This window comes from Streptacidiphilus sp. PAMC 29251 (assembly GCF_054208735.2).
In genome coordinates, this window is sequence record NZ_CM135725.2 from 336,982 (window position 1) to 393,744 (window position 56,763).

At 69.7% G+C, this 56,763-nt stretch carries 50 protein-coding genes and 3 pseudogenes (2 of these 53 cut by a window edge); 27 read left to right on the forward strand and 26 right to left on the reverse strand.

The window, feature by feature from the left end:
- The 6 genes and pseudogenes from ACXKR8_RS01795 to ACXKR8_RS01820 all read left to right on the forward strand — a co-directional run.
- Positions 1 to 537, forward strand: the end of a protein-coding gene (locus tag ACXKR8_RS01795) for a DEAD/DEAH box helicase (RefSeq protein ID WP_458271132.1). 1,218 nt of this gene lie to the left of the window's left edge; only the last 537 of its 1,755 coding nucleotides appear in the window; the start codon falls outside the window, past its left edge; it ends in the stop codon at positions 535 to 537.
- Positions 534 to 1,787, forward strand: coding sequence for a hypothetical protein (locus ACXKR8_RS01800; RefSeq protein WP_458271133.1), 1,254 nt, complete (start codon positions 534 to 536; stop codon positions 1,785 to 1,787). Before ACXKR8_RS01795 ends, ACXKR8_RS01800 begins: the two co-directional genes overlap by 4 nt.
- The gene (locus ACXKR8_RS01805) at positions 1,784 to 2,524 is read left to right on the forward strand and encodes a hypothetical protein (protein ID WP_458271134.1); all 741 of its coding nucleotides are present in this window, start codon (positions 1,784 to 1,786) and stop codon (positions 2,522 to 2,524) included. Before ACXKR8_RS01800 ends, ACXKR8_RS01805 begins: the two co-directional genes overlap by 4 nt.
- 19 nt (positions 2,525 to 2,543) lie before the next feature.
- Positions 2,544 to 2,654: pseudogene (locus tag ACXKR8_RS01810) on the forward strand (hypothetical protein); the annotation flags it as partial.
- Between the two features lie 182 nt (positions 2,655 to 2,836).
- Positions 2,837 to 5,398: a helicase associated domain-containing protein gene (locus ACXKR8_RS01815; protein WP_458271135.1), complete on the forward strand. Its 2,562-nt coding sequence runs from the start codon at positions 2,837 to 2,839 to the stop codon at positions 5,396 to 5,398.
- A 117-nt stretch (positions 5,399 to 5,515) separates the two neighbouring features.
- Positions 5,516 to 5,641 carry a hypothetical protein gene (locus tag ACXKR8_RS01820; RefSeq protein ID WP_462100239.1) on the forward strand — a complete coding sequence of 42 codons (126 nt, stop codon included), beginning with the start codon at positions 5,516 to 5,518 and terminating at the stop codon, positions 5,639 to 5,641.
- Positions 5,642 to 5,903: 262 nt separating this feature from the next.
- Here the strand turns inward: ACXKR8_RS01820 and ACXKR8_RS01825 are convergent, their stop codons facing one another.
- Positions 5,904 to 6,206 (reverse strand): hypothetical protein, encoded by a 303-nt coding sequence (locus tag ACXKR8_RS01825; RefSeq protein WP_458271136.1) that lies wholly within the window; start codon positions 6,204 to 6,206, stop codon positions 5,904 to 5,906.
- Between the two features lie 107 nt (positions 6,207 to 6,313).
- Here ACXKR8_RS01825 and ACXKR8_RS01830 point away from each other — a divergent pair, with 107 nt between their 5' ends.
- Positions 6,314 to 6,547: a ribbon-helix-helix protein, CopG family gene (locus tag ACXKR8_RS01830; RefSeq protein WP_458271137.1), complete on the forward strand. Its 234-nt coding sequence runs from the start codon at positions 6,314 to 6,316 to the stop codon at positions 6,545 to 6,547.
- A gap of 200 nt (positions 6,548 to 6,747) precedes the next feature.
- Here ACXKR8_RS01830 and ACXKR8_RS01835 read toward each other — a convergent pair whose 3' ends face one another.
- Positions 6,748 to 8,148, reverse strand: a complete 1,401-nt coding sequence (locus ACXKR8_RS01835; protein ID WP_458266600.1) for an IS1380 family transposase — start codon at positions 8,146 to 8,148, stop codon at positions 6,748 to 6,750.
- A gap of 125 nt (positions 8,149 to 8,273) precedes the next feature.
- On the opposite strand from ACXKR8_RS01835, the gene ACXKR8_RS01840 reads away from it, so the two are divergent.
- Complete coding sequence (locus ACXKR8_RS01840; RefSeq protein ID WP_458271138.1) at positions 8,274 to 8,645, forward strand: toxin Doc; 372 nt, start codon at positions 8,274 to 8,276, stop codon at positions 8,643 to 8,645.
- Between the two features lie 134 nt (positions 8,646 to 8,779).
- A complete protein-coding gene (locus ACXKR8_RS01845) occupies positions 8,780 to 10,609 on the forward strand; it encodes a hypothetical protein (RefSeq protein WP_458271139.1) in 1,830 nt (609 codons plus the stop codon).
- A 56-nt stretch (positions 10,610 to 10,665) separates the two neighbouring features.
- Here the strand turns inward: ACXKR8_RS01845 and ACXKR8_RS01850 are convergent, their stop codons facing one another.
- Positions 10,666 to 11,862 (reverse strand): hypothetical protein, encoded by a 1,197-nt coding sequence (locus ACXKR8_RS01850; RefSeq protein WP_458271140.1) that lies wholly within the window; start codon positions 11,860 to 11,862, stop codon positions 10,666 to 10,668.
- Between the two features lie 70 nt (positions 11,863 to 11,932).
- Here ACXKR8_RS01850 and ACXKR8_RS01855 point away from each other — a divergent pair, with 70 nt between their 5' ends.
- On the forward strand, positions 11,933 to 12,133 hold the full coding sequence (locus ACXKR8_RS01855; protein WP_458271141.1) for a hypothetical protein: 201 nt from the start codon (positions 11,933 to 11,935) through the stop codon (positions 12,131 to 12,133).
- 113 nt (positions 12,134 to 12,246) lie between these two features.
- Here the strand turns inward: ACXKR8_RS01855 and ACXKR8_RS01860 are convergent, their stop codons facing one another.
- Together ACXKR8_RS01860 and ACXKR8_RS01865 are read right to left on the reverse strand one after the other, a co-directional pair.
- Entirely contained in the window at positions 12,247 to 13,113 is an 867-nt protein-coding gene (locus ACXKR8_RS01860; RefSeq protein ID WP_462100240.1) for a hypothetical protein, read from the reverse strand.
- A gap of 128 nt (positions 13,114 to 13,241) precedes the next feature.
- On the reverse strand, positions 13,242 to 14,282 hold the full coding sequence (locus tag ACXKR8_RS01865; protein ID WP_462100241.1) for a hypothetical protein: 1,041 nt from the start codon (positions 14,280 to 14,282) through the stop codon (positions 13,242 to 13,244).
- Positions 14,283 to 14,597: 315 nt separating this feature from the next.
- On the opposite strand from ACXKR8_RS01865, the gene ACXKR8_RS01870 reads away from it, so the two are divergent.
- Positions 14,598 to 15,101 (forward strand): hypothetical protein, encoded by a 504-nt coding sequence (locus ACXKR8_RS01870; RefSeq protein WP_458271143.1) that lies wholly within the window; start codon positions 14,598 to 14,600, stop codon positions 15,099 to 15,101.
- Here the strand turns inward: ACXKR8_RS01870 and ACXKR8_RS01875 are convergent.
- Together ACXKR8_RS01875 and ACXKR8_RS01880 are read right to left on the reverse strand one after the other, a co-directional pair.
- A complete protein-coding gene (locus tag ACXKR8_RS01875) occupies positions 15,081 to 16,115 on the reverse strand; it encodes an IS3 family transposase (RefSeq protein ID WP_458274906.1) in 1,035 nt (344 codons plus the stop codon). The two genes, ACXKR8_RS01870 and ACXKR8_RS01875, sit on opposite strands and share 21 nt — an antisense overlap.
- A complete protein-coding gene (locus tag ACXKR8_RS01880; protein ID WP_458266979.1) occupies positions 16,112 to 16,510 on the reverse strand; it encodes a transposase in 399 nt (132 codons plus the stop codon). The genes ACXKR8_RS01875 and ACXKR8_RS01880 overlap by 4 nt, the downstream gene beginning before the upstream one ends.
- Before the next feature lie 87 nt (positions 16,511 to 16,597).
- Here ACXKR8_RS01880 and ACXKR8_RS01885 point away from each other — a divergent pair, with 87 nt between their 5' ends.
- The 3 genes from ACXKR8_RS01885 (at position 16,598) to ACXKR8_RS01895 (ending at position 20,571) form a co-directional block, all read left to right on the forward strand.
- A complete protein-coding gene (locus ACXKR8_RS01885; RefSeq protein WP_458271144.1) occupies positions 16,598 to 17,125 on the forward strand; it encodes a hypothetical protein in 528 nt (175 codons plus the stop codon).
- Positions 17,126 to 17,359: 234 nt separating this feature from the next.
- Complete coding sequence (locus ACXKR8_RS01890; RefSeq protein WP_462100242.1) at positions 17,360 to 19,099, forward strand: AlbA family DNA-binding domain-containing protein; 1,740 nt, start codon at positions 17,360 to 17,362, stop codon at positions 19,097 to 19,099.
- Between the two features lie 806 nt (positions 19,100 to 19,905).
- Complete coding sequence (locus ACXKR8_RS01895) at positions 19,906 to 20,571, forward strand: RapZ C-terminal domain-containing protein (RefSeq protein WP_458271146.1); 666 nt, start codon at positions 19,906 to 19,908, stop codon at positions 20,569 to 20,571.
- A gap of 46 nt (positions 20,572 to 20,617) precedes the next feature.
- Here the strand turns inward: ACXKR8_RS01895 and ACXKR8_RS01900 are convergent, their stop codons facing one another.
- Together ACXKR8_RS01900 and ACXKR8_RS01905 are read right to left on the reverse strand one after the other, a co-directional pair.
- Entirely contained in the window at positions 20,618 to 20,878 is a 261-nt protein-coding gene (locus ACXKR8_RS01900) for a hypothetical protein (RefSeq protein WP_458271147.1), read from the reverse strand.
- A 310-nt stretch (positions 20,879 to 21,188) separates the two neighbouring features.
- Entirely contained in the window at positions 21,189 to 21,413 is a 225-nt protein-coding gene (locus ACXKR8_RS01905) for a hypothetical protein (RefSeq protein ID WP_458271148.1), read from the reverse strand.
- 140 nt (positions 21,414 to 21,553) lie between these two features.
- Between ACXKR8_RS01905 and ACXKR8_RS01910 the strand changes: the two genes are divergently transcribed.
- Both ACXKR8_RS01910 and ACXKR8_RS01915 read left to right on the forward strand, forming a co-directional pair.
- Entirely contained in the window at positions 21,554 to 22,024 is a 471-nt protein-coding gene (locus ACXKR8_RS01910; RefSeq protein ID WP_458271149.1) for a hypothetical protein, read from the forward strand.
- 297 nt (positions 22,025 to 22,321) lie between these two features.
- Positions 22,322 to 23,008 (forward strand): FRG domain-containing protein, encoded by a 687-nt coding sequence (locus ACXKR8_RS01915; protein ID WP_458275279.1) that lies wholly within the window; start codon positions 22,322 to 22,324, stop codon positions 23,006 to 23,008.
- Here ACXKR8_RS01915 and ACXKR8_RS01920 read toward each other — a convergent pair.
- The gene (locus ACXKR8_RS01920; protein WP_458271150.1) at positions 22,890 to 24,179 is read right to left on the reverse strand and encodes an ISL3 family transposase; all 1,290 of its coding nucleotides are present in this window, start codon (positions 24,177 to 24,179) and stop codon (positions 22,890 to 22,892) included. The genes ACXKR8_RS01915 and ACXKR8_RS01920 overlap by 119 nt on opposite strands.
- Positions 24,180 to 24,792: 613 nt before the next feature.
- Here ACXKR8_RS01920 and ACXKR8_RS01925 point away from each other — a divergent pair.
- The 4 genes from ACXKR8_RS01925 to ACXKR8_RS01940 all read left to right on the forward strand — a co-directional run bounded on the left by ACXKR8_RS01925 (position 24,793) and on the right by ACXKR8_RS01940 (position 27,963).
- Positions 24,793 to 26,268 (forward strand): IS4 family transposase, encoded by a 1,476-nt coding sequence (locus tag ACXKR8_RS01925; RefSeq protein ID WP_462100243.1) that lies wholly within the window; start codon positions 24,793 to 24,795, stop codon positions 26,266 to 26,268.
- Positions 26,269 to 26,324: 56 nt separating this feature from the next.
- Entirely contained in the window at positions 26,325 to 27,056 is a 732-nt protein-coding gene (locus tag ACXKR8_RS01930; protein ID WP_458271151.1) for an SOS response-associated peptidase, read from the forward strand.
- Between the two features lie 66 nt (positions 27,057 to 27,122).
- Entirely contained in the window at positions 27,123 to 27,578 is a 456-nt protein-coding gene (locus ACXKR8_RS01935) for a hypothetical protein (protein ID WP_458271152.1), read from the forward strand.
- 115 nt (positions 27,579 to 27,693) lie between these two features.
- Positions 27,694 to 27,963, forward strand: coding sequence for a hypothetical protein (locus tag ACXKR8_RS01940; RefSeq protein ID WP_458271153.1), 270 nt, complete (start codon positions 27,694 to 27,696; stop codon positions 27,961 to 27,963).
- A 213-nt stretch (positions 27,964 to 28,176) separates the two neighbouring features.
- Here the strand turns inward: ACXKR8_RS01940 and ACXKR8_RS01945 are convergent, their stop codons facing one another.
- The 6 genes from ACXKR8_RS01945 to ACXKR8_RS01970 all read right to left on the reverse strand — a co-directional run bounded on the left by ACXKR8_RS01945 (position 28,177) and on the right by ACXKR8_RS01970 (position 35,175).
- Complete coding sequence (locus ACXKR8_RS01945; RefSeq protein ID WP_458271154.1) at positions 28,177 to 28,434, reverse strand: hypothetical protein; 258 nt, start codon at positions 28,432 to 28,434, stop codon at positions 28,177 to 28,179.
- Positions 28,431 to 28,787: a hypothetical protein gene (locus ACXKR8_RS01950; protein WP_458271155.1), complete on the reverse strand. Its 357-nt coding sequence runs from the start codon at positions 28,785 to 28,787 to the stop codon at positions 28,431 to 28,433. The genes ACXKR8_RS01945 and ACXKR8_RS01950 overlap by 4 nt, the downstream gene beginning before the upstream one ends.
- Positions 28,788 to 29,093: 306 nt before the next feature.
- Entirely contained in the window at positions 29,094 to 30,932 is a 1,839-nt protein-coding gene (locus ACXKR8_RS01955; protein ID WP_458271156.1) for a hypothetical protein, read from the reverse strand.
- Positions 30,933 to 31,147: 215 nt separating this feature from the next.
- Positions 31,148 to 34,015: an NACHT domain-containing protein gene (locus tag ACXKR8_RS01960; RefSeq protein ID WP_458271157.1), complete on the reverse strand. Its 2,868-nt coding sequence runs from the start codon at positions 34,013 to 34,015 to the stop codon at positions 31,148 to 31,150.
- A 241-nt stretch (positions 34,016 to 34,256) separates the two neighbouring features.
- A complete protein-coding gene (locus tag ACXKR8_RS01965) occupies positions 34,257 to 34,589 on the reverse strand; it encodes a hypothetical protein (protein WP_458271158.1) in 333 nt (110 codons plus the stop codon).
- A 250-nt stretch (positions 34,590 to 34,839) separates the two neighbouring features.
- On the reverse strand, positions 34,840 to 35,175 hold the full coding sequence (locus ACXKR8_RS01970; RefSeq protein ID WP_458271159.1) for a WhiB family transcriptional regulator: 336 nt from the start codon (positions 35,173 to 35,175) through the stop codon (positions 34,840 to 34,842).
- 362 nt (positions 35,176 to 35,537) lie between these two features.
- Between ACXKR8_RS01970 and ACXKR8_RS01975 the strand changes: the two genes are divergently transcribed.
- The gene (locus tag ACXKR8_RS01975) at positions 35,538 to 37,340 is read left to right on the forward strand and encodes a hypothetical protein (protein WP_458271160.1); all 1,803 of its coding nucleotides are present in this window, start codon (positions 35,538 to 35,540) and stop codon (positions 37,338 to 37,340) included.
- A gap of 402 nt (positions 37,341 to 37,742) precedes the next feature.
- Here ACXKR8_RS01975 and ACXKR8_RS01980 read toward each other — a convergent pair whose 3' ends face one another.
- Together ACXKR8_RS01980 and ACXKR8_RS01985 are read right to left on the reverse strand one after the other, a co-directional pair.
- Positions 37,743 to 37,907: a hypothetical protein gene (locus ACXKR8_RS01980; RefSeq protein WP_462100244.1), complete on the reverse strand. Its 165-nt coding sequence runs from the start codon at positions 37,905 to 37,907 to the stop codon at positions 37,743 to 37,745.
- A complete protein-coding gene (locus ACXKR8_RS01985; protein ID WP_462100245.1) occupies positions 37,904 to 39,133 on the reverse strand; it encodes a hypothetical protein in 1,230 nt (409 codons plus the stop codon). The genes ACXKR8_RS01980 and ACXKR8_RS01985 overlap by 4 nt, the downstream gene beginning before the upstream one ends.
- A 562-nt stretch (positions 39,134 to 39,695) precedes the next feature.
- Here ACXKR8_RS01985 and ACXKR8_RS01990 point away from each other — a divergent pair.
- Together ACXKR8_RS01990 and ACXKR8_RS01995 are read left to right on the forward strand one after the other, a co-directional pair.
- Positions 39,696 to 40,532, forward strand: a complete 837-nt coding sequence (locus tag ACXKR8_RS01990; RefSeq protein ID WP_458271162.1) for a hypothetical protein — start codon at positions 39,696 to 39,698, stop codon at positions 40,530 to 40,532.
- Between the two features lie 1,187 nt (positions 40,533 to 41,719).
- Positions 41,720 to 41,893, forward strand: a complete 174-nt coding sequence (locus ACXKR8_RS01995; protein ID WP_458271163.1) for a hypothetical protein — start codon at positions 41,720 to 41,722, stop codon at positions 41,891 to 41,893.
- A gap of 63 nt (positions 41,894 to 41,956) precedes the next feature.
- Here ACXKR8_RS01995 and ACXKR8_RS02000 read toward each other — a convergent pair whose 3' ends face one another.
- Complete coding sequence (locus tag ACXKR8_RS02000) at positions 41,957 to 42,706, reverse strand: phosphotransferase (protein ID WP_458271164.1); 750 nt, start codon at positions 42,704 to 42,706, stop codon at positions 41,957 to 41,959.
- A gap of 11 nt (positions 42,707 to 42,717) precedes the next feature.
- Positions 42,718 to 43,932, reverse strand: a complete 1,215-nt coding sequence (locus ACXKR8_RS02005; protein ID WP_458271165.1) for a hypothetical protein — start codon at positions 43,930 to 43,932, stop codon at positions 42,718 to 42,720.
- A 314-nt stretch (positions 43,933 to 44,246) separates the two neighbouring features.
- Here ACXKR8_RS02005 and recD2 point away from each other — a divergent pair, with 314 nt between their 5' ends.
- Both recD2 and ACXKR8_RS02015 read left to right on the forward strand, forming a co-directional pair.
- Positions 44,247 to 46,508: an SF1B family DNA helicase RecD2 gene (gene recD2 / locus ACXKR8_RS02010; protein ID WP_458271166.1), complete on the forward strand. Its 2,262-nt coding sequence runs from the start codon at positions 44,247 to 44,249 to the stop codon at positions 46,506 to 46,508.
- Positions 46,509 to 46,657: 149 nt separating this feature from the next.
- Positions 46,658 to 47,281 (forward strand): hypothetical protein, encoded by a 624-nt coding sequence (locus ACXKR8_RS02015; RefSeq protein ID WP_458271167.1) that lies wholly within the window; start codon positions 46,658 to 46,660, stop codon positions 47,279 to 47,281.
- 162 nt (positions 47,282 to 47,443) lie between these two features.
- On the opposite strand, the gene ACXKR8_RS02020 is transcribed toward ACXKR8_RS02015, so the two are convergent.
- The 3 genes from ACXKR8_RS02020 to ligD (ACXKR8_RS02030) form a co-directional block, all read right to left on the reverse strand.
- Complete coding sequence (locus tag ACXKR8_RS02020) at positions 47,444 to 47,917, reverse strand: hypothetical protein (RefSeq protein WP_458271168.1); 474 nt, start codon at positions 47,915 to 47,917, stop codon at positions 47,444 to 47,446.
- 266 nt (positions 47,918 to 48,183) lie between these two features.
- Positions 48,184 to 48,399: a hypothetical protein gene (locus ACXKR8_RS02025; protein ID WP_458271169.1), complete on the reverse strand. Its 216-nt coding sequence runs from the start codon at positions 48,397 to 48,399 to the stop codon at positions 48,184 to 48,186.
- Between the two features lie 54 nt (positions 48,400 to 48,453).
- A complete protein-coding gene (gene ligD / locus ACXKR8_RS02030) occupies positions 48,454 to 49,359 on the reverse strand; it encodes a non-homologous end-joining DNA ligase (RefSeq protein ID WP_458271170.1) in 906 nt (301 codons plus the stop codon).
- Between the two features lie 56 nt (positions 49,360 to 49,415).
- On the opposite strand from ligD (ACXKR8_RS02030), the gene ku reads away from it, so the two are divergent.
- Positions 49,416 to 50,339, forward strand: coding sequence for a non-homologous end joining protein Ku (gene ku, locus ACXKR8_RS02035; RefSeq protein WP_458271171.1), 924 nt, complete (start codon positions 49,416 to 49,418; stop codon positions 50,337 to 50,339).
- Positions 50,340 to 50,368: 29 nt separating this feature from the next.
- Positions 50,369 to 51,304 (forward strand): non-homologous end-joining DNA ligase, encoded by a 936-nt coding sequence (ligD, locus tag ACXKR8_RS02040; RefSeq protein WP_458271172.1) that lies wholly within the window; start codon positions 50,369 to 50,371, stop codon positions 51,302 to 51,304.
- A gap of 206 nt (positions 51,305 to 51,510) precedes the next feature.
- Here the strand turns inward: ligD (ACXKR8_RS02040) and lexA are convergent.
- The 3 genes and pseudogenes from lexA to ACXKR8_RS02055 all read right to left on the reverse strand — a co-directional run.
- Positions 51,511 to 52,195 (reverse strand): annotated as a pseudogene (gene lexA, locus ACXKR8_RS02045) (transcriptional repressor LexA).
- Positions 52,196 to 52,403: 208 nt separating this feature from the next.
- Positions 52,404 to 55,448, reverse strand: a pseudogene (locus ACXKR8_RS02050) (error-prone DNA polymerase); the annotation flags it as partial.
- Positions 55,441 to 56,763, reverse strand: partial view of a DNA polymerase Y family protein gene (locus ACXKR8_RS02055; protein ID WP_458271173.1) — the 3' portion only. The gene runs 132 nt beyond the window's last position; the window shows 1,323 of its 1,455 coding nt (coding positions 133-1,455); its start codon lies off the right edge, out of view; its stop codon occupies positions 55,441 to 55,443. The gene ACXKR8_RS02055 and the pseudogene ACXKR8_RS02050, both read right to left, overlap by 8 nt.

A 56,763-nucleotide genomic window follows, 5' to 3' on the forward strand; every position in this document is an offset into this window, starting at 1 on the left:
GCCGCCGTCTACCACGGCAGCCTGTCGCGCCGGGAGAAGGAGGCCGCGGTGGCCGCCTTTCGCCAGGAGGTCCCGGTGCTGCTTTCCACCGAGTCCGCGGGCGAGGGACGCAACCTTCAGTTCTGCCATGTGATGATCAACGTGGACCTGCCGTGGAATCCCATGCAGATCGAGCAGCGGCTGGGCCGTCTGCACCGCATCGGCCAGGAGCAGGACGTGGTGCTCACCAATCTGGTGGCGCAGGGGACCATCGAGCAGCGGATCCTGCACATCCTGGAGTCGAAGATCAACCTGTTCGAACTGGTAGTGGGTGAACTCGACATGATCCTTGGCCGGGTGGACGAGGACTTCGACTTCGAGGCGTCGGTCTTCGACGCCTTCGCCGGCTCGGTCGACGACGCCGAGTTCCAGGGCCGCCTGGAAAGACTGGGTGAAAAGTTGGTCGGGGCCCGCACCGATTACCTGGAGAACCGTCAAGCAGTCGATGCCCTTGTCGGGGCCGACCCGCAGGACCAGCGCAACGGGGAGGCGGCGTGATCCGCAAGGAGGGGGCCCTCGACTTCTGGCTGGACTGGGTCGAGCACCGCGGCGGACTGTGGGAGGACGACGGCGAACGCGCCTTCGCGGTCCTGCCCCAGGGCCTGGCCCGGGAATTCGAACTGGCGGAGGAGACCGCCGTCACCACTGACCCCGACGTGGCCCGCGAGGAGGGAGCGCTGCTGCTCATCACCGGCCACCCGCTGATCGCACGGGCCGCCGAGTCCCTGCTCCATGCAGGCGACACCGGCACCCTCACCCTGCGCCCCCCGCGCTCGGTGCCGCCCGGAGCGGAACTGCTGCTGGCCAAGGCACGTGAAGCCTTCCCGGTGGACCACGGACGCGTGGACGCCAGACCCGGCACCCCGCCGCTGCGTGCGCTGCGCCCGGTGCTGCGGGTCGGCGCGCTGGTTGCCTACGAGTTCTCGCCCGAGGACCACTTCCAGGAGCAGGTCGAGGTCCACCTCGACCTCGCGACCCGGCTGCCACTCCCGGAACACGCCGCCGGTCGGCTCGCCGGTACCGAGCGTGATCCCGGCCCCGGGCAGGAGTTTGACCCGAGCCTGCTCAAGGCGGCGCTGGCCCGCGCCCACCAGCAGATCGATGAAATGGCCACGGACCGCCGGCTGGTCCTGGCCGCCCAGAGCGGCAACTCCCTGGACCAGGAGAGCGCCCGCGCCAAGGAGTACTACGCGGCAGCCCTGGACTCCCTCGAACGCCGGGCCCGCACCGCGCCCCAGGACCGCAGGGCGCTCCTGGAGGCCCGGGCCCAGAGCACCCGCGAGGAACGAGCCCGCAGGCTCGCCGAGATCAACGAGAAGTTCCGGGCCCGACACGAGATCACGCCCTATCGCCTGAACCTGATCGAAGTCCCGGTGCTGCGCCTCAAGGTGGACGTGAGCCGTGGTGCACGCCGTTACCCGCTGACCTTGGACTGGCTGCTGCCCGTGGGCGAGTTCGCCCAACTGCGGTGCCCCGCATGCGGAGTCGGCCGCCCGGCGCTGGTGGCGACCAAGGTGCACCTGGGCTGCGAGCGCTGCATAGCACCCAAATCCCCGTCCCCGGCGCCGTCCCTGTCCCCGCCAGTGGGTTCCTCGACCCCGGGGTCGAGTTCGCCGCCGGCCACGGCGCCGGTGGCCCGAAAGCCGGAAGTGCAGCCCGCGCCGGCCCAGTCGCAGCGGGCAGCCGCGTCGAAGACGGCCCCCCCCCGGTGCCGCCCCAGGTCAACCGGACGAAGACGACTGCCATGAAGCACAGCGCCCCGGCCCGGGCGGGAAGGAAGTACACCATCGGCTCGGGCGAGGACCGGGCGCTCGCCTTGTGGCAGCACGCCGCCCGCGGAGAACTCACCCAACTGCGCGAGATGTGCGAACCGCACTCGCCTGCCGACACCCTGCTCCACCTGTACGGCGCACGGGGACCCGCCTATGCGATCGGCGTCGGCCCCAAGGAGTCCGTCCAGTCCCTCTCCACCAGGACCTACCCCGGTGCGGTCGAACACACCGGAGGCGAGGTGAGCACCGACCAGGGCAGGCATACGTACCTGTTGGCCTGGTCGCAGAGCGGCTCCGCTCTGCTCGCCGAGGTCCTGGCCTACGCCTCCCCGGTGCAGCTGAACATGGCCGCCATGCTCGGCCGGTACCACCAGGCGACCGCGCGGATCACCACCGCACCCAAGCCGGGCCTGGGCGGCGACCCGGTGGCCTCCGCCCTGTGGAAGGAAACGCTCCCGCGCCGGGGCATCGGCCCGACCCTACGCGCCCTGACTGCCTGGTCGCGACTGCCAGACCCCACCGCCCTGGTAGAGCGCTACCCCTCGCGGGTGCTCGCCGCGGCCGCCGAACGGGCGGTCTGCTACTGGGCGGGAACGGACGGCGGCGGCTACACCGCCGCCGCGCTCCAGTGGCGCGTGAACGAGGCCGAACTGCGCAAATCCGGCGCCCACCTCCAGCGCCTGCTCAAAATGTCCACCGACAAACTGTGGTGATGGGGCCCCGCCGGGCACCGGCAAGACCGTCATGGCGTGCGCGATGATCGCCGAGGTCGCCCAGCCCACCGCGCTCATCGTGAACAAGGCCGAGCTGCTGGCCCAGTGGCGTCAGCGCCTAAACACGTTCTTGGAGCTGGGCGAGGGGCAGGTGGTCGGGTCGCTGGGTCGCACCAAAGACCGCCGCGGCGGGGTCGGGACACCACCGCGCAGTGAGGCCCGTCGCCGAAACCATTTTGAAGCACTCCATCGGCGGGTTCCACGAAGACCTGGACGGCTTCGCGGAACCGATGTACAGCATCGGGGGGTCCAGTGTCAGGAAAGTATCGGCTTCGGCGCCATCAGGTGGAGGCGATCACTCCGCTGGTTCATGAACTTTCGGTCGGCGCTGGAGGAGAAATTCCGCCCGGAGGTCTGCGGACACAGTTCCTTTCGCCGTGCGGGTCGGGCAAGACATTTGCCTCTACGAATGTGGCACGCAAAGTCGTGCGCGCCGGGCGCCTCTTGAATTGGAGCCCGTCTCTGGATCTCCTGTCCCAGACGGTCAGTGTGTGGATCGATGCCGGCTTTCCGCCCGACAAGATGGTCGCGGTGTGCTCTCTGTCACCCGCGGATGTCTCTGGGGTCCGGTGCACGACGAGCCCGCCGCGGCTTGCCCTGTGGCTGCAGGAGATGGGGCAGGAGGCCATCGTGTTCTCCACCTACGCTTCCCTGGCCGTCCTGATCGAAATCCACGAGGGAACGGCCTGCCTCCCGCCTGTCATCCCCTGGAACCTCATGATCATGGACGAGGCCCATCGGACCAGTGGATTCATCGGTAAGGCATGGGCCGCTGTCCATTCCGACCAGCTGATTCCATCGGAACGCCGACTCTATATGACAGCAACAGCGAGGATCTGGGACGACAGCGCAGCTGTGAAGCCCCGCCCCGGACGCTATGTTCCCCTGACTCGCAAACTGTCAGCAAGCATGGACGATGTCATTCTGTTTGGAAACATCGGCCACAAACTATCGCTTGCCGATGCGATCGAAAGAGAGCTTCTGGCGAATTACGAGATTGTCTGTCTTGAAATTCGTGACCAGGTGCTTTACGAGCAACTCTCCAAGCCACTCTCGGACGACGAGGAGGAGCGGGACGAGGTCCGCGAAGCCCGGCTCGCGGCGATGCAAGTTGCCCTTCTGCGCGCGATGGCCGAGCGCGGCATCGAACGGGTGCTGACGTTCCATCATCGAACGAAGGAGGCGGAGCGGTTCGCGGAAACTCTGTCGGCCCGGGCAGCCGAGTGGGCAGCAGACGACCCCACCTCGGCGCCCGGTGACGTATGGGCGGACTGGCTCTACGGCGAGCATGAACCCTCGTACCGGCGCGCGGTGCTTCAGGAGTTCGCAGAGCTGCCTCCGGGCGCCTCTGCAGTGCTGAGCAACGTCCGCGTGCTGGCCGAGGGAGTGGACCTCTCGGCCGACGCCGTGCTGTTCGCTGATCCCCGTTCGAGCGTCGTGGACACCGTACAGATCATGGGTCGAGCCCTTCGCCAGCAGCGCCCCGGTATGGGGAAGATCGCCAGCCTCCTCGTGCCGATCTTTCTGCCCGCGAAAGCGGCAGACGACGAGGATCTGTTGAGCTCGCGGGCGTGGGATCCGCTGGTCAAGATCCTTCAGGCTCTGCGATCACACGACGAGGACGCGGTCGAGCAGCTGGCCATTCCGCAGCAGAACTCGCGCGGGGCCCACATCCTCGCGCCGTCGGGGCTCGTTGACGAGGACGACGCCCTGGTCGTCGATGCTGCGCTGATGGCCGCAGCCACCGTCGCCGAGGAACTGGGCGGTCACCAGGTGCCGGCGAAGGTCACTGAGCTGGCCCCCGATATGCCCGGGGTGACACCGCCGCCGACCAAGCCCGCGCGCGGGCCCCAGCTCCGGTTCGCCGACGATCGCTTTTCGGCTGCGGACGTTGCCCTGATGGTCTCGCTCAGGGTGATCGTGCCAGAGCACCAGTCCTGGCTGCGCGGCCTGGCCGCCCTTCGCCGCTGGAAGGCGCAGCACGGACACGTACTGGTGCCGGTGACGGCGATGGACGATTCGGGTCGGTGGCCTTTGGGGCGGTTCGTGGCTGACCAGCGCGTGGAGTACTGGGCGGGTCGACTGGATCCGCTGCGGGCCCAGTTGCTGGCGGATCTGGGGATGGTGTGGTCGGTCAATGATCATTCCTGGGTGCAGGGTGTGGCGTTCGCGAAGAAGTGGGCGGAGATCCACGGGAACCTGTGCGCACCGGTTTCAGCGGTGCTGGAGAACTATGCGCTCGGTCGGTGGCTGGCGACTGCTCGGGCCCAGGCCTTGCTGCCGCTGACGGATCTGGGTTCGATGCCGCAGTCGCGTCGTGACGAGCTCGCTGCGATTGACCCGTTCTGGTGTCCGGCCTGGGGGGTGGTCTGGCAGCGGATGTACGGGGTGCTGGTCCAGCATCTGGCTGCTGGGGGGACGCTGGCGGTGGAGGATGGCCGGCTGATCGAGGGCGAGGATCTGGGCCGGTGGTTGCGACGTCAGGCCGAGCTGTGGGGTGAGCTGGACCCTGAACAGGTGGCGCTGTTGGAAGGGGTTGGCCTGCAGGCTCCGCCCGTGGTGAAGACCCGGCCGGTTCGGGTGAGCAATGCGCAGCGGTATGCCCGGGGGGTGGCTGCGGCTCGCCTGTTCTTCGAGCGGGAGGGGCACCTGCGGGTGCCGCGGGCGCACGAGGAGACGTTGGAGGACGGGACCGTGGTCCGCCTGGGTGATTGGCGTAAGAATGTCCGGTCGAATCGGGCTGGGCTGACGGTGGAGCAGGTCCGCGAGTTGGAGGCGGTGGGGATGGATTGGCCGGTGCCGAAGGGGTCGTGAGGGGGTGCCGCTTGCCATCTGCGGTGGGCGCCGCGGAAGTCGGGCCCAGTGGAGGGGCGGCGGACGGCTTCGGCGGGAAGTGTCAGCAGTGGCCGGGAGCCGGAGTCGGGCGTCCCGGTGACGTCGCTGACCGGCCGGCTGCTGGGCAGCGGCCTCTTGGAGACCGCCTGGGTGCTGATGCTGGCGTTGGTCGACGCGGCGGCTACGCCTGGGGAGCAGCGGCGTGCATCCTGGAGAGCATGAGGAGAAGTAGGCGGGCGCGGGGTGGCCTGGTTGTGGCGGAGCCGGGGCCGCCGGCGGTCAGTGCGGTCGTGGAGGTGGTGGAGGCGGAGGCGGAGGTGTCTGTTGGTGTTTCTGATGCCGATGCGAACCCGATGCTCGCCGTCGTCCTGGAGCCGTCGTGCTGTTCGGTGACCCGGAGGTGGGAGCCCCTGGGTGGAGGCGTGGCCAATGTGATCACCCATCAGTGGGGGTGTCCGGTGTGGTCGCGTCGATGATCGCGAGGCTACTTGGATCCGCCCCGTTGAGTGCCTCGGATACGGTCGCGGACGGACCCGGCGGCGCCGTAGCCCATGGCCGCGACGATCACGGTCATGATGAGCTGGTCGGTGAGCTTGGTCGAGCGGTTCGTGGCGAGGAGCCAGAACGCGGGAAGGGCCAGGACGAGGATCGCCTGGGCCAGGTCTGCCCACTGTTGTAGCGTGCTCCGGCGCTCTCGTGGTCGGCGGTCTTCGCGGAGCACGACGAGGATGGCCACGGCGAGTGTCCACCACCAGCCGAGCAGTACAGCGTCCACAGCGTTGATCACGGGGCTCATCTTGCCAAACGCTGTGGGGGGGTCAGACCGGATTCCCGAACTTCGGCAGGCAGGGCACCATTCTCGCCCTGTGTAGCAGGTTGCTATACGCTTGGGGCATGCCGAAGCAGATCAGCATCAGAGTCGACGACGACGTGCACGCGAGGCTCACCGCACGGGCCGCCGCCGAGGGAACCACGGTCACCGCACTGATCACCGAGGCGGCCGAGCGCGATCCGCGCCTCGACGGAGGCGCAGCTACGGCGGCGGCCTTCCTGGCCCGGCACGCCAGCGAGTTCGCCGAGGCGTTCCCTGAAGAGGAGCCGGACAGCGCGGCCGGACGGGCTGCCTGAGCCCGAATCCACCGGCTGATCATTTCGGGGTTGCTCTCCTGCCCGTGGACGGTCGGCCGCTGGGGGCAACAGGTTGAGGGTGTGCGGTAGCCGCCGTGCGCGGGTCGCGGCCTGTCCGAGGGGTTGTGCGGGGTCGGGAGCGGTTGGTGGCGCTGTCGCCGGTGGCCGTCGGGCCGTCGCGGTGCGGGATCTTGTGGCGGTCAGGCCGCCGGGCGCGGCGGTGGGGAGTGGACGGCCTCGAACAGGGCGGTGAAGGCGTCGCGCCAGGGCCAGTGCTCGGGCAGATGCACCGTCAATTTGGTGCGCGCGGTGCGCGCGAGCCGGGCCGGGACGTGGACCAGGTGGGCGCGCAGGGTCGCTGTGGTGGCCTTGGCGTGGAAGACCGAGGTCAGCGCACCGGCGGCCCGCAGCAGGTTGTGCGACATTGCCCACAGGGTCAGCCACGCGGCGTTGGCCTGGAAGTTCCCGGACGGCAGGTGGGCCAGAGGCCCGGACTTCCCGTCCGCGATCACCTGCTCCACCACGGCGTGCTGCCGGTGGTGCAGTTCCGCCTGCAGCACCGCGAAGGAGCTGTCGGTGAAGACGGGGTGGTAACGCCAGGCGGTGAACAACTCGCCCTGACCCTGGGCCACTTCGGCGTTCAATCGGCGGACCCGGCGCACGATCAGCCGGGCGGTGACGTGCTCGGACTTCCTTCGGCCGGTGAAGGCGGTGTAGGGGATCTCGGCGACCTCGGCGTCGGAGACCATCTCGCCGGTGTCGGGGTCGACGAAGGCGTCCGGGTAGCGGATCGCCGTCCAGGACTCCTGCGGGATGCGGGAGATCGCGCCCGCGATGGAGGGGTTCATGCCGGTGGTCAGGGAGAATCGGGCGCCGGCCCGGCGGCAGGCGGCGACCACGTCGGCGGTGTAGAACTTGCTGTCCGCGCGGACCAGGCGGATCCCGGTGCCGCCGGTCTCCTTCGCTATGGCCAGGGCCTCGCTCACGAAGCTCTCGGCTCCGCGGACGTCGGCGGCCTTGCCGCGGCGCAGGCGGACCGCGCCGATCACGGGCCGGGCGATCGGGGTGGACAGGGTGGCCAGGATCGGGTGCAGGGTGCGCTGGCCCTTGAGGCGGCCGACCTGCGCGCCCTGCTTGGCGTGGCCGTACACGCGGCGGTGGGTGGGGTCGATGTCGATGAACATCAGTGTGTCGGCGCCGGGCAGCAGTGGGGTGCTGCGGGCCAGTCGGGCCAGGAAGTCGCGGTGAACGCGGTGGAGCTGGCGGTTGTGGCCGTGGGTGAAGGAGCGCAGGAAGGTGCCCAGGGTGGAGGGCGCGCGGACCGAGGTGAAGGCGCGGTCCATCGCGCCGTGCCGCAGCCGCGCCGCGTCGTCGATGCTGTCCGCGCCCGCGCACATCGCGCTGATCAGCGACATCACTTTGGCGGCCGGGTTGGCTCCGCCGCTGTTGTCGGCGCCCTCGATGCGGAGCGCGGACGCGGCCAGTTGCCGCAGGCCGGCCCGCTCGGCCAGCCGGACCAGCGACAGCAGCCCGGCATCGGCGATCAGGTTCGGCTCGTCGAAGACGGCGGAAACCGCTGTGGCGGCATGGCAGGATTGCATCTCGCGGATGTTCTCTCGTTCTGGCGACTTGGTTCTGTAGGAAGTCCCATCGTCCCAGGTCAGAGGGCATCCGCGTCGTTATGTCCAGGCCTCGGACAGGTCATTCATCGGTGGATTCGGGCTGAGTGGACCTGCACGTCGACATTCGCTGGCTGCTTGAGCGCCAGGCAGAGGTTCTACCCAAGCATCCTTCCATCAACGACTTCAGCGGCCTGGTCGCGGCCGTGGCCCGGCACCGGGTGAACACACCGCGCTTGGACTACCAGGCGGACGCCTCGTGGCGGGCAGCGGCTCTCCTGCACGAGATCGTCTCGGTTCGCCCTCTGCCTGCTCGCAACTCTCTGTACGGGGCACTGATCGCCGTGGCGTACATGGCGGCGAGCGGCGAGGCCATCGACGCCCCGTACGGTGCCCTCAGCCACCTGGCGGCCGAGGTCCGCGCTGGGGGCGCCGACGTCTACGCCTGCGCAGACCGGATCCGAAGCTGGCGGGTCTGAGCTCGGGCCGAAGCCGGCGCGGAGCCTGTCCGCACAAGTGGATGCGAACGGGGAGGGTCGCCGGGCATCCTTGAAGCCAAGGCCTTTCAGAGCAACGAAGCACCGGGTGAGCCCCCGGGTCAGGGAGTCTTGGGATGGTCACGGACGTACGTCGCGTACAGACCGCGGTATGCGACGACGCGCAGTCCGACTCTCCGATCGTGTTGCCCCTGGAGGTAATCGAGGCAGCAGCCTTCCGACGGAGTTACGCCCACTCGACGTTCTGGTGCGGCGTCCTGCTCGGAGGCTGCGGCGGACAGCTCTCGACCAAGCTGTACACGGACCGCGCATGCCACTTCGCTCACTTCCCGCACCTGGATGGGTCCCCTCGCGTCTGCAGACGGGCTCAGAACGATGTCTCTAGTGCTGACCACCTGTTCATCAAATCTGACCTCACCCGGTGGCTCGAACGGCAGGGCATCGCGGCTACCGGATCCTTCCCGGAACTCACCGGCGGGATAGGGTCGATGGTCGACCTCGACCTGCAGTCCGGGGCGCGGCTCACTATCCACATCGGCAGTAGCACCGGCGTTCCGGACTGGACCCAGGCCAACGGTCTGCAGGTGATCCTGGGCCCGGGCGTCGAGGTCAGCCGAGGAATCTGGGAGCGGTGCCGCTACATCAACCGAATCAGAATGGAGAGCGAAGGCACGCGCCGCCGACCTGTCCTGGGAACCCAGATCGAAGGAGTCGGCACCGACTGGTTCCAGCTCGAGGAGTGCCGGTTCGACGAACGAGGCCTGATCACGCCCGCCGTCACCAGGATCCTTGCGGAGGAGCCACCCGGCTCGGGTCAACTACGGCCGCGCGTCGGGGGGCACCCCAGGCCGACGAACCGTCCTCCGCAGCACCACCCTGCGCAGCCACGGCCGCAGGCCGACGAGGCACCGGACATGCCGATGGAAGCCGCCGCACTCCTCAGCCGGCTGCGCGCGGCGACCCGGTCAGGTGAAGCGAAGCCAATCCGGTTGCTCTACGCGGCCGCGGAGGTTCGGCAGCACAGTTCGCCGCCGCTGACGGCCGCCGCCAGGGACGCCTTCGCCGTCTCCCTCGCCCAGGCCCGCGAGGTTCTGACGCAGCAGCAACACGAGCGCGACGCCTTGTTCGAGAGCCTCGCGAACGCGATCCGGGCCGGCAACGCTCCGCAGGTGCGGGCGCTCCTGGTCCGGGCGCGCGACGTCACCCAGCACGGAGGTGCTTCCGGGGAGCTCGGCACGCTCAGGAAGGGCGAGTCCTACCTCCGCCAGGAACGCACAGGCCTGAGTGCGGGGCGCCGTACCCCGGCACGCAAGGTCCCCGTCGGGCCGACCCGAGAGCAGAAGAAGGCGGCCGCGCGGACCGAGCAGCTGCTCGTGGCCCTGCGCAAGCGCAAGCTCACTCCCGACGTCGACCCGCTTCGGCCCTGGATCGCTGAGCTGCAGCAGGTCGCGGCAGCGGCCGCCGACGTACTGTCCCGTCCGCAACGCGCTGAGGTCACGGGCTGGGCGGAGCGCGTCCTACCGGATGAGCGGCGCCTGCCCAGGCCAGGAGCTCCCGCGGCCGGCGCGGGTCAGAGCAGGCCGCGCCGCATGCGGATATCGGACTCGCTCGTGGAACCGCGGGTGAAGGCGCTGCGGGCCGAGTTGATGCAGGCCGCCCGCGGCAGCCGGACCGTGACGCTGTCCCAGTTGTTGAGCAAGGCTCAGAAGCCCGGCGAAGGATCGCTGCCCAGCCAGATGGTCGTGGAGCTCCTCGTTCGCGTGGACCAGGATGGAGCGCCGCGCAACGGCCTGCTGTCGGCACTGGTCACCGGGGAGGATCACGAGATGCATCCCTACTTCCGGCAGGTCGCTGAGCGTCTGGGGCAGCCGCTGCCCGAAGATCCGCTAGCCGCCGCGGGCGCTTGGGCGATGGCGGTCGCGCTCACCCATCACAAACGCCGCTGACTCCTCCGGCGCGGGGGCGCCCCCAGGGCCGTCCGTGCTGCGGAAGGCGACACCGATCATACATGGGGCCTGTCGAAGGCGTGCAGGATCGCCTCGATGATGGCACTGGTCCCGGTCCAGTCGCCTGTGGGCTCCGCCGCCGGCTCCCGGGCCAGAGCGGTCCCGGCCTTGCGAGCGAAGCGTTCCTGGATGACCCGCTTCTGGTACGAAGAGAACCTCCCCGTACCGTCCTCGGCCAGTGGCAGCGGAAGCAGCAGGTCGTCGGGTCCGGTGAGGACGTCGCGACCCAGGTACATCTCCAGAGATCCAGCCGTGCCGTTGAGGTCGGCAGGCACCGGGACACTCGTACCGAACGGGAGCGTGGGGTAGTCGGCGAGCAGCGGCAGCGAAGGGTAGTGGAGGATCCGGCAGTGGTCAGGCAGTGCCCTACGCTTGAGCTTGCCCATGGAACGGTGGGCGGCGACGTCGTTGTCGGCCAGGGCGATGAAGCGGTTGGTGACGCCAGCGGCGATGAAGGCGACGGCGTTCCGGGCAAGGGCGCCAGCGCCGCCCTCGGGGCGCGTGGCGGGCGCGTCGAAGTCGAGGAAGTTCACGAACCCGGCCAGGTGGGGGTGGGTGACCTGGATGGCCTGGGAGAGCAGGCGGGCGTCGGAGACACCTTCGGTGAGCACCAGGAGCGGGCTGATCTCCCGTCCCAAGGCCAGTTGCCCGGCACGGGCGTTGGTCGCGCGCGGCTCGTCCTCGTCGAACGGGAAGCAGCAGCCCCCGGTCAGTTGGCTCAGGTCCAGCGCCACCGGTGCGACGGCGGGGACGCAGTCCAGCAGCAGCCGCAGCATGCTGCGCTCACTCATCCGCATCATGACGCTGAGCGGGTCGTTCTCAGGTGGGAAGGTGTGGATGTCGGTGGGGCTGGCGAGGCGGCGTGCGGCCTCCTGCAGGACGTCGGCGGCAGTGGGTACCGGTGCGGTCCAATTGGGCAGCGGTCCGGGGTCCTCGCTGTGCCAGCGGCGGAGTTCTTCGTCCAGGTCGTCGCGGGCCCGGGCTGAAGTCATGCCCTGAGCCTGGAGGCGACCGAGCAGGGTGTATGCCGTGGAGCGGTAGCCCAGCGACATCGTGTCGGTGTCCCAGCTGTCCCACCCCGTGGCGGATGCGTGTTCGTGGACTCGCTCATCCTCGGTGAACATCGCCAGGAGTTCCTCGCCTCCGGCGATTACGGAGCCGCCGGCGATGTGTAGCCACGGATAGTGTCCCATCGCTTGAGCGTGTCACGGCGGCGGCAGGGTCCGCACGCGGATTCCGGGGCCCGCTGGCACCGTGGACGCAATGAGCACCAGCACTCTGCAGGTCGTCAAGCCGGAACTCAACGTAGATGGCTGCCGGCGTATGAAGCTGCCGCCCCGGGCGATCCGGCTGGATCCGTTCAACGGAGCCGGGCTCGGACGCCGGCGGTCGGGCGGCGGCAGAGCGAGCCCTGGCCTCGACGGTGCGCAGCGGCCTGCCGATGCGGTAGCGCTCGAAAGGTGAGCCGGGCCACTGCCGCCGTGGTGCTCACCGCGGCCCGGGCTCTGAGTCCAGTTTGCGGTGCGCCGGTGCGAAAGCCGCAAAGGCTATCCGGTCGCTGCCTGGGGTCGGTCAGCTCAGCGGTCGAGGCTTGGCATGAACAGGCGGGGCGTGCCGTCCGTCCAGTCAACGTTGACGATCGCGTTGCGGGCGTGCAATTCCCATGACAGTTCAGGGTCAGGGGTGTGGTGTACGTCGGGGAACGCGGTGAGGTCGATGATGCGGGCGACCAGCGGGCGGCCTTCCTTGTCGCACTGCAGGATCTGTGTGACCGGTCGGCCTGCGAGCTCGGCGTGGCCGGTGGCGGCGACCTTCGCACCCCATTCGTCAGTGACCCATAAGCACAGGCAGGCCCGGTCGGGCAGGGACGGGTCGAAGAGAACGTCTGCCTCGGTGTCGGGGTCGTCGGTGATGCGGAAGGAAACGGTGAAGCGGACTGCCGGCAGCAGGTCGTCGGTAGGGCCGGGAACCGGGTTGGGGAAGACGGACCATCTACGCACGACTGCCTTGGCCGCCTCCTCGATGTCGTCGCAGTCCTTCACGCGGTCGGGGTGGATGATGTCGCGGAGCGAGGCCAAGGCGAGCGCGTCCAGGCCGGTACAGATGCGTCGGCGGGCATCGGCGAGTTGTCCATCGGTCGCGCCGGAGGGACGGTCCTCACCGCGAGGGGCGTAGAAGCGGACCTGGTCCAGGAGGACCGCGGAGTCGAGCAGCGCGGCGAAGCCTCCCACCGGTGGTGGTCCGATCTCGGCCAGGCATAGGACGATGGCCTGCGAGTCTGCGTCCAGGAGCGCGAGGAGCGCCTGCATGGCGGCCCGGTGGCGGCGGGCAATGGGTTCCGGGCCGGTGCCGGCTTGTGCCAGGCCACCCAGGTACGCGCTGGCGGTGGGGGACAGGGCTGCAGCGTGCTCGGCGAGGAACGCCTCGAAAGCGGGTGCGCCCACTGCGGCCCGGTTGGCGGGCTCGGTATCAGCGGGCCAGGGTGCGTCGAGGTCGGCGAGGATCAGCGCAGGCGCGCTCAGCGGTTCCCCGCTGCGGCTGTGCGGCAGTGATGGCATCGGTTCGGCCATTGCTATCGGCTGGCGGCCAAGGTCGGCCTCGTAGCGGTCGGCGACGGCACCAAGGACATCCCCCAGGCCGATCGTCCATACCGGAACTGCTGGGGGCTGCTCGGCCGAGGCTGGGTCGGCTGGGACCAGGAGTCGCCCGTTGCGGCGCGTCCCACCCGGAATCCGGCGCAGCGTATCGAGGCACTGGTGTGTGCCTGCCAGCGGGCATAGCCCGGGCTGCAGGCGCGGCCCGACCCCAGCGGCTGGCCAGCGGTGCGCCCGGGAGGGCCCCAGGAGACCGCCCAGGAGAACGGGCCCTCTACAGCCAGTGGCAGGCCCAACGATCCGTGCGGTGATGGGGACTGCTCGGTGATCGCCGCGCTCAGAGGTGCCACGGCACCCGGGAGCAGCAGGGTGGTGCTCCAGTGGCCCGGCGCGCAGTTCTGCCAGTCCAGTGTTGGGGCGACGGGTTCGCTGGCAAGGTGGGCGAACACTGCGGCCAGGGCTGTCAGCCGCCAGGTCAGAGCGATGGCCAGAGCGGGGCGGATGGACGGCCCCCAGGCGGCGGGGGGTTCGGCGGTCAGGGCGCCGAGCTCGTGCTCGGCTGCGCTGTGCAGGAACTCGGCGCGGTCGGCGTTGTCCCGGCTGTGCTCGTCCAGCGGCCGGGCCGGGTCGATCAGGGCGTCCCGGTCGGGTGCGTGGTTGTAGACGCTCTCGGCGAGTGCTTCGAGCAGCCAGGCCCTTGGGGCCAGGGCCAGGGCGTTGGCGCGCAGCGATGTGTCGTCCAGCGCCGAGACGGCAGTTCGCGTAGCGCGCAGCACTCGCTGGGTCCGGTGGGTGGGCGGGTCCGGCTCAGTAAGGGGACCGGTCCGTCCGTACCATCGCCAGATCCTGGCCAGCTCCAACCAATCAGCCAGGAGATCCTCGTGAGCGACGCAGGCCACGACGATGTCGAGGAGATCCAGCCCCGCGCCATCGGAGGGCAGGGGCTGGTCGATGAATTCCAGGATTCCGGCGGCGAGCTGACTCGGCTCGCGATCAAGGACGCTCAGAACGCGGTTCACGCGCTCGAATGCAGTGGGCGCCACAGCAGTCTCCCAGCACAGGAAGTGACACACGATCGGGCTCAGTCCGATCATCCCGCACTGGCTGGCCGGGGCGGGCTCGATCGTCACAAGTGGGATCCTGGGCGGGGGAACAGAAGGACACCGGCCCCACCGGCTCCGCTCCGCCAGGCTGCTCGGCCGAGGCGGCGTTCTCCGCAGCACCGTCGGGAGTTGTCCACACCATCGCGGTGACCCCAGGTGCGCAACGGTGGGGCTGAAGCGCATCCAGTCAGGGGCCTTCACCTGGGGTCTGTGTAGTGTCATTGTTCAGCCATGCCGTTTCAGCCCTTCGCTCACGACTGGGATCGCGCCCAGGCCGCCGACGTAGAGCAGTGGGGATGGCTCGCCGTTGAAATCGAGGAGATCCGGCAGTGCGCCCGGGCCGGCGACCAGTCGCACGACCGGCTGGCCCTGCTCCTTGTCGATCACTTGGTCGAGGTGATCGTGGGACGTGAGGTCAACGCCCGACTTGCCATGCAGCTGGCTGACAGCGTGGTCGAGGAACTACGGGAGGTCCGAGGCACCCTTCCAGAACCGGATGCTCGGCTGGACAAGTTGCTTGCCGGGCACATCGGGCCGGACAAGCGGATGGAACTCGACAAGCACCTGCACAGCAAGACCAAATACCTCGTCAAGCAGGGGGTTCTGACGCCCGAGGAGTGCGCGGTCCTCGCTCGGATGCACGAGTACCGCAACGAGGTCTACCACAACGACGTCCTGCCGGAACGTGTCAAGTCAAATGAGACGTTCGTACGGTTATGCGCTCTGTTGTGCTGATTCGGGTTCTCTGCGTTTGGCGGGGTCGTTGATCCACGCCTGATCGGGGATCTTGGGCGGGCGGGGGCGGCGGGCGAAGCGTTCGGGGTGGCGGGCGTATGCCTCGTTGAGCGTGACGGCGCGCTGGTCCTGGACTTGGCCGGCGGTGCCGAAGTGCACGGACGCAGGCGTGTGCAGCCCGATGCCCGAATGGCGATGCTCATGGTTGTAATAGGCAATGAATGAGTCGAACCACTCGCGTGCGTGGTTCAGGGAGTCGAACCGCGCCGGGTAGTCGGCCATGTACTTCGTGGTTTTGAACTGGCTTTCGCTGTACGGGTTGTCATTCGAGACCTTGGGGCGCGAGTGCGAGCGCGTCACGCCCAGATCGATGAGCAACTGCGAGACTTTCTTGCTGGTCATCGAGGTGCCGCGGTCCGCGTGCAGGTGCTCGGGGGCGATGCCGTTGCGTTCGACGGTCTCGCTGATCAACTCCTCGGCGCGCTCGGCCGATTCGGCCATCTCCACGGTGTAGCCGACGACGTAGCGGCTGAAGATGTCGATGATGACGTAGGCGTGGTACCAGATGCCCTTGTCTGGTCCGGCCAGTTTGGTGATGTCCCAACTGAAGACCTGCGAGGGGGCGGTGGCCACGAGTTCGGGGATGGACTTGGCGGCGTGGGTGGCCTGGCGGCGGCGCTCGCCGGTCTGGCCCTGGGCCTCCAGGATCCGGTACATCGTGCGCACTGAGCAGTAGTAGCGGCCCTCGTCCAGTTCGCGCGCCCAGATCTGGGCAGGTGCCAGTTCGGCATAGGCCGGGCTGTTCATCAGTGCCAGGATCCGCGCGCGCTCCGCCGGAGCCAGAGCTGAGGGCGGCGAGGGGCGCGGAGCGCGCTCGCGCGGCGGGGGCGGGTTGAGCCGACGGTAGTGCGTGGCCCGTGAGCGACCGGTCAGCCGGCAGGCCGCAGTGGTGTTCAACTCCCGCTCCAGCGACTGGAAGAGCTCGTCGGCGACCTGCTCGGCCTCGGCTTTCAGCCCGCACTCTTGGAGAGCAGTTCCAAGAGTGCGGAAGCTTTTCCCAGCAGCTCCAGGGCGGCGTCCTTCTGCGCCAGCTCCCGTTCCACGACGGCCAGCCTCTTGCGCAGCCGCTCGGCCTCGGCTGCTTCGGCGGGCCTCTTGGGGCGTGCGGGCGAGGTCCGCCGGTCGGCGAGCGTGGCCATCGCTCCGGCGTCTCGCGCGGCCCGCCACTCGATGATGTGCGAGTGGTACAACCGCTCGCGGCGCAGGACCGCGCCCTTCTCCCCGCTGGGGGCGGCATCGTACTCAGCGACGATCCGCAGCTTGTATTCCGCCGTGAACGTGCGCCGCTTCGGCCGCGGGGCCGGGTCGGGCTCGGGGGCTGTGCGTGAGGTGGTGGTATTGGAAGCCATGCCGGGAATCTCCTGTCTCGCCCATCCAGACTAACCCGGACGAACCGGACGTCTCAGTCGAGACTGTCAGAGAGGGTGCCGGTCGACTTGATCGGAGACCTGGTACTTGGCTACATAGTGCTGGCTGGGCAGCTGCTCGACCGGCACCGGCCGATCATGTACCCCCTCGCAACGTCTGCTCCGGGGGTTGTCGTGCCCCCTCGTGAACTGCCCACCCTGCTCACGGCCGGCCTTCAGATGGACCTGCGAGCCGTGGCTGCGCGATTCAGCGATCATGCCGTCAAGCGGGTGAACAGTATCGTGAGGACCGTCGAGACGGCACGCCAGTTGTTGTCTGCTCTCACGAAGGATGCGCGGGAGCGGAACGATCCACTGCCAGACGATGAATTCGGCAACCTCCTGAACGGCTTGAGCCAGACGGCCGAGAGGAAGTTGAGCTCGTGGAACAAACGAGCGGTAGGCCTGAGAACGGGGATCACGACACTCGTCAATCTGATGGTCCGCTACATCGGCCTGGACAAGGACCTCTGCGAGGTTGAGTCGTCGGCAAGGCGTTTTGAGATCGTCCTGGACCGGTGGGAGCAGAATCGCATGGACGAACTCAGGGGTAAGTAGCGCACTGCACGTGACGAGCTCCTGTCCATCGCTGCTCGCGATGCCGCGGCCAGACTGAGCTCGAACGACTGACGACTGCCCTGAGCAGTGAGATGAGGCGCAGGTGGGAAATGATCCTGCGGCGGTCGGTCGTGCCCGGGATACTGCTGGGATGTCGCAGATGGATCTCGAAGGAGCACGGTCGGCGCTACGCGCCCACGCGCCCACCGCCCTGCTCGGGCTCCGTGAGGGGCAGTGGCTGGACGCGAAGGCCGCCCCTACGAGCCGCGGAACCCCGGCTCGGTAGAAGAGCTCGCCAAGGACGTCGCGGCGTTCGCCAACGCAGGAGGCGGTCTGCTCGTCCTCGGTATCGCCACCCGGCTCGAGCACGGCGAGGAAGTGCTCGATCGGATCGCTCCCGTCGACTGGGACTCCGTCGACCTGGACCAACTGCGCAAGTTGATCCGCGAACGCATCACCCCAGCGCCGCGTGGCGTGACCGTCGCCCGGTCCGACGACGGACAGGGGTCATGCATCGCCTACGTCGACATCCCCCAGCAGGCGTCGGGAACCGCCTTCGTCGTCGCGGCCGCAACCGGTAAGCCGGGCCAGGTCAGCCGGGACACCGTCGCACTCCCGGTCCGCGAGGCCGACGGCACCCACTGGCTGCCGCGCACCGAACTGCAGCGACTGCTCTCCGCCGGAATCGCCGCCTCCGGCATGCCCGCCCCGCAGGTCCTGGCTGACCTCATCCACCAGGCCCTCGCCCAAGCCCAGTTGGACGCCTCCGCCCCACAGCTGCGCGTGGGCCAGGGACTGCCCTCACATGAGCGCGAGATGAGCGAAGCCCACGCGCAGCTGCGCGGCGCCGGTCTCGGCCAGCCGACGAGCGAGGCCTACGCACACGGTGCCGCCGTCATGCAGCACTTCGCCGACACGGTTGACGCGCAACCTGGATGGGTCCTGTGCCTGGTCGGCGGCAAGGCCCCGGTCGCAGTGGCTGAACCGGTGTGGAAGTCCCTGCTCGACGCGGGACGGCTAGGCCCGGGAGGGGATCCGCTCGCCGTGGTCGGCTATCCCCTCGTTGAAGGGGCCGCTGCCACGGCACTGGGGCCGGAAACCGAGCGCGTCACGGTTGACGGCGGCAGCTGGGGCTCCGGGCTGCTGGTGCGCTCGGGACGAGTCGGGTGGCACTGGGAGCCGGAGGTCGCCCTGGACTTCAAGCAGACCCGTGCGGCCCGGAACTGGACCAGCGACCGGAATCCACCGACACTGCGGCTGCGGGTCCTGGTCACACTGCCCTGGGACCAGTCGAGAGGCCTGCAGATCACCCCGGCGCGCCGCCGTGACCTGGCGCAGGCGCTGCCCTTCAGCGCATTGGCCGGCGCGGTGACCACGCTGTCGCGACGCCGGGGCGCTGGACTTCCCGCCGCAAACTGGGGGCCCGGCCCCTACCGCAACGCGCTGGAAGCGGCGAGCTACTCAGCCACCCTCACCGCCCCCGATGGGCGGCCTGCCCTGACCGCGGCGGTGATGGCCGCCCTTCCCAGTACCCAGTACGCACCGCTGGTGACCTGCGCCGAGGTGACGCTCCGGGACACAGCCGCCTGGTCGGCGGCTCTTCCTGCCGATGCCGCGACCCAGCTGACGCTGGAGGAGGTGCAAGCTGTACTGCTGGCGGCCTGGGAAACCGCAGCCGACCTCCTACCGGCCGTTGCGGGCGACGCTGCCGCGATGCGGTGGGCGGGAGTGCCCACCGTCGAGTTGCGCCTGACCTCCGAAGGTCCCCACGACCAGTCCCCATCCGACCTGCGCACGCTGATCGACCTCAGCGAGTTCGGGGCGACCGGCCACGACCTGTTGACCGATATGTCCGTGACGATCACGGTCTCCCCCATGCTGGAGCGCACCGCCCGTCAGCGTTTGCTCCACAGCGCGCTCGCACACACGGCCCAGGGCTACGGATATATCCCGACCGACGAGGACCTCCAGTGAAGCGGACAGATCCCCGTGCCCGTCCGCTCTCGACTCTCGTCAACAAATCCAGACGGTCGGGTGCTGCGAGTACCGACGGGTCGGCCGGGACCGGTTTTGGTCAGTTGACCCGGTCCTATACGTGCGCCGGACCCGTCGCTCCGGCCGTCCGCCGGGTGCACCACCGCACTTATGGGTCTGCCAGCAGGACCATTCGAAGTCCTGCGCTCGGCCCGGCCAGCGCATAGGGGACGAGCCGGTCACCTTCCGAAGACCTGCTCTGCCTCGTCGAGTTCCTCGCGTGCCCGCTGAGCCGCTGCCGCGATGGTGGCGGCCTAGTCGGCAACGATCGCAAGCTCGGCGGTGGCAGCGGCACGGAGACCTTGGAGGTCCAGGGGGTCCGAGCCCGTGTCAGCTCCCGGCAGTTGGCGGCTGAACCGCCGCAGGATGTTGCTGACCGGTTCCGTCAGGGGCCCTTCGGAGGGTGCCGTGCGCTCGGCGGCTTCGACCAGGCGCAGGGCCGCGGTCAGAAAGTGGATGCGGGTGCTGTCCGGGCCGAGCAGCCTCAGCTCCAGAGGCCAGGAGCTGATCGCGATCAGCCCGCGGGCCGGAACGGGAGACGTGGAGATCAGTGCCGGGCACAGTGGTCGTTCCCCGTACTGGGTCGGCCGCCCGCCGACCTGGCCGTCCCCGAGCCGTTCGGCACGCGCCGGAGCCTAGAGTCCGATTTCCCTGGGCGAGGCCCAGATCAACAGGTCCTGCGATTGGCAACGTGCAACACCGCGAACTGTCCTACCTCGCTGCCCCGCAGATCACAGACTCGGGTTATGGATCTCACCAATCGGCAACCGCACCTGGCCCCCGGGCTCATCCGAACCGTCATCACCAGCTACGGCGAGGGGCACAACGACGCCCCTGGCGGCGACGCGCTGCGCGTGGACACCCGGCCCTTGCTCAATCCGCCCGAGGACCCGGCGGTCCGTCGGCGAATGCTCCACTCCAACGGCCTCGATTCCCAGGTCCGGGACTACGTCCTCAACTCCCCCGGCGCCGAACGACTCATCAGTCGAAACCTGCGCCGCATCCTTGCGCTTCTGGAAGCGTCGAACGACGGCCGCCGCATCGACATCCATGTGGCATGCGGTGGAGGAAGGCACAGGTCAGTCGTTGTATCGGAAGAGCTCGCCGCTCGGATCCGCCGGGCCGGACACGGCGTCGAGGCCGAGCACCGGCACATCGACCGGCCTCTTCTTCCACAGCGGCCGGACCTCACCGATCACGAGCACGTTGCGCTCCAACTCCTGGCGCGTGGCCACACCCACACCCAGACCGCTTCCCTCCTGAAGATCCGGCCGCAGACCGCGGGCCAGCTGCTCAACAGAGCCAGGATCTTGCTCCACGCCCGGACGCTCCCCCACGCCGTCGCCATCGGCTACGCGACCGGGCTTCTGGGACACGACCGCGCAATTCCTGAGCCACCGCTCGGACGCTGACGAACGGGACCTCCAGTCCACCTCGGCCTACCGCTCGCTGAGGACGTCAGGTGACCCGCCGCGTGGCCGGCGCTCCGGCCGAGCGCCACGCGCACGGGCGCGGGTCCAGCAGTGCGTCCAAGTCGAGCAGCACGGTGAAGTGGGCGCCCAGCAGTTCCGCGCGGGTCAGTCCGCTCTCCCTCGTCAGGGTCGACACCGGCACGCCGATCAGGATGGCGCCGAGCCTCCACGCCTTCGCGGCGACGAACGCCGTCTGCCCCGAGCAGCGGACGACGGTGACCGTGGTGCGCTCGTGCTGTCCCTGCATCGCCCCCCTTTGCAACCAACTGCACGGATGTGTGGCGCCATGATGGTGCATCACGTCAGCTTCTGACCAGCAGTTTTCAACTAGTCGTACTAGCCGGGGGCGACTCTCCTCGGCTGGTGGGGCGCAGCTCGGATCGCTTCCGGCCGATGAGGGCGCAGGACTGGGCATGTTGTCCCGGTCGGCGGACGAAGTGCGTTGTAGCCCGACTACCCGAGGATGGCCAGTACCCACGCGGGGCTTGCGCCGTCGTCGGCCGAGCTGAGTCGCACCAGGGCGCCGGTCGGAGAGACGGCACCGCGAGCCAGGGTGTTCACGAAGTCGTCGGCGGTGCGGTGACGCGGAGGTGGCCTTGGTGGCTGCGGTCGCCGACGAGGACGTCGGTGTCGAAGATCAGGGGGTCGCGGTGCCCGGTGGCCTTCGTCAGCAGCTTGAAGGTTTCGTGCGGGTAGGGCGTGCGGCCGACGGTGATGCCGACGATGTGGTCGCCTCGCACCAGGTCGTCGCCGACGCGTACCCAGACGTCCCGCTTGGCCACCGCTGCACCGCTTCCGCTCCTGGACTGTTTCGCTGCCGGTACTGCGCGCCAAGACCCTTTTCAGCCGGCTCTGCCGGGCTCCGCAGCCCTGTGACCTGCGCCGCAGTGACCTGGGCGGAGTCGACAGTGACCGGGGAGGCGTGCCTAAGATCGCAGCTCTGCTGATCGCGAAGGGGCCGGACATGCTGTGGTTCAAAGGACGCAGGGGTCGTGTGTCGCGCCCGGAATCTGCTTCGCCAGCCGCTGCAGCGGCACTGCGGCGGGAGCCTGAGCTGATCTACTCCAACGAGGCCGACGAGGTGATCACCAAGGCCGAGTGGGAGATCCTGGTTCCCGCGGGCAAGGCCCGGATCATCGAATCGACGGTCAACGGCGGGTTCGCCGTGGTCACCATGTGGGACGGCGTGCGCACGGTCGAGGGCAACGGGGACCCGTACTGGATCGAGCAGGTGAGATTCCGTGCCTGCGCCCGGTCGTGGAAGCCGAAGCGGCTGCTCACCCGGGCCCAGGCGAAGGAGGCCCACGACGAGGCTGTGCTGACGCTGGACGGCGTGGTAACGGCCATCGCTTCCTCCACCTCTGGCGACCATGGCCTCGACCTGTCGAACTAGCTAGGCGCGGCCGGCGACCGCACCCCCGTGGCCGTGGGCGGCTCGGCTCCCCGCTCATCCAGGCCGACACGCGCGCAGGTAGTTGAAAGACTTCACCCAGACTGGCAGTCATGACTTATGTCTACTCAGCCCGTCAGCCCACGAAGTGCCCCTACACGCCTGATGGCCGGAGAGTTCTTCGGGGAGCGTGAGATCAATGCGAAGGCTGGATTCACGACAGTCGACACGTTTTGGGAGTGGGCGTCAGGGGCTGCCGATCTTCCCTACTACGGGCTGCCTGGATGGAGAAGTCAATATATGGCTTATCGCGGTCAGCCTAATGCCGAATACGGGCTGTCGTCTAGCCTCTTCCGCCTCTGCCGCACACATGTGGAGCGAGTGACGGAGGAACTGATGGAAAGAACTGAGGCCCGAATCATCGGCGCCATGCGCCAAGAAGGACTCGGGCGGCTGATGATGGACGGTGAACTTCTTGCCGTCCTACAGCATCACGGTATCCCGACTCGGCTCATTGACGTCTCCGTGCGCCCTAAAGAGGCCCTGTTCTTTGCGGTCGACCGGGATGATGACTTTGATGGTCGACTCTTTGCCATCCAACTTCATCCGAAGAACGGAAAGCTTGACAAGATCAATCTGGATGGAAGTTCCGATTTGCCCTGGAAGGGCTCTGCACTCGGTACTCGTTACTCGAAGTCGGCGTGGACCAATCGCGTCGCCATTGCCGAGCCGATGGATCTCGACCCCCGCATGCGTGCGCAGCGGGGGAGGTTTCTCGTGGGCGGCCTGGCAGCCAGTAACGAGAGGCAGAGAATGCAATATCAGCATAGAAGGCTGACTGCCGTCGAGCTGTCTATGGTTACCAGGGTCATCGAAGTTGATGGGTCATCAGCTTGCCGCGTGCCCTTCGGGTGGTTGCGCAGTGTGATCGCAGGCGTTGGCTCTGGCGGTTGCGAAAGCCGTAGGCCTTGCGGGCTTCGAGTTTGATCACGCGGTTGTTCCCTTCGGATGCGGCGTTCGTTATGCCGGTTTTGATGTAGTTCTCGATGCCGTCCCACCACTGATCGACCGTCTCGGCAAGAGTGACGAGCTCGACCAGGTAAGGGTGGTCGGCGCAGAAGGCCTGGAAGCGGTAGCGGGCGGCGGAGACCGCGGAGCGGTCGGGAAGGACGTGGGCGTGCTTGGCGGTGAGCCGCAGCAGATCGCGCAGGAGCTCCTTGGCTCGCCAGCCGTCGAGGATCTGTTTGCCGTAGGTGCCCATGCCGGTCAACTCGCCGGTGAGTGTGGCGAGTTCTTCGGCGGTGAGGTCTTCCTTGTTGCGGCGCAGGAGCTTGCGGACGCTCCAGACGGGGTCGCCCTTGCGGGCGCGGCGGCCGTGGTGCCTCCAGGTGAGGCGGCGGCGCAGGTCGGCGAGGTGGCGCTGGGCGAGCTGGACGACGTGGAAGCAGTCCACGACGATCCGTGCGTGGGGCAGGGCCGTGCGCACGGCGGCGCGGAAGGTGGCGCACAGGTCGATGGCCACGTACTTGACCTGCTGTTTCCAGGTCCCGGGCTGGATGGTGAGCCAGGCGGCGACGGAGGCGGCATTGCGGCCCTCGACCTGCCCGAGCAGGCCCTGGCCGCCGACCGCGTCGACGAAGCCGATGTGCCAGGCGTCCGCGACCAGCTCCCACCTGCCCGTCTCGGGGTTCTCCCGCCACACCGGCTTGCCCCGGCGAGTCTCGTCGATGCCGACGGCCTCGGTTGCGGGCGTCTGATCAGGCAGGACGAGCTCGGCGTACTGTTCGAAGGCGGCTTGGGTGGTGGGCCAGGAGATGCCCAGGTCGCGGCCGGCCTGGAGGACCGTTCGGCCGCCGTCGGCCACCACGCGTCCGGCCTCGCGTCGCAGCACGTCGGTCAGCCGGGCCCCGGCCGGAACTTGGCGGACCTGTTCGGTGAACGAGGAGCGCGGGCACAGTCGCTCACGGCAGTGCCATCGGGACTTGTGCCAGCGAAGATCCACCGCCCGCCCACCGTAGGACAGTTGGCGCGGGCTGGTGACGCGGCCACCCTTGCGCGTACCGGAGAGTACCCCGCACCCCGGGCATGCCCGCGCGGATCCGTCCACGGTTGCCACGTGCACGACCAGAACCGCACCGGCCTCCTCCACCCTGATCACCCCCAGACCCTCCAGGCCCAGCAGCAGCGTCGCGTCCGAATCGGTACAGGTATCGTTGATGTTCAGCCCGCAGGTGTTCCGTGGTTGGTTCTCTAGACAAGAACCATGATCACGAAGCCCTGCGGGCTCCCTGCGTCCGGGGTACCAGCACCCTCACATCATCACCCAGCGTCACGAACAGATGGCCTCACGCCGCTGACGACCCATCAAGTTCGAAGACCCGGTTACCACCCTGACGATCAGATTCCCTCAGAGTCGGACTCAGGGGCCGGGATGGCCAGCAACAGCATGGACGATTCGAATTCCGGCATGCTGGAAGAGAACCCTTCGCGAGCGCCTAGCAGCAGAGAAGGATGGGCTGACAATTGATACGATGTATCCGCCCGTTAGCGAGGTCCGGCGTCTGGCTATGCGTGAGGCAGAACGCGAGATCAGGACCATTGTTGTCCGATAGTCAATAGGGCGGATTCAAGCGGGAGAGACTATGATTTCAATGCCGCCCGCAGCCCTGAGCCCGGGCCGGGCACACACTTCCGTTCCACCCAGTCCACCCCACTCAGACCAGGCCCCAACGTCGCTTGGGAAGCTCATGATCGGCTAAGGTCTGGATCTTGTGCCACGTGATCACATAGCTGGTGAGAGCTACCCGGAGCGGCTGCGGATGGGGCTGCTGTCGCGCACCTTTACGCCCGAGTTGGTCGACTTCGTCGTCGATGAGGCCGGGGCGCGGGAGGAGCGGACCAAGTCCCTGCCCTCGTCGCTGATGGTCAACTTCGTTCTGACGATGTGGCTGTTCACCGGCTACGGCTACGGGCTGGTGCTGCGCGAGCTGGTGGAGAACTGGCCGCGCCGTGCGGGCGAGACCTGGCGGCCGGCGACCACGGGAGCCCTGACCGAGGCGCGGGCGCGGGTGGGGCCCGGTCCGCTGCGGCTGCTGTTCGACCGGGTCGCCGGCGCCAGGGGGACGCCCGCCACACCGGGGGCGTTCTGGCGCGGACTGCGCCTGGCCTCCATGGACGGAACCCTGGTCGACGTCCCCGACAGCGAGAAGAACACCGCCGCGTACACGCGCTCCTCGAACGCCGCCGGCCCGGGGCCGTATCCGCAGGTACGACTGCTGGCCCTGGTGGAGTGCGGCACCAAGGCGATGATCGGGGCCGTCTTCGACTCCTTCGCGGTCGGCGAGCGGACCCTGGCGCTGCGGCTGCTGCCCCTGCTGGGGCCAGAGATGCTGCTGCTGGCAGACCGGGGCTTCCCCGCCTACGGCCTGTGCACCGACACCGCGGCCACCGGGGCCCAACTCCTGTGGCGCGTCTCGCAGTCGTTCGCCCTGCCGCTGGTCCAGGTGCTGCCCGACGGCACCTACCTGAGCGAACTGCGCGGGCGACGCAAGGGCGAGCGGATGCCGGTGCGGGTCATCGAGTACACCGTGACCACGACCACCTGGGGCCCCGACGGGACCACGGAGGAGACCTCGGAGCTGTTTTGCCTGATCACAACCCTGCTCGACCCCGTCACCGCGCCCGCACAGGAGCTGGCCGAGCTCTACACGTCCCGCTGGACCAGCGAGACGATCTTCAAGCACATCAAGATCGAACAGCGCGGCGGGCGCACCGCCACCCTGCGCTCGAACAGCCCCGCCATGGTCGAGCAGGAACTGTGGGCGATGCTCTGCGTCTACCAGGCAGTCCACGAGCTGGCCCTCGACTCCGCCGAGCAGGCCCACGTTCCCGCCGCGGAGATCAGCTTCAAGAACACCCTCGCCGCCGTCCGACGCACCGTCGGGACGGCTTTTCCCCCTCGCCAGCTGGCCGCCAAGGCCCGTGACGTCCGCGCCGACCTCATCCGCCAGGCCGTCACACCCCGACCCGGACGCGCCGCACCCCGTGCCGCCAAGCGCAGCGGCACCGGATACCGCACCCTGAAACCCGACGAGCCCGCCACCACCCGCGTCACACACACCGTCAAGCTGCAGCTCTTCCCCCAGGCACACCGACCCGGCAACCCGGCAACCGTCGTCACCCTCTGCACCCACAACAACCTTGACGAACAATCACGAACACTCGAACACTTCACCGCCGCGGCCTAGCCAAGCGACGTTGGACCAGGCCCCATGGCCCTTCAACACATGGACGGTATAGGGAAATGTGCGGCCGATTCGTCTCCACTCGCAGCCCTCAGGACCTGGCGGCCACCTACCAAGCGGCCCTGCCCGACCAGGACCAATACCTGGCACCGTCCTGGAACATCGCCCCCACCGACCACGTCTGGGGTGTGCTGGAGCGGGCGGTGAAGGACGGCTCCGAAGTCGAACGCCAGCTGCGCCCGCTTCGCTGGGGCCTGGTGCCGTCCTGGGCGAAGGATCTGTCCATCGGCTCTCGGATGATCAACGCGCGGATAGAGACGGTGCACGAGAAGCCTTCGTTCCGCCACGCATTCTCCAAGCGAAGGTGCCTGCTGCCTGCCGACGGGTTCTTCGAGTGGGACCCGGTCCCGGCAGAGGAGGGGTGCAAGGCGCACAAGCAGCCGTACTTCATCAGCCCCGATGACCCGGCCGGCGGGATGAGCATGGCCGGCCTGTTCGAGTTCTGGCGCGACCCGTCCCGAAAGGACGACCCGGACGCGTGGGTCACGACCTGCGCAATCATCACAACCGAGGCAACTGACGCCGCAGGCCGAGTCCACCCCCGGATGCCGCTGACCGTGGCCCCCGAGCACTGGGAGGACTGGTTGAACCCCGAGCACCAGGACGTCGTCGATCTGCGAGCCCTCCTCGAGCAGCCCGCCGCCGGGAACCTGACCGCCCGCCCGGTATCCACAGCGGTCAACTCGGTGCGCAACGACAGTCCCGAACTACTGGCGGAAGTCGACCTGTAGCCGCAGCCCTCGGGACACAGTGGCCCGGCCACCGTCGCGGCAATCAAACACCGGTACCGTGCCGCCATGACTCCCCTTGAACTGCGCGACCTGCTCTGCACGCACCTCCCCAGTTCCCCGGGCGTCGCCCGCACGGAGGTCTGGGAGGAGCGGCCCTACGGACTGGGCGTGCAGCTCGACGGACGCCCAGGATGGGTGTGCTGGATGGTCACCGGCGCGTCCGGCGTCGCGCCGGCCGCCGATGCCAAGGAGCAGCTTCAACCGGTGGCGGTTCCGGACCTGACCGCCGCGAAGGTCCCGCTCGGTGCGATGGAGCAGGCGCTGCTGGCCGTGGCTGTGACCGCCCCCGGGGTCGTACGGTGGGACCGCTACAGCACCAGGCCCGCGCCGCCGGCCGTGGTGTTCGGGGCCACGATCGACTTTACCGGCGGCGTCAGGATGTTCTTGTCTGCTGTGGGGACCAAGGGCAGTCTGGCCCCGGGGGAGCGGCTGCGCCCGGTCAACGCGGCGAGCGAGTGGTGAGGGGCGCGATGGCTGAGGAGCCGCCGGACGCGGTGCAGGTCCTGCCCGGGATGCGACCCCTCCAGCTCGCCAGCGCTGCGGGCGCCGAGCTGCGCCGACACCTGAGGGCCGTCTGATGTCGAGCGGAGAGGGTGCTCCGATCGCCATCGATACCAGTTCTCTGTCCGAGCGGGGGTGGGAGGCGCTGGCCGAGCTACGGCGCCTGGAGAATCGGGGCTTGATCGCCGCCCGGCAGCCCGGTGGCATTCACCTCGCGACGATCAAGGCGCTGATGAAGCTCGGCCTGGCCGACATCGAAGATCATCCTGAACGGGACCGCAAGGGACGCAAATGGGTGGCCAGGCTGACTGAGGCCGGACGACGGCTCATCGACTCCCCGGAGTGAGAAGGTCCTCTCTCCCGTGCCAGCTCCCTGGCTGCCATAACGGACCGGTCCTGCACCTGGCGACAGGCCCACGCCCCCTCGGGCGGCCGTCGAGACGGTGGCGCGCAACCGGGCCGAGGGCACCTCGCGCACCCGTGCCCGGGTCGGGGCTCCTCATCGCACAGGAGTTCCGGGCGGCGCTGGACGCCCTGGCCTGACGCCCCGAGGCGTTCGCTAGCCGCCGATGTAGGTGATGCGCAGAATATAGATGCGCTCCTGGCGTCGGATCACGGTGTAGTGGAAGAAGCCGTTCGGGATGAGCTGCTGCTTCATCTTCTCGTCGGGGCCGGTGTGGGTGGTGCCGTCCAGGTACAGGGCCGCGGCGGCCCGGACCAGCTCGTCGGCCTTGGTCTCCACTTCGGCGATCACCACCGGAGATACTCCGTCGGTGACGTGGTGCTCGTTGGGCAGGTACTCCCACGCCCAACTCACCCCTCGACCGCCGCCTTCGCCTGGTCCATGACGACCGCCATCTCCGACATGGCGGCCTGCCACCGGGGATCGCTGTTGTCCAGGGTCTGGGCCGCGTGCTCGGCCTCACGCATCCGGGTCCGCAGATCCGTCCGGCGTTCCATCTCCACGACCGATGCCCACCAGGTGATCCAGGCGTGGATATGCCCGATCTTCCCGGTCTGCGCGGCCAGGGCGAACGCCTCGTCCTTGGATGCGGCCATTTCGGCCAGACGGGCGGGGTCGAGCTCGGCCAACGCGGACCGCAGCGCCTCGGGGGTCTTCGCCGGCCGGGGCATCGACTCCCCGGCCGGGTGGAAGGGCTGCGTGCTCAAAGGGGCCTCCGGGACGGGCAGCCTTCACCCGCATGGTTCGCTCTCAGCTACTTCGTGATTGCGCTCAGTAGAACCGGGCGCACGTCTATTTCACTGCTGGCACCACCGTACCGCCGAGGGAGCCAGCGGTGCCCCGCGTTCCGGTGAGGCTCCGGGCTCAGGAGCCGGCGTGGCCGGACCCGCTCGGCGCCGCGCCTCCGGCGGCCCCGGCCGCTGGAGGCGGTTGGACGCGATGCCAGTTGAAGGAGAGCAGTGCCGGGCGGGCCTCGTCGTGCCGTCGGGCAGGGATCGGCATCGAGGCGGTGGCTACTGCGGTTCGACCTGCAGGGCCGGCTTCGCAGCGGCGGCGGAGTGCCTGTTGCAGTAGGGGCAGTACTCGATGAACTCGTCCTCGCCCGGCTGCTCGGGGTGGGAAGCGACAAGCACCGCCAGCTGGCTCCACGGTGTCAGACGCGGCCCGGTCTCCACCAGCGCCTCGACCGCGGCGACCAGGGCCTGGTTCCGGCTCGGCATCAGGCCCACGACCAGCGTCTGGTCGCCGGGGTGCCAGACGGCGTGCTCGACCGCGGCGGCGACCTCCGCGGGTCCTCCTTGGGCCGGCAGCAGTTGGAGGCGGTCGTGGTCGGTGACGACCATGCCGACCACGGGTGCGGGGTTGCCGGGCTGGGCGGTCTCGGACCGGGCGATCACGATCTCCAGCGGCGCGCCGACCGTGGCGTCGCCGTCCTCGGTGGCCGGGCCGGGCTGGGTACGCGGGACGTGCAGTGCCATGAGGGTGGTGCCCGGGGACGTGGCGCACCAGATCGGGCCGCCGAGCTGGGGCCAGGTGCCCAGGACCGTGCCCGCGCTGGCGCTGGGGTGGGCGTCCAGTGCGTCCAGGACCCGCTGGCCACGGTGGTTGACCGGCCCTTCACCGGCGGGCAGGGTGCGGTGGCCCAGAATCGTGCGGACCTGCTTGGGCAGGGTGGCCAGGTCCAGGACGACGGTTCCGGCGCTGTTGGGGTCGCCGTAGATCTTCTGGGCGTCCTGGGCCAGTCGGCGCGACGGCGCGTGCTCCATCACCCATTCCAGGCCCTCCCAGAAGTCGCCGGTCGGGTCGGGGGCCGGGGGGAGGTTGAATTGCGCGGCAATCTGCCAGGCCGCCGGATCGCAGTCCTTGGGCAGCGCCCCATGGTCGGGGTAGCCGCCGGGACGCCAGCCGGACACGGCGGTGTGCCACCAGGAGGTCCCGAGTTCCTCGACGGAGGCGCTCAGCGTCCCTGTCAGCTCGGCGGCGGCGCTCTCGCAGCGGCGGACGAAGGTCTGGGCGTCCGCCAGTGGTGGGGGGACCTGGGCGGCGCGCTGGGCGTCGGGAGCCCACGCGGCGACCAGGGCAGGAGCGGCGCACCCCGGCGGCCACCAGGGGAGCCGGTGGCCGATCGCAGTGACCAGGTCGGCGAGTTCGCCGTCACCGGGCGAGAGTCGCCGCAGCCGGTCGTGCAGGTCCTCCTCGCCGAGCCTGTCTGCTTCGTAGAGGTCGAGCAGGCGCACGTCCCCGGACAGCGCGCTGTAGTGGGGCGCGGCGGAGGTCGGCAGCAGGACCAGGGTGCCCAGCAGATCCGTGCTGCTGTGGTGGTCGACGTCGAGGCCGTCGAGGATCTCGTGGACCAGGTGGTTCAGCGGGCTGCCGTGCGGCCAGGGCCGCGGCCAGCCCAGCAGGCTGCTCGTCTCGCTGGGGATCAGCGCGGTGGCCAGCCAGACGGAGGGGCCCCGGCCGTTCGCGTCCGTGTAGCGGGCGATGTGGACGTTGACCGGACGGGTCGCGAACGCGGCGTAGGCCTCGGGCAGGTTCGTCTGGCTCAGGTGCAGGGTCTGCTGGCCAGCTGGGCGCAGCCGGGGCCCGTCGGGACCCGGCAGCAGCCAGGGCGCGGTCTGCGGAGGCAGCCGCCGTCCGGCCGCTGCGCACCAGCGCGCCACCGTGTCTCCGCGCCACAGCGGTCGCGATTCGGTGCTGCCCTCGCCGTCCGGCACGGGCAGGGCGTCCGGTCCTTTGGCGCCGTGCAGGTGGGACACGCGGCCGCGGCTGAGGCCGGTGAGACGGGCGATACCCGCACTGGAGTAGGTGTCGTCGAGGGAGCGGAAGGCGCGCGAGCGGAGGAAGGTCATGCGAGTACGCTAAACGATTCGTTTAGCTCTTGTATCTGCTTTGGTTAATTCTGTCGGTGGATCTTCTCTTTCGGGTTCCGCCTCCGGGGCGGTCCGGCGGGACTGGCGGTGTTCTTCGGCACCGCCAGCCGATCTGACCACCCGTCGCCTTCGCTGTCCTGATCAGGTCACCGCGCCCTGTCGGCGCACCAGCGTCGTGTGCGCCTCAGATCGGATCACGAGATCCCGTACACCGTGGGCACGTCCGGGGATGCGGCCATCTCGTCGGCCATCGCGAGGAGTCCGTACAAGGTCATTGCAACCGTCCTGGCGATGGCGGTCTGGGCATTGAGAGCTGCCGTGCACGTCGCAATGATCGCCGGGTCCCCTCCTGCGGTGATCGCTCCCGCCGTGTCCAAGGGAATCGAGGGCTCAACGACGGGGACGGTGATGCCCTCGACTACTTCCAGATGAACCTGGTGCTCTTCCAGGGATTCGAGGTAGGCCGCGACGACCGCACCCTGTGGTTGCGGAAGTGTGGTTGCCACGTGCGGACGTAGATAGTCGGCGAGTGTCGCTCCTGCCAACGCGGCAGGGTGGAACTGCGGCAGGCCGGGGAGGGCAGGCACTTGGTCCCATTCTCCAGAGAACAGGATTGCTGCGGCCCGTTCCTCAGCGCCCAGTTGGCGGACGGTGGCGTCAAGGAGCTGACGTGCGGCGGACACGATGGGCCCGGAGGCTGTGGACCAGTGGGACAGGATCATTAGGCCGGTCACCAGGCGCGCGTCGTGGGCTCTGAGCGCACTCTTGATCTCGTGCTCGATGATGCCCCGGGCCCGGGGATGTCGCCCAGCAGCGTCGAGTAGGAGCCCCGCGATGCGAGCGAGGTCCCAGCCCGGCGGCATCCCGATCAGCGTGGCTGCGTGCTGGACCAGCAGATTGTGGTAGCGGAGTTGTTGGCGAGTCAGTTCCTCGGCGAGGAGGTCCACAGCGAGGCGAGCACCGGGGGCCAGTGCCATCGACGCCTCATCGCGCGAGTCCACCTCGCGTAGAGCGCTGACCAGGGCGTCACGAAGATGCGGGTGGTGAGTGAACAGTCCCGCTGCGGCCAGGAGCCAGGTGTTGTGCCAGGAGGAACTTCTGGCAAGGGCCTCCAGCCGGGGCACGATGTCGTTGTCCGGACCGGAGAGCAGCGCGCGAGCAGCCATGTACTCCTGCAGGCTCCTGACCTCGAATCCGATGAACCCGGCGTCGGGGGCCACCAGCAGGACGAGACGGTCGGTGGCGGCGGTGATTAGCTGGCTGGCCAAGGTCTGGGACTCAGCGGAGTTGTCGGTCTCGTCCACGAGTCTTTGATAGGTGCGCTCGCGAAGTTCGTCCTCGTGCATGACCGCGTCCAACTGGCCGGTCTGGCCGGCCCGGGATTGGAGCAGCAGGCCGACGTGCTGGTGGAGCCAGTGAACGTGGTGTTTGTGGTCGGCGAGCAGTTGCCCGGTGGCGCCGGGCTTGTCGGCTTCACGCTCATAGATGATCGTGTAGTAGGCGTCGAAGAGTTCGTACTGGTTCTGGGGCATCCGGGCATGGCGCTCGACGAGCAGCGACATGATGGTCACCTGGAGCGGGGAGCGCATGAGGCGTGTGGTCGCAGGTGCGCGTGCGGCGCTCTCAGTTCGCTCCAGCACGGTGCTCCGCATGTCGGGGTCATCGTGATGGCGCGCCGCCGCGAGCCGGTGGGCATAGTGCAGCGCGTCATCGGTGGACATGTCCACGAGCTGTACCTGCTCGTAGTCCCCGGCGTGAAACTCGCCGTGGTAGCCCTGGGGCCGGGTGGTGGCGACGATCAGGAGGTCGGCGTCGAGCTGGCGTGCGTCCAGGAGGAACGCGGAGATGCGGGCCATCATGTCTTCGCGGGTATGGGGGGAGGCCACCTCATCCAGACCGTCGAGAACTAGCAACCACGGCCAGGTGCGCAACCAGCCTTTGAGCTGGCTGTCGGTGACGGTCGAGGAGGAGCGTTTGTTGACCTGCCTGGTGATGAAACGCAGCAAACTGAGGTCCTCGCCACCCAGGATGGCGTTGGCGAAGTCGTGCAAGGCGATACGGATTGGCCAGCGCCTCGCCCGCGGCATGGGCAGATCGATGCCGCCGAAGTCGCTCCTGATACTGCGGAGGAACTCGCGGATCTCGCCGGTCAACAGTGCGTCGCCCGATTCGTCGAGCAGGGCGACTCGATAGACCTGGCAGATCAGCTGACCCAGGGTGCTCTTCCCCTGCCCCGGCCCGCCGATCAGCACGACATGAGGTACCTGGTCGGCAGGGAGCTGGGAGGGGCGCAGCACCGCGTCACCGCGTTCGATGACGTGGCGTCCCGCGTACATGAACGCGGAGGATCCTCCTGGTTCTGTGATCTCGGCTTCGAGGTCGACTGCGACCGCTCCCAGGCTGATCCTTTGCCGTTCGGCCTGGGCTCCGGCCTGGCCAAGGCGCACCCATTGTTCGGCAAGGAGTTCGTGACCGGCATGGGACCGGATGAGTTGAGTTGTCTCAGCGGCCGCGTCTGGGACAGTGTCCAGGAGGTTGCTCAGTACGTCCCCGGGGGTAATGAAGCCGGCGTAGTTTCGGCGGATGTCGGTGTGGATGTCGAGATAGGTGCACATCTCGTCGTAGTGCCACACCGCCCACCCCCGCAGCCCCAGACGGCTCGCGGCCTCCTCGATCACGGCTTCAACGCGGGCGATGCCGCCGACGTCTGGCACCGGCGACAGCACGACGTTTGTGGTGAACAGGAGGTACTCCGGCAACCGGCCGCGCTTGGATGCCGGGTCCAGCCACGCCTTCAACTCCGCCCTGACCTTGCGTTCCATCCACTCCGCGTCAGGGATGTCCCCCGCCGAGCGCCGCCGGAACTTGGCCTGGATAACCCCGTAGCCGTCCCACTGCCGATCCGGAAACGGGAATGACACCGGGCCGTCGAACGTGGCCTCCCGGCCACCGTCCTTGCCGTCGCCGAACACCGCAACCCCAGGCCCCAGTACGCATTTTGCGAGCGCACCGGTCAGCTGTTCAAACGAACCAGTCGTCAGGCCGCTCAGGGCGTAGTCCATCGCCCCATCCTTCTCTCACACACGCCGGAGAACAAACGCCGGTGCTACTCCCATGGTGAGCTGGTAAGCGAAGTACGCGGGGACCGTTCCGCGCCAGGATGCTCCGAGCCTGCCTCCAGCGATCCCGCTCTGCAGCAGAATGAGGACACCGCCGGACTGCGGCGCGTCGTGCGCGGACCGCACGACGCCGACTGCAGCTCAGCAGGGCGAGGACTGCTTCGGCGCAGGGGAGAGGTCAAGATCACCAGCAGGAACCGGTGGGTGGCCACGGGCGGAGGTCGCCAAAGTAGCGGGGCGTCCAGATGTTGCAGTCGCCGCCCTTCCCGTCCGGGCACTGCGCAAGTCCGTGGGCGGCGTGCACCCAGTCCCCGTCCGGTGTACCGCCCCAGATGCCGAGGTGGCAGTGCGGACAGGGCTCGCGGTAGACCACGGCGCCGCGCTCGGCGAGGGCGAGCTGGGCCGCGTGTAGGTCCCAGGTGCCTTTGAGGGTGCGGCGGTGCCTGCGTCGGTCCCACAGGTAGCGGACGCTGGCGTAGTCGACGCGGGCGCCGTTCGAGTCGTAGGCAGCACACACGACCCAGCGCCGTGAATGCCAGGTCGACGCCGCTGGTCGTGGTGTGGCCCATGGAGTCCTCACCGCAGGGCCCCGGCCGGCCGGTACAGATCGGCAGCTGCGACGTCGGGCGAGCCCAGTGCTGGGACGGCGTGGACACCCTCCTCGCCCGAGCCGGACTTCCACCCGACACACCCGTAGTGTGGAGAGGCGGAAACGCGGACGTCTGGGAGTAGCCGACCGCCTTGACGGACTTCGCCGCCCACCGTGACTAGCTTGCCCGGGCCCGGCCGTGGATCGCGGCGGACTCCTCGGCCGGCTGACGGCCGACCTGCTGCTCGTGCTCTTCCCGCGCTGCTTCCAGCAGACGGCGCCAGGACGTCACGGTCGGCCGGCGACGCAGCAGAGCTCGGCGCTCCCTCTCGGTCATACCTCCCCACACGCCGTGCTCGATGCGCTCGTCCAGGGCATGGGCAAGGCATTCCACCGCGACCGGACACCCCGTGCAGGCGGCCTTCGCCCGGTTCTGCGCCGCTCCTTCAACGAAGAGCTCCTCCGGATCGCCGGTTCGACACGCGGCCCGCACGCCCCAGTCGTCGTCCACCATCGCGCTGCCCCCTCCCCGCCAGCGGCTCCACCCCCGCGCAGCCTTTGGAGAGTGAGGTTACGACACCCTTCGGCCGCAGCGTCAAGGAGCAACCCGATCGAGTGAAGTCCCGTGAAACTCCCGACTTTCCGCCGCCCTGGCGACGGCTGACCCTTCATCCCCGCAGGCGCCGCGCCACCGCTAAGCTGTTGTGCTGGCGGCCTGTTCGTACCCGCCGCTCTCCGAGCCGGGGTCCGCCCGCAGGGACACCGGCGCCGAGGACAAGGCCCTTCGGGCCCGTACGGGAGTGCTCTTCCCTGGCCCTGGACGCGATACGCCGCCGGCCGGAAGGTGCGGGACTTCGGGCCGCTGACAGGACCACCATGACCACCTCGAATGCCGCCAAAGAAGCGGCCCGGGCCCGGATGGCCGCCCACCAGGGCGGTGAGAACTACACCACCGCACTGCGCCACATCCGGGTTCAGACCACCTCCCCCGACGCCGCACCCACCTCGGCCAAGGCCTACCTGACCGCTGTCCTGGAGCAGCTGCGGGCCCGCGGGTGGCCGACCGAGGCCGACGACGACACGGAGAACGGAACCTACAGCGGCCATGCCGGTCCGACCGGATCCGTCCAGCTCGAGGTCTGGCGCGAGGGCAACGAGGAGCAGCACGATCCCGACGACGCCAGCCTGGTCGACCCTGCGGGCTCCCTGCATCTGATGACAATCTGCCCGGCCGGCAACGCCTCGGTGGAGGACCTCGAGTGGGGGACGGCGGGCACCACCGCCCCGAAGGCTGCCGCCGAGCAGTTGGACGCCGAACTCGCACGCACCCGGCTCAAGCGGGTGCGGGGGATGGAGGAGCTGTCCACGACGCCGTGCCCGGTGTGCGGGGACCGGTACCCCGAGCATCACCTGCTGAGGACTCCCCCAGCGCCGACGCGGTGTGCCCGGCGTGCATCTGGGACGGGGACCAGCGCTACCGCACACCGATCTGCCGTACCTGGCCGTCCAGATCGACCGGCTCGCCTACGAGGACCTGTCGCTCCCGCCGGCTGGGACGCGGTCGTGGCGGTCCTCGCCCTGACCTGCGGCGCGAACCTGGGCACCCGCGCGGTGCGTGAGCTGCGCTGGCGCAAGGGGTGGCCGATGCTGATGAGCCGCTGGAACGACCCGCTGGGCCAGTGCTGGATCTGGCCGCCTCCGGCCGAGGACCGCCACGCTGCGTTTCGGCAGCTGGGTGCCGGGGCCTCGCTGCGAACAGTGGTCCAGGCCCTGGACCTGCACTGCCCCCAGGCCCGCACACAGGCCAAGGTGTTGTGCCGCGAGGCCGAGGTCCGGTGGCGGGAAAGCCTGTGGCACAGCGCCGTCGGCTACGCGATTGCTTTCACCACCCAGTCCTACGAGCGTGACCGGCACCGCCGACCGGTCCACGTCATCGCTTCGACCAGCGATGGGCTCTCGCAGATCAACGAGCCGTTCCGGGTCGCGGGCGACGCGGTGAACATCGAAGGCGGTCTGGAGGTCCTCCTCGACTATCTGCTGTTTCCGCTGCTGCTGGGCCACGGCATGCGCGACGCACCCGACGAGCCGCAGCGGCGCAACGGCGCGCAGTCCGGCGACCGGCGCCCCGCGCGGCGCAGCGCGGACGCCGGGATCAGCCACGGCATCGACCGGGCCGCCCAGCTCGCCGTGATCCTCAACAAGATCCCCGGGGCTCCCCAGCCGGAGACGATGTGGGACGGGATGGCCGTGTCCGCCGAAGAGGAAGGAGCCGAGGCCTTCGGGTCCACCGCTCCCGTCAACGACGTCGTCGCCCACCTGCGCGAGGAGCTGCGGCTGCAGGTGGCCGGCACCATGCTCGACGGGCACGGCCCGCTGGAGGCGACGGCCGACGGCGCATGGGAGCGGCTGGGGTGGTGGATCCCGTCCGACGACGCCGGCCACGCGGTCCGCCAGGCCCGCGCGTACCTCGGCCAGGACCTGCCGGTCCAGGTCCTGTGGGCAGGCCACCTGGGCAGGCGGCCCGACCCGGCTTGGGTGGACGTGACCGTCGTGGACGTGCACGCCACCAGCACCGGTCCGCGCAATGTGCCCTGGCTGGGAATCTGGGACGGCCAGGCGCTGGCGGGGATGATGCTGAGCGACATCGCCGCCCTGCGCCGCCCGGACGCCACGGGCTGAATGCCCGGCATCACGGCCGGGACGCCCAGCAAGAGCGTCCCGGCCGGAGCTGGCACCGGGGTCCCGCTGCGGAAGGCGGCGCACCATCTGGGAGCTCGACCTGGCCGAGGTCGATGTCGCCTGGCCCGAACAGGGCTCCGCGGTGTCCTGCACCTCGACCTTTCGGCCACAGCGCTGAGGTGGCCGCCTCGGTGACCGTCCTCGGGTTCGGGCCAACGGCAGCGACTTGGCCGGACCCGCAGGGAATTCCAGCTCTCGAACGTATTACGGTCCATCCTGGTCAATGCGGGGGATGTCCGGCTCGATCTGGCTGCGAGCGGCTACACCGAGCGGGATCCCGGGGAGGGTGAGGGGTCGCGCTTCCGCCCGCCAGGCTGGGGCCCGGCGGGCGTTGGTGGTGCGTCAGTGCGAGCTGGGCGCAGGCGGCAGGACTCGGCCGAGGAAGTCGTCGAGCACGCCGTCCTCGAGCTTGCCGTCCAGGGACAGGGCGGTGCTCAGGGATTTGGCAGTGACGTCACGCGGGATCTCCAGGCGGCTCTCAGCCTGGCCGACCAGTTCTCCTATCATCCAGCCGGCCGGTCGGGGTCGGTCTTCACGAGCCAGGCGAGCATCCGGGCCACGGGCGAGCCGATGCCGTAGAAGTGGGCCGGGGTGGGGTTCTTCGAGTGGCGTTCGATCTGGTTGTGCAGGTCCTGGCCGTAGGCGAGTTCGTCCAGTAGGGCGTGGCGCAGTGTGGTGGACAGGTCGCCCAGGGGCAGGACCTGGTCGACGTTGACGGCCACTCCGTAGGCGAGGTCCTGGCAGATCTCGCGCACGGACTCCTCGGTGCGGAACCGCAGCGCCCATCGCTTGCGCCACTGCGGGTGCCCCCACAGGGCGGAGTGGAAGATCTTGGCGAAGGCGTCGCGGATCCGAGCCTGTCCCACGGGCAGCTGGTCGGGGTCGGTGGCGGCCAGGACGGCGTTGACGTTCTCGTCCGAGCGGGCGCGCAGCTCGGCCCAGTCGGCGGCCACGGTCCGCGCCCACGCGCTGCGGCCGCTGATGACGGCCTGCGGGGCGGGAACGTCGCCCTGGTTGCGGGAGATGTAGGAGCGCAGGGTCGGGGCGGCGATGCCGGCGGCCTCAGCGAGCTCGGCCAGTCCGAGCAGTTGGTCGGCGCCGAGCTCGGGTGCGGACAGGCGCACCACGCACTTCTCCAGCGGCAGTTGCTCTCCGCGCTGCTGGCGCTTGTCGGCCCAAAGGGCGAGGTGGTCGGTCCACCGGTCGGGTGGGCGTGTGTCGATGTCGAAGTCGGTGATCGCCGTGATGCTGCCGCCGCGAGGGTCGGCGCTGTCGTCGAGCAGGTCAGCGGCGCTGACGGTGACGGCGCCCTTGACGGGGCGGGCGGCGTAGTCCCCGCTGGCGGGGTCCCAGACCTGCTTGGGCCGGTACCATTGCTGGCCATCCCACCAGTAGCCGCCCTGGCGGTAGAGCAGGGTCGAGTTCTGCCAGTCGGCGTGCATGGGCGAGGCGTCGCCGTCGCGGACCAGGATCACGGTGGTGCCGTGGACGGGGTGGTGGCGCACGCACCAGGCGAGGTCGTGGTTTCGCGGGTCGGTTGTGAAGGCGAGCCAGTCGCCCTGGCCGGCGGGGCCGGGATCCTCGCGGCCCCACATGCCCTCGGTCTTGTTTCGGCCGATGGACTCGACCGCGGCGGCGTCGTGGATGGGGATGTGTGAGTCGTCGACGAAGGGCAGGCCGGGGATCGGGTGGTCGGTGTGGAGGCCGTTCGCGAGGGGTTGGATCAGCTGCATGAGCGTTGTACCTTCCGGAACTATTGGCGTTGTATCTATTTACAACGTAGCAGCTTCCTACCTACAACGCATCCAAATCTATGATTACAACGGCATGGGGATCCCTCGGAACCTCCTGAAGCTGGCGCACCGGTCACGACACCGGCCGACAGTCTGTGCTGGCACAGGTACTCGGCCTGCGCGATTCCGCACCCCGGGGACTCAGAGGTAGAAGCTGACGGCGTTCCAGGCCGAGCCCACCCGAGTCTTCCGCGCCGAGGATGCAGCCGAGATGCGGTCGACCAGCCGCAGCGTCCTACTGTGGGCGCTGGATAGCGCCGCGGCCCACCAAGCCGGTCGCTGACCCCCACGGCTCCGGTCCATTCCATGGAACCGGGCGGGACACGCCGGTTCGAGGGATCTGACTGAGGACCACCGGCACGGGAGGGCACACTGGTTGCGGAGGTTGCCGGCCTCTGGTGGTGGTTCCCGCATGGTCGGGAATGCGGCCCTCTCGGCACGGGCCGCTGCTGCGCGCCCCAAGCCCGGGTGCGGCCAACCGACCACCAGCAGGAGTTCTCCCTTGAACCAGCTCACTCCCCCCGCCGTCCGACCGCCCCGCCCGCTCTCACCGCCAGCGACCAGGGCATGGCAGACGCTGCGGGCCAAGGCCGTCGTCCACAGCTGGGACACCACGCTTCACCTCCGCGACTTCCAGGAGCTCCAGCGACACGGCCGGGCCGTGGTCACCCGTTTCTCCATCCATGCGTGGGTTGCCGAGCTCGGTCCCTCCTACAAGGAGGTGCTCGAGGTCACCGTGCCCAACGGCACCCCGCAGCCGCCGCCCCCGGTGGCTGACGACCTCCTGCGGCTGCGTGTGCCATCGGAGCCTCTCCACGTCGCGGGCCGGCACAGCCGCGGGCGCGACTTCGACGTCCAGCCGGTCCTGGAAGCCGAGGACCTCGCCGGCTGGGTCTACCGGACACCGGACCCCGGTGGAAGCGGCCTGGTGTTCGGGTGGGTGAGCGTAGACGCGCAGTCCTGCGGTACCTGGAGCGCCTCCAGGAAGGAGGCGACCGCGGCGCTGCGAACTGCGCGCCGAATCGAGGCGGAGCAGACTGCCACCGGCCGAGCGGCCGCGGCCTGCGTCCATCCCGGCCCGCACTGCTTCAAGCCAGTCCGCAACGATGCCGGGCAGCTGCTCGGGCACACCTTCCGGCTGAGCCGGCAGACCACCAACGCCTGCGCCTGGGTGACACCCGGCGGCACCGTGAGCAGGCGCATCCACCAGTACCACGAAGAGGCGGCAGCCGCGATGAAGGCCCATCTCGACGCGGCACCAGGACTGACCGACGACGAGGACGCGCGCGGCTCCGCCCTCCGGGCCTTCCCCTGCGCCTACAACCTGATCCGGGTCTAGCGGCGCGGCGGCGAACAGGACCTGCTCGGCTGGATCTTCTCCATCGCCCCCGGGTGCAACAGTCACCAATTCGGGTGGATCACGGCCACCGGCCGAGTCTGCGAGCGGCTGACCGCGGACCGCTCCGCCGCCCGTGACCTCCTGGGCCGACTGCGTCCTCGACACGCCCTGGACGGCTCGGTAGAGCCCCGGAGTCACCGTTCAGCTCAGGGGGACGGGGACCGAGGGGCGTACCGGGTCCGGGACAGGCCCACCCCCGCGTGTGCCACGGGACGCCGGCCGGTCCGGGGCTCGCCGGCACCCGTCTGCTTGTCAACCCGGCGACGCAGTCTCCCGGGTGACGGTGCCGCACATGGCTAGGGTGGTCCCGTGAAGGACCACGGCACGAAACGGGGAAGCCCCGACGGCGGCGGAATCGTGGCCGCCAAGGGTGCTTGGAGCCGGTTCCTGTTCGGAGAGCGCGACGACCGCCTCCGCGAAGCCATGAACTGGTACCGGGACCGGGCCCTGGCCGACAGCGGCACACGGCAACTCCTCGCCGCTGAGCACGGGGTGAACTGGCACGACCTCCCCGCGTGGCAGCAGGCCATGATGTTCGTCCCGGACCCGCGAGCCCCCGGCGGCGGCCTGGACATCGCCGGCCTGATGCTGCAGACCCTCAAGGCGGACTGGGACTGGGACCACGCCTACGCCCGCGTCAGCCCGCACCGACTCGCCCTGGACCTGACCGGCATCGTGCCCACCGACATCAGCGCTCTTCGCCACGAACTGGTCACCGCAGCAATCTTCGATTGTGAGCGCCCCCTGACAGCCGAGGCCCGTATGGAGCGCGCCCTGGTGGCACCGACGGTGACCGCCGCCTACCTGGCGCTGCCCCACACCCACTTCATCCCAGCCCCACTGGCCTGGGACGTAGCCACCACCGCAGTCGCCGACGCGGATACCCTGGCGGCGATGCGCATCTCCGGCCGGTGGTCCCTGGTCTACCACGAGCCGATCCCCATCAACGCCGTCGAGGCCGACGACCAGTTGCTGGCCGAGATGGTCGACAACGGGCGCAGCGTGCTGGGCACCGACCTGGTCGTCCTGGGTGGCGTTCTGGCGGCACACGACGACGGCACCTTGGACACGACCCTCGGATTCCTGCTCACCAGCGGCACGACCGCGAAAGGCCGGCGCCACAACACGTGCGGATCGGCATCCGGGACGCCGAGGACCGCCTCATCGGTCCCGTCTACAAGACCGGCGTCGAGAATGTCACCTACCTCCGCGAGCGGCGCTGGATCCGTCCCCGCCGGGTCCGCCCCGACCTTCCCCTGCGCGAGGACGAGCGCTCCGTCTACCGCCTCCCGCAGCCCTGAGGATCCGAGCCAGCGAGAGCGACGACCAGCGGCACCCTTCGGTGAGCGCCTCCGGCTGCGCGCTCAGGCGAACAGAGCTGCTTCCCAGGCACTGCGGTTCGCCTGGGTGAAGGCGTACTCGCGCTCGGACCACAGGGCACGGTCGGCCATCTGTTCGACACTGGCACCGTGCGGCCCCGGCCCGGCCGCCGCCTGCCGCCGCCACCAGCTGGCGTTCTCCTCTTGCCGCTCCAGGATCGCGTCGACCAGCAGCTCACGGTCACGGTCTTCAGCGCGGTAGGCCTCGACCATCACCCTCAGCTGCGCGGCCTGCGCGTGAACGGGCCAGGAGCCGGGACGGCTGGACAGGACCCAGGACCAGAGCTGGTACGCCAGATCCCGATGGGCGGTGCCCGGGCCCGCGCCGTCGAAGTCGATGAACGCGAACGGAGTCCCGTCCGGGGCCATCACAGCGTTGTTCGGCCCGGGATCACCGTGGACAACCACCTCGTGCCCCCGGGCCAGGCCGCTGCCGCGGGTGGCGTCGTGGAACCGGCGCAGCAGCTGGCCGGCTGCTGCGACCTGCTGGTCGGTCCAGCGCTGGAACCGGGCGGGCACCGTGCCCTCCAGGTACTGCAGGATGTCGCGGCCCTGCGGGTCTCGGCCCAGGTAGCGGGGGGCGCCGTCGAAGCCCTTGGCCTCCAGGTGCTGCAGAAGCACCGCGGTGAACGCGGAGGAGCCCGAGGCCGGACGACGCACGGTTGCGCCGATCCGCACCACACCGGCAGTGAGGCGGCCGCCGTCCAGGGCGACTTCGTCGTTGCGTTCGTCCACTGCCGCGCCCCTCACGGGTCGGATACCGTCCTCGGTCCGTTACCCAACTCCTCAGGATCCACCAGGTCCTGGTCCGGAAGGTCGACGTGCCATTCGATCAGGTGCAGCAGCGCGTGGACGTTGAGCAGCGCCGGCAGCGTGTACTCGGGTTTGTAGGTCGCCCGGCTGGCCTGGTGGACGATGCGGTGGCGATTGAAGCGGTCCCGGGCGGCGCCTTCGTACTGGAAGGAGTCCTGGAGGCCTGCGATGACCAGCCATCGGACGTAGGAGAAGGCCCTGGCGCCGACGCCGGGGGCCTTGGTCCACGTCTGGGACAGGGCCCTCCCGATTCCCACCTTGTCGCTGGGGAACAGTTCCGGGTACTCCTGGAGCAGCCAGGGCAGGCCGTGGCTCTTCATCGCGGTCTCCAGCAGTGAGGCGCACAGCGCCAGGGCGGCCTGGGGCATGTCGGCCCGGGCGGCGGCCACGGCATGCCGGCCGAGTTCGCCGAGCTCCAGTAGGGCCGGGTGGCTGAGCTGTCCGAAGCCGGTGTCCAGGTCCTGCAGCACCGATTCGCGCCGCTCGTCCAGGACCGCGAGCCGGGCGGTGCGGTCCGGGGCCGCGAGCAGCGCCTGGACGGTGGTGGTGCGCGGAGCCCAGGCCAGCGCCATCGCGTCCTCGGCACTGATCTCGAAGATCACCGCCCAGTCGTCGTCGCCGAACGGGCTCAGGTTGGCGGGCAAAATGTTGTCCGCGATGCGGGTGATCTGATCGCCGAAGTCCCGGTACCAGGCTCCGAGGCCCGGAATCACCGCGCCCAGGTCGGGGCCCCGGAAGCCCTGCACCGAGCGGAGGCGGTCCGCCTGCTGCCGGGACAGGTCGAGCAGGGGCGTCATCTGGGCGGCAAGGGTCCTGCTGTAGTCAGGCAGAGCGGCGGTGGCCGCGAACGCCTGGCGGAAGGTGTCGGCCGGCCGCGGCCCGTAGTTCGCCAGCGTGTGCAGGACCGAGTTCCTGGCGAAGTCGGCGGCGGCGGCGGAGTAGGTGGCGGCCGGGTAGCCGCGGTTCAGGCCTGCCTGGGCTGCAGTGCGCAGTGCCGCGAGCTGGGCTCGGTGGAGGTGGGTGGCCTGACGGCGGATGGCGTCGAGGGCGGTGAAGTCCATCATGGGTTGCGGGATCGGGGTCCTGGCTGCGGCGGGTCCAGGTTCGGATTCGTCGTCGTCGACCGAGTCGGCGTTGAAGCTGCTCACGGTCTTATTGTGGGATGGGCCGCTGACATCCCGGGTGACGCTGAGCTGCGAGCGACCCTTCGACCATTGAAAGCGTTCGAGGCCGAGTCCTCCACCGCCACTGCACGATGCGAGGCCTGAGGATACGACCGGGCAGGTTCCGCCTGGAAGCCACTCGTTCGGGCGAATCGCGTCCCGGGATGGCCCGTCAACAGGCCCCTCGGCAGCGCGGGCGGGTGGGCGGATCGGACCGCAAGCGGCAGCGGCGACCGCTACCGTTCGGGTGATCACCGTCAGGAGGCTGGCGGGGCGGGGACGCTGGAGGCGGGCCAGGGGTGGCGGGTGCTGAGGAACTGCCGGACGAGGCCTTGGAGGGCGTCGTCGAGCGGGTGGTGTACGTCGATTCCCGCGGCTTCACCGTCCTCCTCCTGGACACCGGGGACCAGACGATCGTCAAGGCCGCCGGAACGGTGCTGGTCGGTGCCCAGCCCGGGGAGAGTCTTCGGTTGTCCGGCCGACATGAACGCGGCGCCCATGGACCGCAGTTCAGTGTCCGGGGCTGTGAGCACGTGCTCCCCGCCAGCGTCGCCGCGATGCGCCTGTACCTCGCGTCGGGGCTGATCCGCGGCATCGGTCCGAAGATCGCCCACGCCATCGTGGACGCGTTCGGCGTACCGACGATGACCGTGATCGATGAGGACCCTGAACAGCTGCGCAAGGTCTTCGGCATCGGGCCGACCCGGTATGCCGCGATCCTGGCGGGGTGGCAGCGTCACAAGGACATGCGTGAGCTGATGCTGTTGCTGCAGGGCTCGGGAGTTCCGGCCGGCTTCGCGCCTCGGATCGCGGCACGGTTCGCCCAGGAGGCCACCGACATCGTGACCCTGGTCAGGCAGGAGCCGTACCGGCTGGTCGAGGTCGAGGGCATCGGTTTCCTGAGCGCGGACCAGCTGGCGCTGTCGCTCGGGGTCCCCGAGCGCAGTTCCCAGCGGCTACGCGCGGGCCTGCTGTTCGCCCTGGACGAGGAGATCGGCCGACAGGGGCATGCCTACGTGCCCGAGCCGGTGCTGCTGAACAAGGCGGTCCAGGCGCTGGGCCAGGACCGGGCGCTGATCGCCCGCGAGTTGGACGTGCTGCGCGAGCGGGGCGAGGTCGTGGCCGAGTTGGTGGCGCACCGCGGTCCGGACGGGATCGACGCCCAGCGGATGGCGGTCTTCAGCGCGCGCACCCACGGCGCGGAGGACGCGCTGACCCGGCACATCGGGCGGCTTCGCAGGACTCGCACCTCGCTGAGCCGGCGTGCGGACTGGACCGCAGACCTGCGCCTTGCGCCGGATGCCCCGGCCCTGCACGAGCAGCAGGAGCAGGCGGTCCGGATGGCGCTCAGCGAGCCGGTGTCGATCCTGACCGGCGGCCCGGGGTGCGGCAAGAGCCACACGGTCGCCACCATCGTCGCCCTGGCGGAAGCCTGCGGCGCCCAGGTGACGCTGACGGCGCCCACCGGCCGCGCGGCCCAGCGCCTGTCCGAGCTGTCGGGTGCCGAGGCCCTGACCGTGCACCGGCTGCTGATGGCGCGCCCAGGCGGAAGCGGCGAGAGCCTGTTCGACGTCGACCCGCTGGCTGCGGACCTGTTCGTCGTCGACGAGGCCTCGATGCTCGACACCGCGCTGTGCGCCCGCCTGGTCGCCAAGATCCCCACCGGTGCGCACCTGGTGTTCGTCGGCGACGTCGACCAGCTGCCCAGCATCGGCCCGGGGTGCGTGCTGCGGGACCTGCTCGCGGTCCGGGCCCTGCCGCGCACGCGGCTGACGCATGTCTTCCGGCAGGCCGAGGACAGCCCCATCACCGCCAACGCCCACCTGATCAACCAGGGCCTGAAGCCGTACAGCAAGGGGGCGTACTGGTTCTGGGAGGTCCCCAACGCGGACGAGATCCCCGATCAGGTCCTGGACCTGGCCACCCGCCGGCTGCCTGCCCGGCTCGGGCTCGCGCCGGGCGGCGTTCAGGTGCTGTGTCCCAGCCGCCGCCATCCGGAACTCGGGTCCGACGCCCTGGCCCGAAAGCTCCAGGCCGTCATCAACCCACTGCGCCCGGGCGACGCCGAGCACCGGGTCGGTGAGCGCTCCTTCCGGCTCGGGGACCGGGTCATGCCGCAGCGCAACGACCGCAGCAAGGGGCCGAACGGGGTGTTCAACGGCTCGGTCGGCACCCTGGTGAGCATGGACCAGGAGCAGCGGGAGGTGGAGGTGCTGCTGGACGACGGCGACACGGCCCTCTACTCCTTCGACGAGCTCGGCGACCTGCTGCACTCCTACGCGATCAGCGTCCACAAGGCCCAGGGCAGCGAGTACCCGGTGGTCGTGGTGCCGCTGTCGATGCGTACTGCCTTTCACCTGCGCCGCAACCTGCTCTACACCGCGGTCACGCGGGCTCGTCGGCAGCTGGTCCTGGTGGGCGAGTTGGACGCGTACAAGATGGCGGTCACCACCGCGCCGGCGGTTCGGTTGACCGGTCTGGCCGGGCGCCTGCGCGCTCACCTGGGTACGGGCGAGGGTCCGCCGCAGATCGGCGGCAACGGGCAGATCCCGCTGTACTGACGCCAGAACCAAGGAAGGACCGATCGCGCGATACTCCTCCCCGCGGTCGGCTCGACCGGATTCCCACGAGATCTGATCAACGGTCGGCGATGGCCCCTAGGCTCGCTGGCCACACGAACTCACCGCCGCACGAAGAGGAATGAGCGCTCATGACCACCGAAGAACTCACCAGAACCACCGTGTCCGCCGAGGTGCGCACAACCCTGGAAACCCAGCTGACGGCCGTCAATGCCGCGATCGCCGAGCGCGAAGGGCAGCTCAAGGAGCTCCACGCGACCCGGACCTGGCTGGAGGGTGTCCTGGCCGCGGCCGTCGACACCGAGGCGACGCCGGCGCCCGCCGCTGCGCCGACGCCTCAGGAGCCGACAGCGGCTGCGGTACCGGCGGCCGAAGGGTCCGTCCCGGCCAAGGGCAACGCGAAGGCGAAGGCGAAGACGGGCACGGGCACGGGCACGGCTGCGGCATCGCCGGGCCGTCGGGTCTCCCCGCGCCGCCAACTCGTACAGCGGCAACGCGCCACCGCGCAGCCCGCCGCTGCCGCGCCCACCCTTCCGCAACGGGTCCAGGGGTTCCTGGCGGAGAACTCGGGTCCGCAGAAGGCCGCCGAGATCGCCCAGGGTCTGTTCGGCACCGACGTGGTCCCGGCGAATGTCAGTGCGACCCGCGCGGCGCTGGAGGGGCTGCTCAAGCGCGGTGCCGTGGAGAAGTCGAAGCAGGGCTCGACTGTCTACTACGAGGCGGCGGCCAGCGGGGCCACCGCGCCGGCGAACTGACCGGCCGCCGCCTCGAACCGGTCCGTGGCCGCCTGGGCTGCTCCTCGGCGCCCACGGACCCCGGTGCTGGCACGATCCCGGCGTGGGTGGTGCAGGGTCACAGTGGCGTTGCCGCTGTCGGCGTCGTACTGGGCGCGGGTCCCCGGCCGTTGCCGGGCGGACTTACGGTTTCGGATGCTCCTGCAGCCACTGCTCAACCAGTGCGGCCACCTCCGAGGGGTAGCGCTCCCGCAACTTGAGGAGCGCCCACTTCTCGGCCTTCTCCACGCGCACCCAGTCCTGGTGAGCCTGCCGCTCGCTGCGCCACCGGGCTTCCGTCTCGGCGTCGGCCCAGTACCTGGTCTTGTGCCCCTGGTTCTTCCAGCGGCGCCCCAGGATCTCCATCCACTCCTGGCCCAGGCGCCCACTGGCCTGCCCCGCCTGGGCCATCAGCGCCAGCGTCAGCAGAAGGCCGTTCGTCCCCTGGTCCACTCGGGCGAATACCCTCGCCAGGGTCTCCCTGTCGCGCGGGCGCACATCCTGGAGCTCCGCGATCTTCCACGCGATCTCAGGCACGCTCACGGGGTGCGCGGCCTTCGCCAGCACCGCCGCGACGTCCTCAACCGTCGGCCGGATCCTGTCCTCCCCGGTGATCATGCCGTTCCTCCCCGTCCGGCGGACCGGCCCGGCTCGGCTCGGCTCGGGCGACCGTTCTGGTCCTCATGGTGTGCCCCTGGCAGCTGTTCATGAAGCGCCAGGAGTGCCGGAAGTAGCCGCCGGATTCGTCTCCGGCGGACATCTCCCAGCTGACGTCTGGTCGCGGCCAGTACCCAACCTCTCGGTTCTTCGTTAGGGATGACAGGGCCGCCCGCTATCCCCCATGAGACCGGGCGGCCCACCCCACTTCCCCGCCCGGTAGCGGTTCAGGTGGCATCCAGGACCGCGCGCGCATCGTCGTCGATGAAGATCCGTTCTCCCGGAACCCCGTACTGCTGCGCCAGCCTGTCCAGGTCGGACCAGTTCACCACCGGAGATTCAGCGAACACACGGTCGTGCTCATCGGCGGTCTCGACGACGACGTCGGCGAAACTGCGGGGAGCCTTGTGTACGTAGAAGGACAACTGCGCTGAATCGCTCATGCCTCCAGCATCCGGTGAAGGCGAAACCGTGGCACGTGCTGCGACTCCATCGGGTCAGAACGGGATGTCGACCGGGACCAGGGGCCAGGGGCCGGTGCCGAGCAGGCCGGCGAGGAGGTCGCCGTCCTCGGCGACTCGGGCCAGTACCTGCTCAGGGGTGAATGCGAAGGCATCAGCGTCCGCGGCGGCGACCTCCTGCCAGGTGACCGGGGTCGAGACGCCGGGGACGGGGGTGTCGGTGGCGCGCAGGGTATAGGGAGCAGCGGTGGTCTTGGCGGTGGAGTTCTGCGACCAGTCCACGAGCACTCTCCTGGTGCGCAGATTCTTCGCCATCTTGTGGACGACCAGGTCCGGGTGCTCGGCTTCCAGGCGCTGGGCGAGCTTCTTCGCATACCCTGTGGTTTCGTTCCCGGCGGCGGGGCTGATCGGGGCGTAGAGGTGCAGGCCCTTGCTGCCGCTCGTCTTGGCCCAGGACTGCAGCCCGTCGGCTGCCAGCAGGTCCCGGGCCAGCAGGGCGACCTGACAGCACTCCACCATCCCGGCGCCGTCGCCGCGGTCCAGGTCGATCACGAGCCGGTCGTGTGCCTCGGGTCCGGTGGCGTTGGTCCACTGCGGGACGTGGATCTCCAGGCCGTAGAGGTTGCCCATGGCCATCAGGTCCCCGAGGTCGTTCAGGACGACGTGGGGCTTGGGGCCCTCCTTGCCGGGGACCTGGGCGGTGCTCACCCAGTCGGCCAGGCCCGGCGGCGGGTTCTTTCCGTAGAACCGCGGCCCGCTGACGCCGTCGGGGAAGCGCACGAACGAGGCGGGTCGGCCAGCTGTGTGCGGGAGCAGGGCGTCGGCGACCTGGGCGTAGTAGTGCAGGGCCTCGCCCTTGGTGAACCTGGGCCACAGGAGCTTGTCGAGGTGGCTCAGGGTGACGACATGGTCTCCGACCTGCACGGGTACACGATCGGGCATAGCGTTATGTATCCCCGCAAACCGTCGGGCTATGCAGGGAGTGGACCATGCGGAGCATGTGGAAGGGCAGTATCGCGTTCGGCCTGGTCAGCGTGCCCGTGAACTTGTACAAGGCCGTGGAGGAGCACTCCGGGCCGTCCGCCCACATGGTCCACGCGACAGACGGCGGCGCGATCAAGATGAAACGGTTCTGCGAGGACGAGGGCGTCGAGGTCCCGTACGCGGACATCGCCAAGAGCTACGCGGGCGACGACGGCCGGGAAGCCGTCATCACCAGCGAGGACCTCACCCAGCTGCCGCTGCCCAGTAAGCGCATCATCGATGTGCTCGCCTTCGTCGACGCCGACACCATCGACCCGCTACGGCTGTCCTCCCCCTACTACATCGGTGTCCAGCCCAAGGCGGCCGCGAAGCCGTACGTGCTGCTGCGCGACGCGCTGACCGAGTCCGGGAAGATCGCCGTCACCAAGGTCACGCTGCAGACCCGCGAGTCCCTGGCGGTCCTGCGCGTGCACGGCGAGCTGCTGATCCTGCAGACCCTGCTGTGGCCCGACGAAATCCGCGAGCCGGAATTCGCCGCCCCTACCGCCGAGGCTCCGGTGCGGCCTCAGGAGCTCAAAATGGCCCGCTCCCTGATGGACACCCTGTCCGAGGATTTCGACCTCGACGAGCTGCACGACGACTACGCCCTCGCCCTCCAGGAGCTGATCGACAGCAAGCTCGGCAACAAGCCCCTTGAGGCCGGACAGCCCGCGCCTTCGGGCGGGGGCAAGGTCCTGGACCTGATGGGCGCCCTGCAGTCCAGCGTGAAGGCCGCCAAGGAGGCCCACTCCAAGTCGGCCGGCACCGCCACGCAGCAGCCGGCCGCGAAGAAGCCCACGGCGCGCAAGTCCACCTCCACTCAGTCCACCGCCGCGAAGAAGGCGGCACCGGCGAAGAAGGCGGCCGCAAAGAAGACCAGCGCGCGTAAGGCGTCGTAGTGCCGCGCCGGACGACGCCGGGCGGTCCGGTGACGCTGCCTGTGCTGGAGCCGATGCTCGCCTCACCGGGCCCACTCCCGCCGCGCCTGGAGGAGTGGGGTTGCGAGGTGAAGTGGGACGGCATGCGCATCCAGGTACGGCTCGACGGGGCCGGCGGGGTGGAGCTGGTGTCCCGGGCCGGGAACCCGGCTACAGCGCGGTTCCCCGAATTCGGGATCCTGGCCGAACTGCTCTCGGGACGCGACGCGATCCTGGACGGGGAGATCGTCGCCCTGGACGAGCACGGCCGCCCCTCCTTCAGCCGGCTGCAGGAACGGATGGCCCTACGCCGCCCGGCCGAGGTGCGGCAGGCGATGAAGGCCGTGCCGGTGCAGTTGCTCCTGTTCGACGTCCTGTGGTTGGACGGAGCGCAGACCACCGCTCTGCCCTACGCGGGACGCGGCACCCTGCTGGACTCCCTGGATATCAAGAGCCAGCGGGTCATGGTGCCCCCGGGCTGGCCGGGGGAGGCGGCCCGCGACGCGTTGGCCTGGACCCGGGAGCGCGGCCTGGAGGGCATCGTCCTCAAACGCCTGGACGCCCCTTACCGCCAGGGGGCACGATCCAAGGACTGGATCAAGATCAAAAATGTGCGGTCCCTCGACCTCACCATCGGCGGCTGGATTCCTAACGGCACGACGATGAAGGCCCTGCTGCTGGGCCTCCAGGGCGAAGACGGCTTGCGCTACGTCGGGAGGGTCGGCAGCGGGTTCACCGAGGCTGAACGCAAGGCGCTGGTCGGGCTCCTGGACCGGATCGCGACCCAGGTCTCCCCGTTCACGCGAGGACCACGCCCGGACCGCAGCGAGCCGGCCAGATGGGTGCGGCCAGAACTCACCTGTGAAGTCGAGTACCTCGAGTACACGGCCTCAGGACACCTTCGGCACCCCGTCTACAGGGGACTTCGCGGGGCCGAACGGGACTGAGGCGCCTGCCACAGCGATCTTCCGGATGACCAGGCGGAGAAGGCGGGGACGGGCAGCCGGCAGGATGCGATCGTGGACGGATTCTCGACTGCAGCGCGGCGCTGCCCAGGGCCGCCTGGGCTCCTCCGGGTACCCACGGGTCCTGGCGCTGGCACGAGCGCGGGTTCGCACCGAGCGGGGCGGTCAGCCGGGCCGGCGGGTCAGGGTCACAGGCTGCGCAGCACGGCGACGACCTTGCCCAGGAGCGTTGCGTTGGCGGCGTCGATCGGCAGGTAGGCGGGGTTCTCGGGCAGCAGCCACACCTCGCGGCCGGTGCGCTTGAGGCGTTTGACGGTGGCCGCCCCGTCGATCATCGCGGCGACGATCTCGCCGGTCTCGGCGTCGCACCGGGAGCGGACCACGACGGTGTCGCCGTCGTGGATGTGGGCGCCGGTCATCGAGTCGCCGACCACGGAAAACCGACAGGTCGCCGTCGCCGACCAGGGTGCGGGGCAGTGTGAGGACGTCTTCGACGTGCTGCTCGTGGTCGGCGGCGATCGGGGCGCCGGCGGCGATGCGGCCGAGCAGCGGGACCTCCACCGTGCCCGCGGCGGCCGCGGACGCAGCTGCGACCGGGTCCGGGTAATGGCCGGGGGCGAGGCGGACGGTCCTGGGGCGGTGGGGGTCGCGGTGCAGGACGCCCTGCGCCTGCAGGGCCTTGATCTGGTGGGCCACCGAGGAGGTGCTTCGCAAGCCGGTGGCCTGGCCGATCTCCCTCATGCTGGGCGGGTATCCGCGCGCTGCCGTGGTCTCGCCGATGAAGCGCACGATGCGGACCTGGCGGTCGGTCAGCCCGTCCTGGTTGCGCCGGGTTCCCGGCGGCCGGCCGGACCGGGTTGCTGTGTCGTCCATCGCCGTCCTCTTTCGTGATCTTCCTGGTGGGAGGGTATCCCCCGCTGCTGAGGTGGGGAACTGGGTTTGCCGCGCCGGTGCGGGCGCGCGGCCGCGGAGTGGATAAGCGGCGGCCGCGGCGGCGGGACCGGGGCCCTTGGCCGCCGAAGGGGCGGACCCGGTCGACCACGACGTTGACGGTGGCGCCGGAGCGCTCGAGGTAGCCGTCGAGCAGGACGAAGGCGGAGTCGAGCAGCGGTTGGTGAAAGCGGGTCCAGACGTGCGGCTGGAAGACCAAGTTGATGGTTCCGCTCTCGTCCTCCAGGACCCCGAAGGCGACGCCGCGCGCGGTGGGCGGGCGCTGGAGGTACTTGGCCTGGCCGCCCAGGCGCACCGGGGTGCCGTTGACGAGCCCGTGCGCGGTGGCGGCGGTCAGGGCGCGGGCGTGCTGGAGCTGGGGGCGCAGGTGGTGGACCGGGTGGTGGCGGGCGCTGGAGCCGGTGGTGCGGATGTCGGCCGCGGTCAGGTCCGCGCTGGTCATCGGCGGCAGTGCGGGTGCGGGGGTGAGGTGGCCCAGGCCCGGCAGCGGGTCCTGGTGTCCGTGGACCAGGGAGGCGGCGGTCCACAGGATCTCGCGGCGGCTGGCTCCGAAGGCGTCCAGGGCGCCCGCGGTGGCGAGGGTCTCCAGGGCGCGGGCGCTGAGGCGGGTGCGCGCGGCCAGGTCGGCCAGGTCCGCGTAGGGCTGGTGGTCCACGATGCGCTGGGCGGCGTCCGTGCCCAGGCCCTCGATCCGGCCCAGCCCCAGGCGGATCGCCAGATGCCCAGCGGCGGACTGCGGATCGGGTTCCAGGCCGGCGCGGACGGCGGAGCGCTGGACGTCGGCGCCCAGCACCGTGATGCCGCGGGCCTTCGCGTCCTGGATGAGGGTCTGGTCGTCGTAGAAGCCCATCGGCTGATGGGCCAGCAAAGCCGCCGCGAAAGGTGCCGGATAGTATTTGCGGAGCCAGGCGCTGGCGTAGACGAGGTGAGCCATCGACTGGGCGTGCGAGGCCGGGAAGCCGTAGTTGCTGAATGCTTCAATCATTCCGCAGATCTGTGTTGCCGCGTCCTGCCCGATTCCCTTTTCTGCCATTCCTTCGAGGAGTCTTGCGCGTAGCTGCCCGACTTTTTCCGGGGCGTGTTTGGCGGCCATGGCCTTGCGGAGCCGGTCGGATTCCCCGGGCGTGAACCCGGCGCAGTCGATAGCGAGCTTCATCGCCTGCTCCTGCCAGAGAGCGACGCCCAGGGAGTCCTCCAGCGCGGGGCGGGCGAGGGGGTGGGGGTAGGTTACTTCTTCCTGGCCGGAGCGCCTGCGCAGGTAAGGATGCTTGGATCCGGCCTGAATAGGGCCGGGCCGGATAATGGACACCGCGACCACGAGGTCCTGGAAACTCCGCGGCTTCAAAAGAGGCAATGTCGATATCTGAGCACGACTTTCGACCTGGAAACATCCGATGGTATCCGCACGGGCAATCATGGCGTATACCGCAGGATCGTCCGCCGGAATACTTGCCAGATCAATGCTGACGCCGTAGTGCTTGGACACCAGGTCGCAGGACGTGTGCAGCGCGGAAAGTATCCCCAATCCGAGGATATCAATTTTTACCAATTTCGCGGACGCGCAGTCGTCCTTGTCGCCCTGGAGAACCGACCGGCCCTCCGCGGTCGCCCATTCGACCGGCATGACGGTTCCGATCGGCTCACGGGTCAGCACCATCCCTCCGCTGTGGACGCCGAGGTGGCTGGGGAGGGTGTGGAACTGCGCGGCGAGTTCGCGGACGTCGGCGGGAAGGTCTGCTTCGGGCCCGGGCGGCTCGTGGTGGATGTGACGGGTCATCACGGCGCGCCGCGCCGGGGGGTAGCCCAGGGCCCGGGCGGCGTCCTGGACGGCCAGCCGCGGCTGGTAGCTGATGACGTTGGCCACCTGGGCGCAGTGGTCACGGCCGTACTTCTGGTACAGAAATTGGATCACCTTCTCGCGCGGGGCCCCGTTCTCGAAGTCGATGTCAATGTCGGGCGGGTCGCTGCGCTCCATGTGGAGGAAGCGTTCGAAGAGCAGGCCGTGCGACAGGGGTTCGACCTGGGTGATGCCCAGGACGTAGCAGGTGATCGAGCTGACGGCGCTGCCGCGGCCCTGGCACCACACGTTCTCGGTGGCCGCGAACCGCACGATGTCGTGGACGATCAGGAAGTACCCGGGAAGGTCCAGCGCCGTGATCACCTGGAGCTCGCGTTCGAGCTGCTCCCAGGCCCTGCCGGCCGCCGGGTCGGCGCGGTGTCCGTAGCGGCGTTCACAGCCCTCCTCAGCGAGGCGGCGCAGCCACGACGCCTCGTCGTGGCCTTCGGGGACCGGGAAGCCTGGCAATGTCGGGCGCAGTTCGTCCAGGTCGATGGTGCAGTCCCGGCCCAGCGCCACGGTGGTCTCCACGGCTGCGGGGTAGCGGCTGAACCGGTGCTGGATCTCGGTTCCGCTGCGCAGGTGGGCGGTGGGGGCCGGCATCAGGTGGCCGGCCGCGGCCGCCAGGTCCTGGCGGTGGCGCAGCGCGGCCAGGGCCTGGGCGAGCCGGGCCTGGCGCGGTGAGGCGTAGTGGACCGCGCCGGTGGCCACGACCGCGGTGCCGGTGCGGTGGGCTGCGGCGAACAGGGCGTCGTTGCGCAGGTTGTCCAGCGGCAGGTGGTGGTCGATCAGCTCGGCGTGGACGCTGCCGGAGCCGAAGACGGTGCCCAGGGCCTCCAGGCGGCGGGCGAGGACGGCGACGTCGTGCTCGTCGGGGTCCTCGGGGCAGCCGGTCAGCACCGCCCAGTGGCCGCCGGTCGCGGACTGGGCGAGCAGGTCAAGCTCGTAGCGCGGGGCGCCCTTCGTCCCGGCCAGTTGGGCGGCGCTGATCGCGGCCGACAGGCGGCGCCATCCCTCCAGGGAGCGGGCCAGCACGACCGGCCGCCCCAGGCCCAGGTCGGTGGGCAGGGAGAGCTCGGCGCCGTAGACGGTGCCGACGCCGTGCTCCCGGGCGGCCTCGGCCAGGCGGCGGGCCCCGTACAGGCCGTCGCGGTCGGTCAGCGCCAGGGTGGTCACGCCAAGTGCGGCGGCCTCGGCCACCAGGGCGGCCGGGTCGGAGGCTCCCTGCTTGAACGAGAACGTCGAGTGCACGTGGAGCTCGGCCCACGGCACTTCCTGCGGGCGGGCGGGGGCCGGTGCGCGCACCAGGTGCAGGGCGGGGCGGTTCTGGTCAGCCATAGCGGGCCTCCGCCGACCAGTGCCGGTCCCGGGTCTGGATCAGCCAGGCTCCGTCGCGGGTGGTGACCTGCATCCGGGCCAGGCGGCGGCCGTGGTCGCGGTCCCACCACTGCTCGATCACCGGCCAGGGCCCGGCCCACCCTGTGACCTTGCCGGCGCTGTGCCCGGTGACTGCCAGGCGCTGCGGCGGCGCGGACAGGGCGATACGGGCGGAGACCTCCACGCTGGCGCCGGCCGCGTCCTGGAGCTGGGCGGGCAGCGGCGGGGTGTAGATCTCGGCTGGGTGCGGGGCGGGCAGCCGCCCGGGCCACGGTCCGTCGGGTTCGGTCGTGTCCGCCAGGTCGCCGAAGGGGATCCGGCGCTCGCGCTCGCCCGGACTGCGGCCGCCGCCGAGTTCGACGCGCACCGCGCCGTGGTGGCCCAGCAGTGCCTGCACCCGGGCCGCCGCCTGCTCCAGATCCACCGGGGTGGCGTGGTCGCCGAAGAGCATGGCCTGCCGTCCGGTGGCCGCGCTGTACTGCTCCGGGCGCAGCACCAGGCCGGTGACCCCGGCAGCTTCGCCGTCGCCGGCGGCGGCCAGGTCGCCGTGGTCGGCCCAGGCACGCAGTTGGCCCCGGATGCGTTCGGCGACGGCGAGGGTTGTCAGCCGGCCCTCGTGGCGCCACAGGCGCTGCAGTCGCCTGCCGTCGGTGAGCTGGACCTCGACCTCGACGCGGGCGCAGACCAGGCCGGCGGCGGCCAGGTCCTGGTGCAGTCGCTCGGCCAGCGCCTTGCCGGCGAACGTCATTGCGTCCACGCGGGTCTCGGGGGGTTCGAAGTCGAGGGACACCGCGTGCTCGGCATGGGCGCGCGGGTCCAGGGGGCGTTCTTCCAGGGCGCGGGCGGCGCGGTGGGCGGCGACGACCTCGGGTCCGAAGCGGGCCTGGACGCGGTCGGCGGGCAGGGCGGCGAACGCCCCCAGGGTCGTGATGCCGAGCCGCTGCAGGAGATCGGACAGGTACGGCAGGCCCAGGACGCCGACCGGGTAGGGGGCGAGGAAGCGGGCGCTGGCGCCGGGCGGCACGATCAGTCCGCCCGGGGTCCGGGCGGCCAGGGCCGCGGCCAGGACGGTGTCGGCCACACCGGCCTGGACGGGATGGCCCAGGCCGGTGACGGCTGTGGCCAGCCGGTCGACCAGCGCCGGTTCGCCGCCCCAGTACCGGGCCGGGCCCCGGGCGGGCAGCAGGACCAGGCCGGGCCGCAGCACCTCCAGCCGCGCGGCCACGTCCTGCTCCAGGGCGCGCAGCACCGGCTCGAAGGCGCGGATCTCCGCCTC

Excerpts from the sequence above, each read along its gene's own strand:
- ACXKR8_RS01805 (WP_458271134.1), top strand. The coding sequence starts at position 1,784 with ATGAAGCACAGCGCCCCGGCCCGGGCGGGAAGGAAGTACACCATCGGC.
- ACXKR8_RS01830 (WP_458271137.1), top strand. The coding sequence starts at position 6,314 with ATGCCGAAGCAGATCAGCATCAGAGTCGACGACGACGTGCACGCGAGG.
- ACXKR8_RS01835 (WP_458266600.1), bottom strand. The coding sequence starts at position 8,148 with ATGCAATCCTGCCATGCCGCCACAGCGGTTTCCGCCGTCTTCGACGAG.
- ACXKR8_RS01845 (WP_458271139.1), top strand. The coding sequence starts at position 8,780 with ATGGTCACGGACGTACGTCGCGTACAGACCGCGGTATGCGACGACGCG.
- ACXKR8_RS01850 (WP_458271140.1), bottom strand. The coding sequence starts at position 11,862 with ATGGGACACTATCCGTGGCTACACATCGCCGGCGGCTCCGTAATCGCC.
- ACXKR8_RS01855 (WP_458271141.1), top strand. The coding sequence starts at position 11,933 with ATGAGCACCAGCACTCTGCAGGTCGTCAAGCCGGAACTCAACGTAGAT.
- ACXKR8_RS01870 (WP_458271143.1), top strand. The coding sequence starts at position 14,598 with ATGCCGTTTCAGCCCTTCGCTCACGACTGGGATCGCGCCCAGGCCGCC.
- ACXKR8_RS01880 (WP_458266979.1), bottom strand. The coding sequence starts at position 16,510 with ATGGCTTCCAATACCACCACCTCACGCACAGCCCCCGAGCCCGACCCG.
- ACXKR8_RS01895 (WP_458271146.1), top strand. The coding sequence starts at position 19,906 with ATGGATCTCACCAATCGGCAACCGCACCTGGCCCCCGGGCTCATCCGA.
- ACXKR8_RS01900 (WP_458271147.1), bottom strand. The coding sequence starts at position 20,878 with ATGCAGGGACAGCACGAGCGCACCACGGTCACCGTCGTCCGCTGCTCG.
- ACXKR8_RS01915 (WP_458275279.1), top strand. The coding sequence starts at position 22,322 with ATGGCTTATCGCGGTCAGCCTAATGCCGAATACGGGCTGTCGTCTAGC.
- ACXKR8_RS01930 (WP_458271151.1), top strand. The coding sequence starts at position 26,325 with ATGTGCGGCCGATTCGTCTCCACTCGCAGCCCTCAGGACCTGGCGGCC.
- ACXKR8_RS01935 (WP_458271152.1), top strand. The coding sequence starts at position 27,123 with ATGACTCCCCTTGAACTGCGCGACCTGCTCTGCACGCACCTCCCCAGT.
- ACXKR8_RS01940 (WP_458271153.1), top strand. The coding sequence starts at position 27,694 with ATGTCGAGCGGAGAGGGTGCTCCGATCGCCATCGATACCAGTTCTCTG.
- ACXKR8_RS01955 (WP_458271156.1), bottom strand. The coding sequence starts at position 30,932 with ATGACCTTCCTCCGCTCGCGCGCCTTCCGCTCCCTCGACGACACCTAC.
- ACXKR8_RS01960 (WP_458271157.1), bottom strand. The coding sequence starts at position 34,015 with ATGGACTACGCCCTGAGCGGCCTGACGACTGGTTCGTTTGAACAGCTG.
- ACXKR8_RS01970 (WP_458271159.1), bottom strand. The coding sequence starts at position 35,175 with ATGGTGGACGACGACTGGGGCGTGCGGGCCGCGTGTCGAACCGGCGAT.
- ACXKR8_RS01975 (WP_458271160.1), top strand. The coding sequence starts at position 35,538 with ATGACCACCTCGAATGCCGCCAAAGAAGCGGCCCGGGCCCGGATGGCC.
- ACXKR8_RS01980 (WP_462100244.1), bottom strand. The coding sequence starts at position 37,907 with ATGATAGGAGAACTGGTCGGCCAGGCTGAGAGCCGCCTGGAGATCCCG.
- ACXKR8_RS01985 (WP_462100245.1), bottom strand. The coding sequence starts at position 39,133 with ATGCAGCTGATCCAACCCCTCGCGAACGGCCTCCACACCGACCACCCG.
- ACXKR8_RS02015 (WP_458271167.1), top strand. The coding sequence starts at position 46,658 with ATGACCACCGAAGAACTCACCAGAACCACCGTGTCCGCCGAGGTGCGC.
- ACXKR8_RS02020 (WP_458271168.1), bottom strand. The coding sequence starts at position 47,917 with ATGATCACCGGGGAGGACAGGATCCGGCCGACGGTTGAGGACGTCGCG.
- ACXKR8_RS02025 (WP_458271169.1), bottom strand. The coding sequence starts at position 48,399 with ATGAGCGATTCAGCGCAGTTGTCCTTCTACGTACACAAGGCTCCCCGC.
- ligD (WP_458271170.1), bottom strand. The coding sequence starts at position 49,359 with ATGCCCGATCGTGTACCCGTGCAGGTCGGAGACCATGTCGTCACCCTG.
- ku (WP_458271171.1), top strand. The coding sequence starts at position 49,416 with ATGTGGAAGGGCAGTATCGCGTTCGGCCTGGTCAGCGTGCCCGTGAAC.